Consider the following 53294-nt stretch of genomic DNA (forward strand, 5'->3'; position numbering starts at 1 on the left):
CGCGCAACCGGATCGGCGACGTCGCCATAGACTTGCAGGCCATGCGCCAGCGCCTTGAGCGGCGGCAGCTCGATGTCGGCATCGACGGCCGCAGCGCCGATGAAGTCGCCGGGCGTCGAGATGTGGACGGGGCCGGGCCGATCGGCCATCGCCGTGCGCAGGGCCTTGCGCATGATCGTCGAAACCGTCGCCGGCATGATGCTTGCCGTGTATTTGCTGATCGGCCCGAAGACCTTGTTGTGGTCGATCACCTGATGGGTGAAGTACGGCTCGCGCTTGCTCTCGATCTGGCCCGAGATGGCGACCATCGGCACGCGATCACACCAGGCGTTGGCGACGGCATTGACGAGATTTGACGAGCCCGGACCGAGCGTCGACAGCGCAACCCCGGGCATGCCGGTGATCTGGCCGTAGGCCTGGGCCATCAGGCCAGATGTGCCCTCACGCGTCCCGAGCACGAATTCCATGCCCTCCTGACGGCAGGCCTCCAGAAACGGCACGCTCGGATCGCCTGGATAGCCGAACACGTATCTTGTCCCAGCCGCCGCTAGATAGCGGACCATTACCTCGGCACAATTCATCAAAAGCCTCCCTATGGCCGCCCGCCTCCAGACGCCAACCACTCCAATGAAGACGGATGTACGCAAATGTATACGACATGTCAATGTGGTGAAATGCATAGTCGTGGGCCGGAACGTAATAGGCGCGGTTGCCGCCGATGCGGAAGTCGAGGCCGGCGGCCTTGATCAGCGCCTCGACCCTCGGCTCGATCAGGCCGGGTGGGGGGCGGCAGTGCCTCGACAGCGACATCCTCGGGCAGGCCCTCACATTGCGCAGCATTGAACACGGTGAACCGTTTGAGGAACGGGATCGCCTGGGTCTCCTCGCCGGTCTCGCGGACGCGCTTCTTCTCGTCGTCGGGAATGAAGCGGTCGGCATAGACGACAGTGGTGCCGCGTTCGCCCTTCATCACATTGCCGCCGAGCGAAAGGGCCTGGCGAAACGTCAGCCAGCTCTGGCTGGGAAACCATGCTGGATCAATGCGCCCCAAAGGATCAGCAGCTGATGCCGGAATAGCCGCGCGCCGTGGCGGCGTTCTTGGGCATGGCGAGCGGCGCCTTGGCTGCAGCCGTTCCCCAGGGCTGGCCCCTGGCACGCGCCCTTCCTCCAGTTCGCCGATGATCCTGTTGGTGATGTCGTCGTAAAGGTTGGTGCGATCGGCGCCGGCTGCGGGCGATGACGGCTCCGGCCAGCGCGATCAGGACGACAGCACCAACCCATGCGCCATATAAAGCTTGCCCAAGGATAATCATCGCATTTCGCATGATCGTTCCTCAATCGATCGCGAGGAACTGGTGTTGGACTGAAAATTCCAACGAAACCTTAGGCTCTAACCTCTGCTTGCGGCTTATATTCCGCTCACAATCCAACGTGGCGAAAGCCTCCTTTAAGGCGGCAGATTTCACCCAATGTCGTAATTATGAGCGCGCAGAAACCATGACATGATCGCTTCACGGTGATCACGTTGCGTAAGTCGTACTTCCTCGAAACGAAGGACAGCGACAATGTTTCTGAGTAGCCTGGCACGCAGTCTGAAAGGCCGCGCCAACGATTTGTGGCTGAACATCGGGACAGCGGGGACCGCGCCTGCGGAATCGGTCGGACATGTATACTATGCAACGATCAGCTATCGCTGCATTCGGTCACTATTGGACAGTCTGGATCTGTCCCATGAAGATAGGTTTGTTGACGTGGGCTGCGGCAAGGGGCGTGTCGTCTGTCTTGCCGCAACGCATCGCCTCTCCCAAGTTATTGGTGTCGAGTATTCGACGACCCTGGCGAGTGAAGCGAAACGGAACTCGGAAAGGATGCGAGGGAGGAAATCGCCTGTTCAGATCTGCTGCAAACCAGCAGAAGACTTCGACTATTCTGATTCTTCCGTCCTTTACTTCTTCAACCCCTTCGAAGCACCGCTGCTAGACAGCGTTCTGCAAAAAGCTCGCGCCGATAGACGGGACAGACCTCTTCGCATGGCCTTCGTGATGGAATCCCCCGCTCAAAGAGATGTATTCGCCCGCCACACGTGGCTCTCGTGTTACAACCGCTTCGAAGACATCGACCACCACTTGGTCGCCTTCTATCGCAACAGTTGACGGTCCTGCTAGATCCTGCGGCTGCCCAAAAACTTTCTGAAGCACTTACGCAGCACGCCACCGGCGCGGCCTGCTCCGGAACTATTCGATTTTCTAGATGTTTCTCCACCGATGGAGGAATGAAAGATGAACGACCCTAGATATTGGACGAAGTATGTGGAAGTGGAACTCGATGGGCCTGGTCGATTCCGCCGGGTCAGAAGTACTCGCGATGCTATCGAGTGCTTGAATCACTGGCCATCTGAGGGAGGCGTAGCATACTCCGAAGCTATGCGCATATGTCGCGCCGTCCTCGAAGGAGGAGTGGCGCGAAGGGATGCGCGCGAAGCCTTCATCTTTGCCGCCAAGGAGGCGGGCATCCAGGTTCGGTAGGCGTTGAAAGAGCCGCAATCGGTACGCTCTGTAAATCGAGAGACGGGCCGCAGCCAGCGGCGCGATTGTGAAGTATCGCCTCGAATTTGTGGGCCAAGCCGGCGCCCCACGCAGCAGAGCGCCGGAAGGAGACATGCAGAAGAAGGTTGCTCAGACCAAACCCCGAACGCCTCCCTGCCCAAGAAGAGGCTAGCAGGGCCTTGATAGGCAATCCAGGTTTATGAACCAACAGCCGGGACGTGCGTTCAGCCCCCTCTGTCCCCGAGGTGATCCATGAGACTAGAGCACGGACATTGTTTCTGCGGCGCTATTGAAGCGACGTTCGAAGGCGACCCCTTTTGGATATGCTTTGATCACGATGACGACTGTCGCCGGGCAATCGGCAGCCCATTAACAATCTGGATTGGGTATCAGGCCGCGCAAGTGAACTTTAGGCGTGGTGAGCCAGCCACCTTCTCGAAGACCCGCGGCATCGTGAGGTCATTTTGCGGGACGTGTGGAACCTCGATCGGCTACGTCGACGAAGGCCTTCCGAACGAAGTGTACATCTGCGTAGGCTTCATGCACGCGCCGGAACGGTTTGCTCCCGAAGCCCATGGCTATTGGGAACTGCGTCTTCCCTACATCGTCATGAACGATGGCCTGCCGAGGATCGAAACCTATACGCGTGCGCGAGATCCGTCACTCGGAACGCCGCGCGAACGAGAATAGAAGGTGCAACAACCATCCCGAGTGCATGACATGCCGTGGAGACCACTAGCATCCTTGTGCGGAAGAGAGCCACTGCTCGCATAACATTACCTCCGTCTGGACAGAGAACCGGTTCTCCAGAAGTTCCAAAGTCGCATCGTGCGTCCGGTCCCCCGTGCTGCAGACGGCATCCTTCAGCAAAATCACTTTGTATCCAAGATCGATTGCGCCGAGGGCCGCAGCCAGCACGCAGACATCGGTCTCTCCGCCTGTCAGCACCAGTGTTCCCACGCCTTGATGTGACAAAACGCTGTGCAGCCGGCCGTTGGTCCAGGGCGAATATGTGCGTTTTTCGAAGATGCGCGCCGGTGGGACGTAGCGCTTAAGTTCGGCGACAAGATCGACCAACCCCGGATCGATGCGGGTTCTCGTCATCATGGGCCATTTCTCGTAGTAGTCGCGCCACATGCCGGGCAGTTCGTCAGTTGATGACGGCGGTATGAAACGGGTGAAGATGGTCCGTTCCGGAAAGCGCGTCGTCACCTCGAGGACCGCATCGATCACCTTTGGCATCCAGGCTATCTGCCAGGGCGTGTCTTCGGCGAACATCCGCTGCATGTCTATGCAGAGGTGGATCCAGCTCTCGCGGTGCATCTGCATTGCCATCTGGCTCCCAAGATAGGCCAACGGCCTGTCCTCGCAGAAACTGCAAATTGCCCAATAGGGTTCCAAACACATCGACACGGAACAAACTGCGCAGGACGAGGGTTTCTCCGCGGCAACAATTCCGTCCCAGGAGGAAGCCATGCCCACACAGAAAACACTGGACGACCTGTTCGTCGACACTCTCAAGGACATCTACTACGCTGAAAAGCAGATCTTGAAAGCCTTGCCCAAGATGGCGCGTGCCGCACAATCCGAAGAAGGCAAGGCCGGCTTTCTGCTGCATCGTGACGAGACACAGGCGCAAGTCGAGCGCCTTGAGGAGATCTTTGAATTGCTTGGTAAGCCGGCCCGCGGAAAGACCTGCGAGGCAATCCAGGGGATCATTGCCGAGGGCCAGGAAATCATGGAAGACTACAAGGGATCCCCTGCCCTTGACGCCGGGCTCATCTCCTCTGCTCAGGCAGTCGAACACTACGAAATCGCACGCTACGGCACGTTAATCGCGTGGGCCAACCAGCTCGGCTTCAAAAAGGCCGTGCCGCTCCTCAAGCAGTCTCTGGCGGAGGAAGAGGCGACGGACAAAAAACTCACAATGCTTGCCCAGACCGCGGCCAACGCAAAAGCCGCCTGAGTATATCATGGGAACGGCCGCCAAAAGCGGCCGTTCCCCGTATCTGCCGGAGCAGCGAACAAAGCGCGCTTAGACCCCTTACTTGGACCGATCGGGCTCGGTCTCATCAAAGTTCACATCCCAGTCTTTCTCCGGTCCCTTTTGACCGGGAGGAGTGCGGTGAGCCGTCGCATCTTCCGAACCGGTTACGACCGTCGGCTTTGCACTAGCAACGCCCGTGCTTTTGCGATCTGCCTGGGATTTTGCATACTGGCCCTTCGCATCTTCGCGCGTCTTGAGCGCGTCCGACGGTCGGTTGCGTTCCGGGTCCTGATTGCTTTCGCCGACAGCATCCCGGTCGACATCGGGGTTATCCTTTGCTTGCAAGTAACCGCGGGGCCGATTGACCTCGGGCCCTTCCCACCGCGGTGATTGATCGGCTGTGCCTGGTGCGCCGTCTTTCGGTTTGTCCATACCCATGATCGTTCTCCTTGCTGGAGAATGAACTGGTCAGGAACACATAAGTTCCTGCCTCAGCTTCGTTGCGAAGATGGGCGTCACCGCCGCGACTGCTTTGACGATAGGCGGTCAACCCGGGTAAGTCGGGGTGCGATGGCCCGTTGCTTGTAAGGCACGCTCCCATTGATAGGTGGATATGTGCCCGCACCCACGTCGAGCATGTTGCCTCGCTTATCACGGGTGCGGCGCCTCGCTTCACGTGACCTCAATACGTCAAATTTAATAGACGTGACCGGCACATGTGCCACACACTGGCGCCATCGCTTCCGCATGCTTGGCAGGAACGACAGGGAGATGGCAACTTCCGCCCCATCTCGGGAGGAATACATGTCCTACTACGACGCCGCCGGCGATCCGGTGTTTCCATTCGCACGATCGTTCAGTCCCGACGATCTGAACAGGCTTCAGCAGATCTTCGACGACTGCCTGAGCGAATGTGCCTTCTCCATCGACAGCGAACAAGCTGAAGCGCTGGGAAACACGATAATCCGGCTCTACGCTCAAGGGCAGCGCGATCCGATCGCTATCAAGGCGGCAATTCTGCCGCCGTTCAAAGGGCGTGCGTGGGCTGGACGAACAGCCTAGCGGCCCTCCGCGCTACACCCTACCAGCGCCGTCCGCTCACAGATGCTGAATCGTCTACCGCGGTTCTACGTGCAGGTTCAGGTAACCGGGATCAAACTCGGCGATTTGCTCAAGGCGTTCCCAATTGAGGACCGTTACCGTCCGCTGTGTCCATTGCAGTGCATTCTCATTGCGTAATAGCCTCAATGTCTTATTCAGATGCACCAGCGATATTCCCAGGGCATCAGCCAATTCCTGCTGGGTTAGAGGGAACGAAAAGCTGTCATCTGAGACGCGACCGACGACTTTCAGCCGGGCAAAAAGCTCACAGAACAGATGCGCCAGGTGAGATTTCTTCGAGCGCCGTCCCATCGCCACGATCCACTCACGGTGAATAGCTCCGTCAATGACGGTCAAGAGCCACAACAGGCGCGTCAGATGCGGCTCGTTCTCGCTGATCCTTGTCAGGTCGCCATGGTCGGCAAAGGCAACGAGGCAGGGTGACAATGCTACAATGCCGTGATCCATCGTCTTCAAGGGAAAAGCGTGCAGATCGACGAAATCGCCAGCGATGTGAAGCGCTGTGATTTGCCTTTTGCCATTCTCGACGATCCGATAGCGGGCAGCGATGCCGTCGAGGAGCAAGGTGCTATAGGGTGGCCGTGATCCCTCCGTGACAAGATCCTCATCGGTTGCGAAGCGACGTTGACGTACGATTATCGACTGCAGAAGCTGTGCCTCCCGCGCGGAAACGGTGTCCCGGGCACGTAGGTTTGCAATGAGAGGTTCAATCACGATCGTAGTCTCCCTGTTCCTTCCGTCCTATCATATGGAACAAACCTCCCGATCTAGGATTTTCCGGGTGTCGCGTCATGATCTCCCGGACGAGGCGACAAGGCCAGATTACCTATCGCATACCGAGTGGAGACTTGGCGATGAAGCGCTTTTACTTCCATGTTCGTACCACCGAAGGCTTGGAGGCAGACTATGACGGCATTGCCTTCGCGGGTATCGAGGCCGCGCAAGCGGATGCCAAAGCGAGCCTATTTGAAATGATGGCGGACGATCTGTCCGCCGGCCGGCAGACGAAATATTTGGGAATCAACATCACCGATAGCCTCGGAACAATCCTTGCTGTGGTTGATGCAACTGCTGCAATTGAGCGCCTGCCCAAGGGCTCTTGATTCAACGATATGAACATCGAGCGATCGCGACATCGGGCGAAGCCTAGGACGCCCGGCTAGCGATAAAAGTCATTTGCACTCCACACGGTAACCTTTGTCGCACCACGGCCAACACTGAGGTCCGCTTCCGAGCGCGAACCAACCAAGAGCGATGTCAATTTTTCCGGGGGCGGCGTTCGCATGTCGTCAATCGCCCACCGCGCTGCGTGGCTCGAAACACTGGCGCAGGCGCATGAAGCCTTGCCGCCACCAGCTGCCTATCGTGGAGAGATGTCAGAATGACCGACCACCTGCTCCTAGACGAAGATGTCGACGAAGCACTTGAGCGCGCCTAATGCGACCTTGGCTTGAACCGATCACACGCATTACGGGCGATCCTGAGGCACTGGCTGGGGGGCACGGCTACCTACCTACCGTGGACTTGGATGAGGGAAGCGGGACGGAGGGGGCGGCTTGATGCCAAGGGAGACGGCACATGGACCACGGCAATGGTGTTCACTCGCTCTACTACGCGATCGTTGGGCACAGCACGAACACAAATGAGCGCCTGGTACGATTTCTCGCGCTGATCGCGGTTGCGATCGTGGCGCTTGGCACGTTGTTTTGGGCCCTGCTGCGATAGCATCGGACGAAGACAGCAGCCGCACATCAGCCGGCTGGAGCCACGGCCGTTAGAACTGACCGCGGCCCCGAGACACGGACTTCACTCGTAGTGTTCGGGCGCTGCCTCCAATTGATCTTTGGTCCAGGCTGTGACCGCATGCACATCGCCATCCTCATCCCGCATGAATTCGAGGTCGCCCAGTGGAACGGCGACCGGCTTCGCACCGATCCCGAGAAAGCCGCCGACGTCGATGACCGCGGTACTGCCATGGAGATGATCGAGTTTTCCGATCTTGTCGTCGTCTGCGCCGTAGATCGTTGCGCCTTCGAGGATATCCGGCGTGAGCTCGGTGGGTGAAAGGCGAACGTGATTGGTATGATCCATTTTTCAACTCCTCCTAGCTGGATGAATCCCAAGAACCGATAGCAACCTCATTTGTTCCGACCTGGTTGAAGATGAACACAAAGATGGGGCTTTCGACCGACACGATGCGGAGGAAGGGTACGTCAAAGTTAATAGCGCGAGTTTTAGTAAGGGCGCACATTCCTCGGCTGGGAGGAACTCAAATGCACTTCATCTTTCAAAAAGACGACACCATCGGTCCAGCGGACATCGCCAACTTGCGCGAGGTGTTCGAGGCCCTCTGCGAACGGGAACACCTCTCTCGTCACTCCGCCGTGGCGGATGAAGTCGCCAAGCGCATTCTACAGCTCTACAAGGCTGGGGTCCGCGATCGAACGATTTTCATGGCTGTCATCCAGAGCCGAGCAAAAAGACTGCATTAATGCCAACTGGATGTCTCGAACTCAGGCATGCTTCGCCCTGTGATCCGACGGCGCCAGCTCTTTGCGACTTCATGAAGGGCAAACAGATGACCGATATCACTTCACCGCGTCACCCACTCACCGCCGATCGCTTGACCGAGTGCGAGGAGGCAGTCGAGACTGCGCTGCAGGATCTCGTCTGGCGAGCGGTGAAGGCGGGCTGGGATGAGGTCGAGGTCTGCACGGCGATAGCCACCCTGGCCGATCACCATATTCTCGCGGTCATCGAGAACCACAAAACAGCTCGAGCGCTGAAGCACACAAGGAAAATGCGACGACGGAACCACTAGCGTCGTGATTGGTGGTGCATACTTCAATAGAGGTGCACACTCCTCCCCCTTTGGGAGGATACCTGCATGCCTCACATTACCGACAAAGACGGCAGCATTGGTCCGGCCGAACTAAAGCGGCTCGGGGAAATCTTCGAGACGATCTGCAGCCACGAGCACATTGCTCATAGATCGGCTGTGGCTGACCTTGTCGTAAAGAGAATGATGCAGCTCTACAAGGCGGGTGTGAGAGATCAGTCGGTCTACCTGACGGTTATCCAGACAAAGACGCGGCATCGACAACCCGAGGTCCCCAAGGCTGCACTTTTGCGGGGAAGCAAGCCCCACTGACAGCGATAGCCGATGAAGCGCGACCCGTGGTGGCTCTAGGAGCTACGACAGTCGGCTCTTTGAAACGTTGAAGCGATGGCACACCTGTATTATTTCCTCAAGGACAGCGCGCTCCGGCGGGACCCGCATCTCGAAACCGCCAACCAGATTCGACTGTTTGCTCTCGCCTCCCATGATCGGAACCACCTGAAAGTCCTCGCTCCTGAACGGGGAGTTTCCCGCGATACGGAATTCATAGCCGGGGAAGTGGTCCGAAAGATATGCGGAGAAGCGGTCCTGGGCGCCAAGAAATTCTTCCACCCGTCTCGTAGGCGGGACTGTGATGAACTGGCTCACTGCTTTCCGCGACATTTTCTTCTCCCCTATTCAGGGTTGAAGAGCATGCTTTCGGGAGAAAGTCGATTCGTTGGCGGTGGAGAGTGTGGCCGGGCATGCATCTAGCGGTCCCGCTGGGCCAGCTGTCGTTCCAATACGCAGGATTGACGAGCCTTTTTCAGGTTGATGAAATATCGTCGTTCTGATGGACCCGAACTTCGAACTACCGGCGGCAATGCCGCCGGTTCTTTTTTGGCTAAGGCGGAGGGGCGACAGTCCAGATCGACTTGCGAACTCTCGCCTGCACGATCCTTCCGCTTCCTGAGGGCAAGCCAGATCCTGTCACCGGGATTGCTCCAGATAGGTTTAAGAAGCTGAAGAGAGAGTAGGTCTGGTAGTCGCACTGGTGCCCAACCATTCTTGACTCCTCCGGCGCCATGGCAGGTTGCGCACATGATGCACGATACCACTGCCCGCGACCCCCGTTGTCCGTACTGCCGAGCAAACTAATACGGACCGTCTCCGTTTGGGTCTGAGGCCCCGACAGTGCGTCCTGCCCGGCTTGTGGTCGGTCGGCGGCGCCGTGTGATTGGCTGGCTGGTGACGAACGGACCGGGTGCAGCACCGCCCGGACAGGCAAGGTGCAGCACCGCTCAACTACCTCGACGACAGAGGCGTGCTATCATCGACTGCCGACCGCATCCACTTAGGATCCTCGCCAGTGATCCCCTTGATTGCTTCGCAAATGGAACCATTGAGATTCGTGAGTGCGCGGTAGTCCGCTCTGGATGTAGCAAGGTTGCGACTGGCCTCCATCATCATTTTGTGAAGCGCGGTAGCGCGGGTGACGAATTCCGCGCGCTCGGCTTCGTACAGGCTTTCTCTGCGGGAGTGGTATCGAGACATAGGCAGGTTCCTTCTTGCTTTTGGTGGGGCCGCACGCCTCCATGGCGTGATGGCATGCCAAGAACAAAAATGGAACATTGAACCAGCGCACAGGGGCGGGTCGGTCAAAAGATTGGCGATGCGCAACGTTGCTCGTAACCATGAAGCACGCTATCGGTGTGGCGCACAGCAATTATGGGGGCATTTATGGGTGTGGTTTTAAAGGTCGGCGGCGACTACTGGGTCGATATGGCCGATCTCAGTATCGATCTGAGCGGCGTCGGCAGCGCGTACATCTCTTCCTTTAGCTCGAAGAAGATCGTCGGCTACGTCGGCGGCGAAAAAGTCACGATCAATGGATCGGGCTTCGCGACGGATTCTAACGGATACCTGAAGCCGACCGGGACGATCAAAAGCGTCCAGTTGAGCTACGCTGGCGAGACATCCATGTCGGTTTCGGGCCTGAACCTCTCGGTCACCGAGCTTGCCGATATTGCGGAATCGGGATCCGAGAAGCAGGCGCTGGCTCTACTCAAGTCTGCCCTGAGCGGCGACGACAAGATGAGTGGCGGTCGCTATTCCGACGTGCTCTACGGATACAATGGCAATGACACGCTGACCGGAAACGCCAGCCGCGACAAGCTCTACGGCGGCGCCGGCAACGACAAACTCTACGGCGGCGCAGACGGCGACAAGCTTTATGGCGGCGGCAACAAAGACACTTTCATCTTCAAGAAGGCGAGCGATAGCGCGGTCTCCGGAACAGGCCGCGATTCGATCTATGACTTCAGCAAGAAGCAGGGCGACAAGATCGATCTGAGTGCGATCGACGCGAACTGGAAAGCGTCTGGCAACCAGGCTTTCAAGTTCATCGGCGACGACGACTTCCACGGCAAGGCTGGCGAGCTTCGCTATACGAAGTACAAGTCGGATACCTACATCCAGGCAGACGCAAACGGGGACAGGAAAGCCGACTTCGGCATTCACCTCGATGATAGCTTGTCGCTGTCGAAGGGCGACTTCCTGCTCTGATCCCGGAATTCCTTCCCCAATCGATGGGCTCGCCTCCGCGCGGGCCCATTTCGTTTGCAAGAACGCACCAATACCAACCCGTTACAAAGTGTGACCCACTATACGCGTGAAGGGCAATTGCAGAGAACTTAACGCGCAGTTAATAGGGCAAATAGGGAGCTAGCCAAGGTCAAACGTAGTGACATTTGAACTCATCGAAATGATCGGTTTCTTTCTCGCGGTGTGCTGGTTCTATCGGTGGGTGGCCCGCGATACCCTCAAACGTTGAGCGGCATGTCCCCTTGCCGACGCGACCGAGGCTCAGGCCGGCTGCACCGCGACTGGACTGGAACCGGCCCAACCTCAAACCCGAGGTGCGGAACATTACTCCCCGCGCAGAGTTTCCGATTTTGGGCCTGACCCTTCTCCGGCCCAACGGCGCACATTTTCGCGCCAGTACGGGCGAGAAGCCCGGAAACCAGCGGAGGTGACACACGGGCCTCCGCTGGCCACCTCTGCGTTGCTGAAGAAGCAACGGCCAGTTTGCTAACCTGAAATCACACGTCTCGACTGAGGGGACCTAGTTGCCCTCTAATGAGCATGTCGTTTAAAACAGGCAACCAGCACCGACCGCACGATCACGGGATTATGCTCTCCTCGTGAACAGACCCGGATCAGCGCCCGCCCAAGCGAACGAGCTCGCTCACTCTCGAGCGAAAAGCAGCAGTCCTCCCTACATTCCTCGAAGACACGCTCAAGTGTGTTCAGTTCATCGGGCCCAATCATTTCACAGAGTTCACCGCCGGGGAACCCTGGATAGCCTGCAGCGTCGTGATGCATCATTGCCATCTCAATTGTCCTGTTAGTGTCACCTTCCAACGAAGGCCGCGCAAGGATGTTCCACGACAAATGCTGTCCTCGACGCACTAGCGGAACACCTGCCTCTCCAGAGCGTTTAGGCGCTGGCAAGTGGGAGAACGCAAATGTCGAAATGGAAGACGCCCGTGGAATTGACGCTGGATAGCACCAATCACCAGACGGTGCACGGCCCGTATGCCGCAGCGATGCTTCTCATGATCTCTTGGCCTACGCAAAATGGCAAGGAGCGCGAGCGAGCCGAGCGGATGTGCCTGAAGGCCGTGAACGAGCGGATTGACGCAGCGGACGCGCGAGAGGCGTTTCTCTCAGCGATCGAAGAGGCTGGCCTCACGCTCGAGAGCCGGGGCACAGATCCGCTGGCCGCGTAGGTATAGAAAAACTGACGGCTGGCAGCCGGGGCGCACTGTTTAGCAAGCCACGGCAGCCTGCCTCCTCAGCCTATTGTGCCCATCAGGCGTAGCAGTGCCTCCGGATCATGGTAGCCGGCCCGATAAAGCCGGAGGGTGCGCCGGGCCAATCGTTCCGTCTTCTTTCTATCGCGCGATTTGCGTCTGACGAGAGTGACTATCGCTCGCAGCAATGCGACCTCATTGGGCAGGTAGACACCGTCTGCACTGGAAGGATGTTCCCCATCCGGTATCCTGTAGCGGTGCTTCGCCGCGGCCATCACACACACCGCCAAGTCGTCCTCACCCTCGATTCCGAGATCGTAAAGCCGGGAGAGATAGTCGTCTAACACTCCCGGTCAGGTTCGGTTTGGCCAAACCAGCTTTGGTTAGTAATGCCATCTGCGAGGCGTTGGAGAGTTGGAGACATGTCGGCGCCAACGACAAGGCGCTCATGCGGGATTTTGGAGTTCATGGAAGCTCCTCCGCTTGGGGCGGAAGAAGCCAACTCCCTGCCGACGAGGCCCTTGGCAAATCCCGCCGATACGGCATCATGCGCCCATTCACCTACTATCGCCAAATGAAGCTTCGAGAGTAATTCGATCTGGAAGCTTGAGCATCTCCCATGTTATGTTTCCCCCGTTCCCGACAAGCTCCAAACCTGTCTTGGGAAAAGAGGGGCGGCGGTCCCGGGTGCCCAAAATCTAAGACGCCGCTCCCTCTCAGCCCCACTTGAAACCGCGCGTAGGAAGTCGAGATGCGGATACGGCCGCCCGCGCCAGATATCAACAAGCCGCTGCCATGAGACGCGATCCGTGGTGGCTGTACGCTCTGCTTGTTGCCGGCATTCTGCTGAAGCTGGCAAGCATGGCAGGGCATATTTATCAGGCGATCTGACAAACAGATCGACGCCCCCTAGCCTTGACGTCGCTTGATGCTGAACAAATATCTGTGCTGCTTCTTTCATGAGCCTGTAACTGAGAGGAGGAAATTCAATGCACATACCTGACGTGCCTTGGTCGATCGCCGTATCCGTTCGACTTCAAAACGGCAGCGAGCACATCTTCCATGGACCTTATGACGCTCTCGACTTTCTGGAAAACGAATGGCCGTTGCGCCATGGACAGAAGTACCACAGGGCAATTCGTTCCTGCCGAGCCGCGCTCAACAAGATGACGCCACTGGCGATCGCGCGCGAAGACTTCATAGCCGCATGTCTTGAGGCAGGAATGCCGGCAAAAGCGATGCCGCCTGTATTCTATACCGGGACCGCGGGCGCTCGCTCCACCAGGTGAATCAGCTCCTGCGCCGGCAGGAGCTCTCCTGCCGGCGACTAACCCTTCCCAATGATCACCAGCCCAATCCGTCGGATCGCATCGGCGAAGGTGACGCCGAGCACCATCCCGCCGATGCCGATCACGCCGAGGGCGCCGATCCCCATCAGTTTCCAGCGCTTCACGTCGTCTGTGACCGGCTTCATCTCCGAGACATCCTCCTTCATTTCGGACATGCGCGTCTCGAGGTGACCAACCCGCGACACTATCTCGTCCATGCGCCGGTGCACGACCGCGCGACTTTTGGCCGACTTGTCTTCCGAGCGACGACCGTTTTCCTCCATCCGCTGCAGGGATTGCTGCACGCCCCGCATCCCTCCGCAAGCTCGCCAAGCTGGCGATGGACATAGGCGTCGTTGTCAGTTGGCGACATCACTGCTCCTGGTTGTCACGGAAGATTGACGCCCGCGACATGAAATTCAGCTTAGTATAGTCGTACGAGGCGACACGGCCGGCGCCCCGTAGAGGGAGAAACGTCATGATCCATCGTCACCTTCCGAAGGAAAGTTTTATCGATCCTGCAGGTCTCTCGATGCTGGGGCATGCGTTCGACGAGATATGCCGGCAAAGGCAAATCGAAGCTGAGAGCGAGGCAGCATTCGCACTGGCCAAGCAACTGCTCAGCCTATACCACGAGGGCATCCACGATCGCGCGAAGCTGCTCACAATGGCCGGGCATCCCGGTCAGGATTTGTTTGCCGGCGCGAAGTAAGTCAACACGGCCGGCAACAGCTCGTGATGGCGTAGAGCGCGAGGTAGCCGTACCAGGGCGTGCCCTCGGGCATTAACGGCAGGCCGATGGTTCCGGTTGCTGCACCGCCGGCTGCTGCTGCGATGGCTTTCGAGATCTTCTGCATGGTCAGTCCTTTCAGGGCTTGAGAAATAGAGAGCGTTCGGACGCGCGGCGGCTGGAGAGGCCTTTCATGACCTTGCCGGCGGCCCTGTTCCAGACAAGGAACTGATCGGCGGAGCCGGCCCGGTCGCCAGCGTTGAGCTTCTTGACCAGAGTGGACTTGGAGAAGGCGCCGACGCCGAAGTTGAAGGCGAGCGAGACGAGCGCGTCGAACTCGTTCTGGTTCAGCGGCACCTTGACGGCGGAGCGAACGCCGGCCTCGAATGTCTTGAGGTCACGCGACAGGATTTCGTCGCTCTGCGCTGCGGTGATCCTCATGCCTCTGACGACCTTCGGCGGCCCGGCGGCACTCGTATGCCCGACGCCGATCGTCCACGGCTCCCCGCCCGTCGCCGGGTCCGGATATGCCGTGAGGACGTTGTCCTCGTGCGCTGTGATGGCCTTGCGCCCGGCGGCGCTGGTCATCATCTCGCCCGAGGATTTCGGTGCATCCGTCTTTTCGCGGAGCCGCGCCCATGTATTGGGGCCAGCGATGCCATCGACTGGCAAGCCTTCCGCAATCTGGAAAATCCGCACGGCGGCCTTGGTCTTCGGCCCGGCGATGCCATCGGCAGGCCCCAGATTGAACCCGACCGCCAGCAAGCGCCGCTGGAGGTCCAGCACGGTCGTGGTCATGGTGATGATCCTTGGAAAGTGTTGCACAGGTGCACTCGACGTCTTTCGACGCGAGGTGTTTCAATGTCCGGCGATGGCGTATGAATGGGACGGTCAGCGTGCCGGGCGCGCGAAGCTATTCAAACTGGCGTTTGTGGTGGCAGCGACGATGTTCACTGTCGGACTTCCAGTTGGGCTCGTTTTTGTTGCTCTGACGGCCGGCTAGTCCCAGCCTCACGCAAGGTAAGCCTCTTAAATGGACAGCGCTCGACCGCACTTCGAGCACTCGCGCAGGTTCCCCTCCCGCCAAGAGGGGAACCTGCCCCTCGTCCCCAACAAGGTCAAGCGCCGCTGCATTGCCTGCACGGTCGTATTCATAACGATCTCCTTGATGTGAGGGAACCGCCGGTGCGCGACGGCGTTAAAGAGGCTATCCCTTGGAGGATGCCGCGATGTATGACTGGTTTGTGGAGTTCTCAGTCTTTGGAATTGCAGTGCTGTTCGTGCTTCTCGTGACCCTGTTAGTCTGATGGCGCACGGCGGCGATATCGGACTAATCGACGACTGCAGCCCCGTGCGCAGCCGAAGGTGCCCTCCCGGTGAGCGACACCTGTGAACGTGCTGATGCGATCTCGTGCGAATGCGCCAAGCTTGATCATGTGCTCTCTCTTCGTCGTTGCTGGCCTCGGCATCAGGTCCGATGCCATGGGTGATTGGGGTCGAGTAGCGTCCCGTCCGATCGCGCACCCTTGACGATCAGCTTGCCGTCCTTCCCGCGCTTCCCCGTCGCCGTCTCCTTTACGAGCGCGTCGTGATTGCCACAGAGCGTGCGGGTGTTGCTCATCACATCATAGGCTGTCGGGCCGTCCACGTTTCGGCGACGCTTGATGTGGTCGCAGGTGAGACGGTGTGTCGGTGTCGGGCAGCCCGGTACGATGCAGCGCCATCCATCCCGCTCGTGTGTCGCCTTCTTCAGCACTCTCCAATGAGGCGAACGTGTTGCGGGCCATGGGTCACCTACTCGCCCTACCCGCTTCCACTTCCACTTCCTGCCGCATGTGCCGCGCTGGACAAGATGGCGATGCGATGGGGCCCCGGCACCACAGCCATCAAGATTGCTCACCGTCAGCTCTGTGAATAATTGGGGGCAATTCGAGGAAGGCTTGCGACTCAGGCGTGATTGATTTCGACTATGAAGGGAAGCAGGAATGAAACTATGTGGCCACGAGATAGATACACCGGTCCGGGCGGCGGCTTATACACCGGTCCGGGAGGAGGGCTATACACGGGGCCCGAAGGACGCGCCTATATCGGGCCTGGCGGTGGTCGATACACGGGGCCGGGCGGTGGACTTTACACCGGCCCTGGTGGTGGTCTTTATTCTGGGCCAGGAGGTGGCGCCTATACCGGTCCAGGCGGAGGTTTCTATGCTGGCCCTGGGGGCGGATTCTACACAGGCACCAGAGGCGGCCTGTACTCTGGCCCCGGGGGAGGCCTCTACAGTGGGCCACAAGCATACATCGCCAATTGGCCCCCGATGGCCGATATTATCGCCTACCTCAAGAAAACCGGTCAAGGACGTCTATTGCAAACGTTGATCAATGCTCACGCTGGGGTAGGCATCACTATCAACATGTAGCTCGGACCATTTTTAGGCCTGGCAGGCCCATCTCAGGAGGCTGCAATTGTTTTACCAAGGATTTGAAGATTGCGAACACGTCACTGTTGAGACATGCCCTCATTGCGAGCGACACATTTGAATGTGTCGAAACCGAAGGCCCGCCGGGATGCCGGTCGCGTGAGTCCATCGACTGCCCTTACGAGGGCTGCGGGAAACTTGTGACCGAGCGCCGCACAAGCGGGACGTTCCATCCTCGTCGGATAAAAGGAACCTAGTCACGCCAGAGCGAGGCGGGTCACTTCGCCAGGGTCTCCACGGCGCTCACTTTGTTCTTGATGATGCGTCCGGCCTTGTCGACTGTGTGCGGGTGGTCCCTGTCGTTCAGGGCGCCTCCCATCGTGACCACGTCGGCGGCGCTACTCCGGCAGCCAGCGGTTCGGTGGAGCTTTGGCAACCCCTTGCGCGCCGGGTGCACCGAACAGAGGGCCGGCATTGTGCAAGCGCATGTTGCGGGGCTTTCCCGCGTCCGTCCTGAAATGCCGGAAGGAACGGCGGCGCACGAACCGCCACCTTCACGAATGACTATCCGCCTTCCCGATCTCGTAACGCACCTCTGTGACCGTTACGGTAAACGTGAACTTGGCATGGTACCTTTTTGGCATCGCCGCTATACTCAACGTTTTCTCGTAACCTTGGAGTTCCTGGCAACAGGAGCCCTTTGCTTCTCATGTCTCGCATTTAGGACTGGCATTCGAAACCTATGTACGACAAGATCATCGACACTCTCACTGGCATGTACTTCACGCTCGACGATGCCGACGGCAGCTATGGCACTGGCCAGGTTGTTCGTCTGGCCACCGAGGGCATCTATTTCGTTCGCTTCGACGGCAACGAGGTGACGCTACCGTTGGAACTCGTGTCCGTCGGAGAGATGCTGGAGACGACAGAAGAGGAATACAGGCTCTGGCGGTTCTTCGACACGATCGAGGAAAGAGATAAGTGGATCGAATGGCTGGATGCGCCATCCACGCCGAGGGTCATTTCGCTCGTTAAGCCGACCAAGTAACCGCCGCCGCCCACCGAAATGAGCGCGCCGGAAGGAACATGAAGACGAAAGCTTAGCGGTCCGTCGCCTCCCAGCGATCGATGCAACGTCGATGAATTGCATGGACTATTGCCTCATAAGAAAGCCGCCCGATCGGGCGGCCTAAGTGACGTTCTGTCGGTGGTGTGCTCCGCTAGTCACACTTTTCCGTGGACTTGGCGGCCGCGGTTTCTTCGCCCTTTTGCTGAGCGATCACGTCCTGACCCGATGTGGCGAGATCGCTGCTTTCGCCCATTGGCATAGCTTTGCCATCCTTCTGCGCCGTCTTCGGCAGGGCATCCGCGCTGGTTGTCGTCGTTCCGGTGGCAGTCTCGGTCTCAACCTGAGAGCCCGAGGCACCTTCCAATGGAGCCTGAGTTCCATCTTTGGCGATGCCGCTGTGGGCTTCCTTGTTCACGGATCCGGTCGTTTCCACGCAGTCCGCCAAGCTTGGGCTATAGCTGGAAGCTGCAAGAGCAATCGCAGCCGCAATTGAAACAACACGTTTCATGACTTTTCCTCCTTTGCCAACAACCTTAACCACCTCGGAGGCCCAATGTTCCATGACCTATCTTACGGCGCTTCCACGTCCTGCGCCGGGCTTGGTAGATTGCCGTCCCCGGCAGCGCGGTTCGCTCTCTCCACAAACGAAAGCCGCCGCGGTTAGGCGACGGGTGGTCACTGGCTTCCCAGCGTCCGCTTCTATCCGACGCGCTGCTCCCGAACTGAGAAATTCAGGCGATATGCAGCCACTCGGGGAGCCGTGATGCTCTTCCCTAAGGCCTGGCGAAGAGAGGGAGGCGCTTGTAGCCCAATGACCGCTCGGTTATCGTTGACCTCATTGAGGGGAATTCTATGCCAAACGGACATCAAAACCTGTCAGTCGTCGTGCGCTCAGATGAACAGGGTCATTGGGTCGAGTGGACCAATATGGGCGAAACCGGTTCGCTTGGCCCGTACCAGGACACTGAGACTGCTGAAAACGTGAGAGCCGCCAAAGAGCGCGAACTCTCGGAAAACTGGCAGAACATCGACGACGTCTAAAGGCTGTCACGAGCGAAAGCCGCCGCGATTAGGCGGCTATGCCTTCGGCATGCTCTGTTCCACGCAGATGGAACACTCCGATCTGTCTTCCGTTTTCTACGGATGAAGAAAGCTCCAATTCGCAATGGCAGACAGGCGATGTTGGTAGTCCTCATCTTAGCTGCAGTGATTGCAGCATTGGTCTATGCTGCCAGCATCCCCGTCACTCAGCCCGATGGCTCGGTTGATCCGAAAGAGAGCGTCATCGATCCAGATTGACCGGAGTGGAACATGCCTACAGGGAAACAATACCCAGCACTAGGAATCCCAGCGCTCCAAGAATCAACATCACTTCAACAATCACAGCGTTTCGCATGATCCTTCCTCGATCGATTGCGAGAAACTGGCGCTGACGCCAAAGGGTTCCCGGAGAACCTGTTGTCGCCGCAAATTTGTGGGCCAAGCCGGCGCCCCACGCAGCAGAACGCCGGAAGAAGACATGCAGATGCTTGGTTGCTCAGACCAATCCCCGAACGCCTCCCTGCCCAAGATGAGGCTAACAGAGGCCCGGCTTACAATCCAGTGGCGAGCTTCACACCCAACTGGAACGATTATACTTGAGTGCTTTGCAAAGGTTTCCGTGAACAACGCCCGAACGCAGGGTGAACTTGACTAAACTCATCAGGAATTGCCAGAACGATTCACGAACGCTTCTGCCCCAAATGAATTCACCCATTTGGGTGAGACCAATGTTCGTTTACGTTGCCGTCGCCACAACGTCAGCCGCGCCTGCGAGTATCCCCGCAACCTTGCCGAGGCGTGAGGGTGCTCCATATCGCTTATGGCATGACCGATCGCGGCAGACGACAGATATCACGGATCTTCCTTATGGCGGCGCCGCTTGTCCTTCCGGGTTGCGCCGGCGGGCAATCGGCGCTCGATCCGGCAGGACGGGAAGCCGCAGAGGTCTACGACCTGTTCGTCGTGATGGTGATCGGCGGCGGCGTCATCTGGCTCGCCGTCATCGGCCTGCTGGTGCACGCGTGTCGGCGCCGACGCCGGACCTGGTCCGAGGAGGGGGCGGGGCGGCTGATCGCCTGGGGTGGCGTCGCCTTTCCTGTCGTCGCCCTCTTCGCGTTGCTGGCCTATGCCGTTTGGCTGATGCCGTCGATCCGGCCGTGGCTCGACCGTTCCGTGCCGGAACCCGCCATGATCGATGTCACCGGCGAGCAGTTCTGGTGGCGGATCCGCTATCCCGCGGAAGACGGAATGGCCGCCTTCGAGACGGCGAACGAGTTGCGGCTGCCGGTCGGCGAGCGGGTCGCTTTCTCGCTTCGTGCCGCCGACGTCATCCACTCTTTCTGGATCCCGTCGCTCGGCGGCAAGATGGACATGATTCCCGGCCGGACCAACGTACTGTCGCTGCTGCCGACGAAAACCGGCGTCTATCAGGCGCCGTGCGCAGAATTCTGCGGCGCCTCCCATGCGTACATGGCCTTCTCCGTCATCGTGATGGACACGAAGGCCTATGACGACTGGAGGCGACGGCAGGCAGCAGGCAATCGGCCCGGCGGGAGCGAGGGCGAACGCCTGTTCGCCCATCACGGCTGCGCCGGCTGCCATTCGGTCAGAGGCGTGACGCCGGTTGCCGGATTGGGACCTGACCTAACCCGTTTCTCCGATCGCCGAACGGTGGGGGCCGGCGCGCTCGCCAATACGCCCGAGAACGTGGCGCGCTTCATCCGCAATCCCTCCGCCATCAAACCGGGCGCGACGATGCCCGCCTTCGACATGCTGTCGCAAGGCGACATTGCCGCGATCGCGGAATTCCTGACGGGGCGCCCATGACCGAGGTCGTCGCCTTCCAGGATTTGAGCGCAGACGAGCGTGAAGCGCAGGAGCGGAAACTGCGCGAGATATGGCGGACGCCGTGCGGCTGGCGCTACTGGACTTCGGTCAACAACACCCAGATCGGCCTGTGGTACGGCGCCGCCGCCTTCATCTTCATGCTGTTTGCCGGCGTTCTGGCCCTGCTCGTCCGCGTCCAACTCGCCGTTCCGGAGAACGGATTTCTTTCCGCCGATCTCTTCAACCAGGCCTTCACCCTGCACGGCACGGTGATGATGTTCCTGTTCGCCGTGCCGATCTTCGAGGCGGTGGCCATCTTCCTCCTGCCGTCGATGCTGGGCGCGCGCGAACTTCCGTTTCCCAGGCTGTCCGCTTTCGGCTTCTGGAGCTTTGCGCTTGGCGGCGTCTTCGTGTGCGGCTCCATCTTCTTCAATGCTGCCCCGAATTCGGGCTGGTTCATGTATCCGCCGCTCGCCACCGATAAAGAATATTCCGGCATCGGCGCGGATATCTGGCTGCTCGGTCTGTCCTTCATCGAGGTAGCCTCCATCGCTGCCGCCGTCGAACTGATCGTGGGGATCATGAAGTGCCGGGCGCCGGGCATGCGCGTCAACATAATGCCGCTCTTTGCCTGGTATCTGCTGATCGTCGCCGGAATGATCCTGTTCGCCTTCCCGCCGCTGATCGCCGGTGACATCCTTTTCGAGATGCAGCGGATGTTCAACTGGCCGTTCTTCGACGCCGAGCGCGGCGGCGACCCGCTGCTGTGGCAGCATCTCTTCTGGATCTTCGGCCATCCCGAAGTCTACATCATCTTCCTGCCTGCTATCGCGATCATGGCGATGATCGTGCCCACCTTCGCCCAGCGGCCGATCGTCGGCTATTCCTGGATCGTGCTGGCAGCCGTCGGCACAGGCTTCCTCAGCTTCGGCCTCTGGGTGCATCACATGTTTGCCACGGGCCTGCCGCAGATCTCGCTCGCCTTCTTCTCGGCGGCGTCCGAGGCGGTCGCGATCCCGACGGGCGTGCAGATCTTCGTCTTCATCGCCACGCTTTTGGCCGGGCGCGTCATCTTCTCCGTGCCAATGCTGTTCGGGACAGGGGGGCTCGCCGTCTTCGTGATCGGCGGGCTGACAGGCGTCATGGTCGCACTCGTGCCCTTCGACTGGCAGGCGCACGACACCTATTTCGTTGTCGCCCACCTGCACTACGTGCTGATCGGCGGCATGCTGTTTCCGGTGGTCGCCGGCATCTACTACTACTATCCGCTCATCAACGCCCGAAAGCTGTCCGATCGTCTCGGCAAGATCGCCTTCTGGATCATGTTTGCCGGGTTCAACGTCGCGTTCTTCCCGATGCATCTGGTGGGCCTGCGCGGCATGCCCCGCCGGGTCTTCACCTATCCGGCCGATATCGGGTGGGACTGGTTCAACCTGGTCTCCACCGTCGGAGCCTTCGTCTTCGCCGCCGGCGTGGTCGTGGTGGTGATCGACGTCCTGCGTCCGAAGCACCGCCAGCCCAAGGAGCAGATCAATCCCTGGAATGCCGGCACGCTGGAATGGATCAGCGAGCCGGAGGAGAACTGGGGTGTGCGTTCCATCCCGATCATCACGAGCCGCTATCCGATCTGGGACCAACCCGACCTGCTCGAGGATATCAACGCGGGCCGCTACTACCTTCCGGATGCGCAGGATGGCGCGCGCGAAACGCTGGTCACGTCCGTGCTGGATGCCCGCCCGATCCAATGCCTGCGCGTCGGCGGAACCTCGATCCTGACGATGGTCGCCGCTTTCTCGCTGGGCGGGGTCTTCATTGCCCTGACGTTCCATTGGTGGATCGTGACGATCTTCTGCGCGGTTCTGACGCTTGCCGCGATCGTCGCCTGGCTGTGGACGGCGACGGCCGAGATCCCCCGCGCGGAATTCCGCGACATCGGGCTCGGCAAGAAACTACCTCTCTACAATTCCGGACCGCGGTCCGTCGGCTGGTGGGGCATGTTCATCACCATGGCGGGCGACGGTACCGCCTATGCCAGCCTGATGTTCGGCTACTTCTTCTACTGGACCATCCACGAGGACTTCACGGCCGGCCATGCTGGGCCGGGGGTGGCGTGGCCGCTTCTGGCCGCCGGCCTGTTCACGCTCGCCTGGCTCGCCATGCTCCTGGCGCGCCGGGTCAACGCGAGCGACCGTCCCGGCATGACGCGCGCGGCGCTTCTGCTTTCTGCCGCGTTGACGTTGGCCGGGTGCCTGGCCGGGATTGCCGGGCCGCACCGGAGCGGGATGGATCCGACGGCGCACGTCTATCCCGCCATTGTCTGGGTCGTTGCGATCTGGACCGTCGCTCACGGCGCAATCGGCATCGTCATGCAGGCCTACTGCCTTGCCCGCAGCCTCGCCGGTCGCATGAGCGCCCGTCACGACATGGACATGCACAACGTCGTGCTCTACTGGCATTTCCTCGTCATCACGGCCGTCACGTCGTTCGGCGTCGTCGGCCTGTTTCCGGCGGTGAGGTGACGCAATGCGCTTGCTGCCGAAGGAAGTCGAAAGCCTCTGGACGCTGTTCACCGGTCCGACGATCTGGGCGGTGCATTTCCTGGTCTGCTACGTTGCGGTTGCGATCTACTGCGAGAAAGCGCGCACAGGACCGTTCACCTTCGCGGAGATGCGCCTGGCGCTGGTTCTGGTGACGCTTCTGGCTCTGGCTGGCATCGTGCTGTCGGCCTGGCTCGCGTGGCGTCAATGGGGCTTCGGCAGCGGCGATCCTCCGCACGACGCACCGACGCGCGAGGACCGCCTGCTCTTTCAGGGGTTTGCAACGCTGCTGCTGTCGGGGCTCAGCTTCGTCGCCGTCCTGTTCGTCGCCGTTCCGCTGGTCCTCATCGAGGCGTGCCAGCCATGAGGACGGTCGCGCTCGGCATGGGAGTCTTTCTGCTCACGATCGTGCCGCTCGTGCTGTTCGTCACGTTTGACGGCGGATCTTTCACGGTGCACATGATCCTGCACATGGGGATCGTCGCCGTCATTGCGCCGCTTCTCGCCTATGGCGTGCTCGGCACACGCCTCGATCCGTCGCAGCGGGTCGCGTGGATGACGCCGGTGCTGGCCTCCGTGATCGAGATGGTCGTGGTTTGGATCTGGCATGTTCCCGCCATCCGGGGACTGGCCGATGCCAGCCTGCAGGTCTCGATGGTCGAGCTTCTGAGTTTTCTCGTCGCGGGCCTGCTTCTGTGGGCCGTCTGCCTGCGGTCGGGCCCTGAAGGCGAGGGGCGGCTCGCCGGCACGATCGGATTGCTCTTCACCTCCATCCACATGACCTTGCTCGGCGTACTGCTCGCGCTTGCGCCGCGTCCGCTCTATGGCACCGGCCAGGTCAGTTGCTTCGGCATTCCGCTTGCCGGCATTGCCGACCAGCAGATCGGGGGCGTGGTCATGCTCGCCGTCGGGGCGTTGTCCTATCTCGCCGGTGGCGTCGTCCTACTGTCGGGCCTGCTCCGTGAAGGAGACCCGATGGCACGAGGGGAGCCGCGATGCTGATCGGCTGGAAGCAGCTTGCCGGCCTCGTCGTCGGCATCGCCCTTATAGGACTGGTCGTTGGCTGGTCCGGCGTCATCGGCGTGGAGGCCAGCACCGGGCATTGGAAGATCACTGACTGGTTGCTGCACGGGGCAATGCGTTCGTCCGTCCGGACCGCCGCGATCGGCACGGAGGTGCCGACCTTCAGCGAGAGCATGCTGCCGATGGCTGCAGGCCACTATGAAAGCGGTTGCGCCGTCTGCCACGGTTCGCCGGCGATGCCGCCTCCGGCAAGCTTGCGCGGCATGCTGCCGGTGCCGCCCGATTTGAAGGACGTCATCCCCACCTGGACCGACGCCGAGCTTTTCCAGATCGTTCAGCACGGGGTGCGGTTCACCGGCATGCCTGCCTGGCCGGTGATGGAGCGCGAGGACGAGGTCTGGGCCATGGTGGCCTTCCTGCGACGTTATCCGGCGTTGGACGCAGAGAGTTACCGTCAACTTGCCGGCCATGCCGCCAGCCAGTCTGGCGATGCCTCGCGGGTGCTGGAGAGCTGCAACGGTTGCCATGCACCCGAGCGCCTCTACACTGACAGCCTCATTCCCCGCCTCGCCGGGCAAGGTCCGGCCTATCTGAGAGACAGTCTTGCGGCTTATGTGAATGGAACGCGACCCAGCGGGGTGATGGCCGTCGCAGTCCAGTCGCTGTCGGATCGGGACCGGGAGGCGCTCGCCACCCATTTTGCATCGCAGACCGCCATACGGCTCGGCACCAAGGCAACTTCAGGACAGCTTGGCCGGGGAGAGCAGATAGCGCACTCCGGAGATTCCGAGCGCCGCGTGCCGGCATGCCATTCCTGCCACGACCGGACGAATGCGAACCCCTCCTATCCCAGACTGAGCGGGCAGCCGGCCGCCTATCTTGTGGCCCAGCTCCGTCTTTTTTCAAGCGGGAAGCGCGGTGGCGGACCCTATCGCGCCGTGATGTCCCGGGTGGCAGTCAACCTCGCTGCAGACGACATGGCGGCTGTCGCGGCCTATTTTGCAACACGGGATCCGAACGCGGAACTCCCCACCTATGCGGGCGGGGAGCGACGATAGTCCTGCCGCACGTGACAAGGCTACCCCGCGCTGCCGGGCTCGATGCCATCGTCCTCGCCTCGATGGACGGTGCTGGTCCCTGGCGATCCCGACGTGGAAAAGGCCCCCGGCCGCGCCCATCTCTCGGTGGCCCGCTTCCAGTGCCGTTCGTGACCAAGCTCGCTCGTGAGCCGCTCTATCGCCGCCATCGTTTTCCTGCTGAATTCATTGTCCACGCCGTGTGGCGCCACCTGCCCTTTCCGTTCAGCCTACGAGTGATCTAGGATATGCTGGCTGCTCGCGGTATCATCGTCTCCCACCAACCGTGAGGGTCTGGGCAGAGAAATTCGGCAGGCATTTTGCAAACCACATCGTGGGCCAGCTTGGGGTGTACCACTGAAGAGTAGCGCGCCATGCGCGCCACACTTCAGTTCGTATTGACAGCCGATCAGATTGCCATCTCCTGCCGTTTTTCGCCGCTTATGATGGCTAGATCGAGGACCTTTTGGATATCAGCTGCATGAGGAAAACCCGGGTCCCCGAGAATGCCCGACGTAACCGCATCCGCGAAGCGCTGGTAGGTGGTCGGAACTACGCTGGCCCGACGTTTTTCTTAGCAGCCAACCCGTTATAAGGTTTTGGCAGAGACTTATAACGGCGGGTTGAGATGAGCGAAGACGACGTCATTCGCAGAAGGCGGGTGCGCTTCGAAGAGCGCGATGGCCGAACTTGCCGCCCGAAGAGCTGCCGCACTCGAGAATGAGACGCCAATGATGAGAGAGATCGACATCAGCTATCGAACGATGTTCGCGGAGTTGACGCAACGGACGCTCGATGGTCAATTCGTAGCGGACTTCCCCTTGGAGGGATGGTTCGTGACCGTGACCGTCAAAGATCGCGACTATTGGTATTTCGATCTCCCTACCCCCGAGGGCAAAGACAAGCGAAGCTACGTCGGTCCCGCAACCGAAGAAGCTATCACGGAACGGGTGAAGGCCCACAAGGAAAACAAGGACAACATCCGGGAGCGGCGGCGCATGGTTAGCACGCTGCGACGTGCTGGGCTCCCCGGTCCTGATCCATTCGCGGGCGACGTCACGAAAGCCCTAGCTGACGCCGGATTGTTCCGGCTGCGGGCCGTCCTTATCGGGTCGGTGGCATTCAACACCTATGCGGGGATGCTCGGCATCCGGCTGCCCTCGGCGGCAATGCAAACAGGCGACGCGGATTTCGCGCAGGACTTCGCAATCTCGGCCGGGGTTCAAGACAGCCTGCCACCGATCCTCGAAATCCTCCAGTCGGTCGATCCCGAATTCCGAGCGGTTCCCCACCAGGCGGACAGAGCCAAGGTGGTCGCCTTCGTGAAGGGCTACCAGGTGGAGTTTCTGACGGGAAACCGGGGATCGGATGAATATACGGGCAAGCCGTCGCCCATGCCGCCCTCTGCGGCGCGTCGGCGGAAAACCTGCGGTTCCTCGATTACCTGATCTATGGGCCTGTCCGCACGGTGCTTCTCTTCCGTGAAGGCGTGAACGTCCTTGTCCCGGCTCCCGAGAGGTATGCCGTCCACAAGCTCATAGTGTCCTCGAGAAGGCTGGCAGATACGCTTGGACGCGTGAAAGCGGACAAAGACCTATCACAGGCCGCCTTGCTCTTTGAAGCCCTCGTAGAGACGCGCCACGGCGACAAGTTGGCCGATGCTTGGGAGGAAGCATGGGAGCGAGGGGATCGTCAGCGGCCTATTGAGACTGCCCAAGAACGGGGTTAAAGCGCTCGGACGGGCACTCGGCCCCGATGTCGTGGAAAGCCTGCTAAAAGGCGACCCCGGTAATCCCCGGCATTGACACTCGGGTTGCATATTCGCCTGAGTGTCTTGTGCTTCGCCGGTATGCCTTGAGACCTTGATGAACGTTTCCATGCACATATCGTCAATATGGGCCCGCGCGTCCGCCAAGAAGCAAGACGCGCCGGATTTTTCTTTTTTCAGTCGTTTGCCTTTTCTGTCCGGGTAGCCGAACGAGGCGGAGCGGGACACGCCAAGCGCTTTGCACAGCGTCTCGGACGTCAGATTGCGGTCCGCAAGTCTGCCGTCGATCATCCGACGTGCGCGACTCAACAATGTCACGTCTACGGGGTCTGCGCCTCCCTCAAGCGGTCCCGGGTGGGCGCGAGACATGCGGCCACAAGGTTTCGCGTTGCCTCGACAACATACGGGTATCTCCGGCGACTCCAGAGCCGCCAGGGAGCCGTTGAGGATAATAAGGTAATGGGTCAATAGCTTGCCAAGCCCACCCTCGAGCTCAACGTCCAACATGTGATGGAGACCGGCAGTCGAGGCAAACAGATCATACGGGATGAAGAGCGTGAGCATCCCGTCATGACTGATTTCCTGTCGAGCGACATAGCGAGGCAATGCAATTGGGGTGCAGCAATCTTTGTTTCATGCCAATTGCCGATCCTTCGCGAACAAAACGGCAGGCTGACATACCAATGATCAAGCGGGCAATCTTTCAAATGCCTCCGGTGGTGAGCACGCTTTCCACCGGGGAGCCCAGACTAGGCTCAGCATCCATTTCCTTGGCGTGGACTGTACTCCTTCAAGCATTCGGTGAATTATAGAGTGGGCGGTCTTGCATCCCGTCCGAATCGACGAATCTGGTCCACTCGCCTATATGTAGGGTTCAAATCAGCTAGGAACGACAATGATCGCGAATGAGAATGGCGAGGGTGTGGATCGCCGCGACTTCATGCTTGCATCGGCTGCCGCGATCGGCGCTGCAGCCGCGGTGATAGCGGGACCGGCGCAGGCACAAACAGCCAACGCACCCGCGAGCACAGAAACCAGTGCGAAGAAGGGAACCGTCTATACAGGTGATGTCATCGGAGGAAAAAAGGTCATAAGTTCGCTCGACGTGAACGAGCTGGAGGCCGGGCAGAAGCATCGTTTGTATTTTCAGGGCGTGGAGACGCCCACCGGGCAGCAGTGGTACGTGTCCGTGACGGTCGCCAGGGGTGCGAAGCCGGGCAAGCGTGTCGTTCTGACAAGCGGTGTGCATGGTGACGAGATGAGTTCCATCCATACCGTCCATACCGTGATGAACCAGCTCGATCCGGCGAAGATGTCCGGCACCGTGATGGCCGTCACAGACATATCCCGCCCGGCCCTGGAAAGCATGCAACGCCGGTGGCCGAACCAGGGCAGAGGCATCGATCTGATCGACGGGAACCGGATATGGCCCGGAAATGAGAATGCCCCGGCGGCGCCAAGCCGCCATGCCGGGCTGCTGTTCAACCGGCTGCTGCGCCCGAACGCCGACGCCGCGATTGATTTCCACACCGGAACGACCGGATTCGAAGTCACTGCATTTAACATCGGCGAGATAGAAGGCCCGAGGTCAAGGCCATGCTGGATCTCTATCCCGTCAGTCAGATCCTCAATATGCCGAAAACCGCCTATCCCACCGTCCTGCACAATGCGTTCATAGACGCGGGAATCCCGGCCATCGCACCGGAGATCGGCGCTGCGCGCGTCTTAAATCGCGAGATGGTCGCGCTGTTTGTAGAAGGCACGATGAACGTCCTCAAGCATTATGGGATCGTTGACGGACCGATGGGCCGCACAGCCAAAGGCATGACGGTCTTTGTCGGCAACAGCGGATTCCCTGTGCTGGCCACCGCGGGTGGGATCGTCGAACATCTGGTCAAACTCAACGACAAGGTCGTACCTGGACAAAAGGTGGCCATCCAGCGTAACAGCTTCGGCGAAGTGGTGGCGGAGTACACGACCGCAGTTGCCGGAGAGATATCGGGGCTGCGCAGCGATGCAATGTCCGAGCCCGGTAACCCGTTGGTATTCGTCCTTTTCAACAAGCCGACGCAAGACGGCGTTGAAACCTATCCCGAGTAGGTTATCTGCCCGAGCGTTTTGAGAGCGAAGCCGACGAAGCTCGTCGACGTCTGGTGGCGGCAGCACCTGTTGTCGTCACAAAAGTGACGGGTGCTTTGCGCGAGGTGCACGTTTGGAGGACTATCATGTTGGGACATCTGTCAGTCTTAGCAATCAGCGCCCTGATGCTTGCAAGCTTCGAGGTTGCCGCGTCTGACGTGTCGATCGGCGCGGGCAACCCCTATCCCGTCAGCGACTACACGTGCCAGGACGGCACGCGTCTGGCAGTGCGCCTCCTCGGTGATCGCGCTTCGGTATCTGTCAACGGCGCTACCGCGGTCGACCTCCTCTCCACGGGGCCAGACGGTACGACCTATTCGAACGCCCAGCATACGCTGACCATCGTACAGGGGCGCCTATCATGGAGCGTTGGCCGAGCCGAACCGTCCGCATGCGCGGGCGGTTGAGGATCTCGGGCGGTCAAAAACATGGCAGGCAACTGACTCAAGGAGACGAAGGTAGTCCCCTTTGCCTGGGGTGTTCTCATTTCGCTCAAGCGTAGAACGTAATCGGGTAGGCGATCCCAAGCAGCGCATTTGTGCGCTGAGACTCATTTTCTTCGTGAATCATGCGAAGAGTCATATGAGCGATGCCAACCGCGGCTGGCCCGTCTCGGAGGCCGTCAAGTTTACCTGTTTGATCGAGAAATACGATATCGCTGGGTTCGAAGAACCGTGCCACTTGTATGACGATGCGAGGATGATGGCGCAGGTCCGCGCTTCGACTTCTATTCCGATTGATGCCGGGCAGAGCGAGGTGAGAAATCTCTTTGTCCCGCCCCAATCTAAACGATCCGCATTTCAGACCCACCTTCACCGCCTCAATGCCATGGCCGAATGGAAGGCCGTGGCTGGTTCGCTCACCTAGACTCTGCCACAGCCACATTCCTCCGACCAGCGTCACACAACGTGACAAGTCCGCTGATCCATCAGTCGGAATGTATCGAAACTGTGCCTCGTGCGGGTAACGTCTGCGAATGCCCCCGCATCGGGATACGGGGGCAGATTCTCGTACGGCACAGCACCTTCAAGCGTGCGTGATCTTCGTGCCGAGCACGTTAAGGCATTCGCGCATGAACGCGGCAAGCCCAGTCCAGCCCTTGGCGGAGACCATGTTGCCGTCGACATAGGCTTCCGTCGGCTTTACGTCGATATAGATGCCGCCGACTGCCGTCACTTCCGGCTCGCAGGCGCCGAGGCCGGCGACTTTCTTACCCTGGAGGACGCCGGGCACGGCCATCAGGATCTGCACACCATGGCAGATCGTGAAGATCGGCTTGTCGGTCTCGTGGAAATGGCGGACCATGTCCTGGATGCGCTTGTCGGTGCGGATATACTCCGGGCCGCGGCCGCCCGCAGCATAGACAGCGTCGTATTCCTCGACGCGGACTTCGGAAAACGTCTTGTTGATGTCGGCATAGTGGCCGAGCTTTTCAGTATAGGTCTGGTCGCCTTCAAAATCGTGCAGCGACGTCTTGATGCGGTCTCCGGCCTTCTTGTCCGGGCAGATGACGTGGACCGTGTGGCCCACCGCTTCCATCCCCTGCTGGAACACGAAAATCTCGTACTCCTCGGTAAACTCGCCGGTCAGCATGAGGATCTTCTTGCCACTCATGTCATATCTCCTGTTGTCAATGATTGGGTGGTGCCCGGAATTGGCCGGGCACAGCTACGCATTAGAATGGGGAGGCGGGGAAGTAGAACTGGTCGGCGTTCTCAGGCGTGATCAGCGGCGCGCCGAGTAGGAACGAGCCGCGTACCGGAGCCTGCCCACTGAACTGCGCGGCCGTCATGTACATCGCCGACTTGATCATCGACGGCGGGTATGGCGTTGAGATCGGCGTACGCTCGTTCTTCTCCTTCACCATCTCGATGACCTGCTTCATGCCGTTGCCGCCGAGCGCATATTTGATGTCCTTGCGCCCTGCGTTGTCGACCGCCTCCAGGACGCCGAGCAGCATGTCGTCGTCATTGGCCCAGACGGCATCGATCTTCGGGTATTTGGCAAGATAATCCTGCATCAGCGTGAAGGCTTCGTCCTGGTTCCAGTTGGCGTACTGGATGTCGAGGATCTTGATGTTGGACTTGGCGATGACGTCCGAGAAGCCCTTGATGCGTTCGTCGTCGATGACAGTGGGAATGCCCCGGAGGACGACGATCTGGCCCTCGCCACCGAGCTTGTCCACGAGCCAATGCGCCGTGTTGGCACCGACTGCGATGTTGTCGCCGGCAACATAAAGGTCCTGGACGTTCGGATCGGTGAGGCCGCGGTCGACAACGGAAATAAAGGTACCATTCTGCTTGATCTGCTCAACCGGCCCGGTCAGTTCCTCGGAGGTGAAGGGCAGGATAACCAGCGCGTCGAGCTTGCGGCTCGCGGCAAGATCCTCCAATGCAGAAACCTGCGCAGTTGCAGAGGATGCCGTCGAGAGAACGACATCAATGTTCGGGAACGCTGCCTCTAGTTCCTTTTCGGCCTGCTCGGCGTGGTAGACGACACCGCCCGTCCATCCATGTGTCGCAGCCGGGATCGAAACGGCAATCGTCACTTTCTTGTCTTCAGCCTGCGCGCTGCCAAGTGGCAGGGCCAGGGCCACTACGGTGGTCGACAACAGTAGACCGGTTTTCCGGATAATAGACTTCATTTTCTCCTCCTTTGAAGTCAGTGCTGCTTTCAGCGGCTGGCAGTAAAGCGGTGCGCCAGCATGGCGATGATGATGATCGCGCCCTGCACGGCGGCGACGAGGTATTCGGAGACCATGTCCGACAGGACCATGACGTTGGCGATGACCTCGAGAATGAGCGCACCTGCCACGGTGCCGCCGATGCGCCCCCGTCCGCCGCGAAGAACGGTGCCGCCGATCACGACCGCGGTAATGACCTGCAACTCCCATAGCTGCCCGGTCGTCGGCGTCGCCGCACCAAGACGCGGCACATAGCAGATGGCCGCAACGGCGACGCAAACGCCCTGGATGACATAGGCGACCGTGCGGACACCCGCGACGTTGACGCCGGAAAAGCGTGCCACTTCCACATTGGATCCGGCCGAGGTCAGGCGGCGGCCATATTTGGTCTTGTAGAGCAGGAACGCGCCAAGCAGGACGACGACGAATGTGATGAGGACAGGATAGGGGATGCCGAACAGGCTTCCGAAATAGACCGGCCGATAGGCCTCGCGCAGGCTGCGGTCGATCGGCAACGAGCCGCCATCCGTCATGAAGGTGATGAAGGCTCGAAAGATACCCATCGTGCCAAGCGTTACGATGAACGGTTCTATTCGCCCGATCGTCACGATAAGCCCGTTGAAAAGGCCGCATAGCGCACCGACGACGAGAGCAAGGCCCGCCCCCATCGGAATGGCCCACGTCCCGAACGCCGGAGCGAGATGGTTCATCGCCATGATCATGATCCCGGTGACGAAGGCCATCATGGACCCTACCGAAAGGTCGAGTCCGCCGGACGAGATGACAAAGGTGGCTCCGACCGCGATGATTGCAATGAAAGCGCTACGCGTGATGACGTTGATCAGGTTCGCGGACGCAACGAAATTGGAATTCACCATCGCTCCCATCAACACGATCACCGCAAGGGCAATGAAAGGCGCAAGGTCTGCCCAGCGGATGCGGCTTCCTTCGTCAATGGGTATGATTGTTGCGGTCGCTGCAGTCATGTTCGTCCTCCCCGACGTCTTCGCATCCACCGACCGTGGCTGCGTAGACGACATTTTCCTCATTGATTTCTGCGCCGCGAAGTTCAGCGACGAACCTGCCGGCCCGCATCACGAGGACGCGGTCGGCGAGCCCCACCAGCTCCGGCATCTCCGACGAGATGACGATGCAGGCCTTGCCCGCCCGCACCATGGCGTCGATGAAGTCGTAGATCTGGCTCTTGTTGCCGATGTCGATGCCGCGCGTCGGTTCATCGATGATCACCACCGAAGGATCGGCCAGCATGACCTTGGCGAGCAGCAGCTTCTGCTGGTTGCCCCCCGAAAGCTTTCCCGCTTCGAGGCGCAGGGAACGGACGCGGATGTCGTAGTCCGCCACCACTTTCTGAAGGCGGGAAAGCTCCTCCCGCCTGTCCAGAACAGCGCCCGGATTGACGGCGTCAAGCGCCTGAAGCGTCAGGTTGGGGCCAAGCTTCTCCTCCAGCAGCAGGCCCTTTCCCTTTCGATCTTCGGTCAGATAGACGAGACCGGCCTCCATCATCGTGCGGACCGAGCGGTGCAAGATGTCCTTGCCATTGAGAACGACGCTACGCGCCTGTGACGGACGAAGGCCCATCAGCCCTTCGATCAATTCGGTCCGGCCCGCGCCGATCATGCCGCCGATACCGAGCACCTCGCCCGGCCGGACGCTGAAGCTCGCGCTATCAGCACCGTGATCGACCGCCAGATCCGTGACAGAGAGAATCGGCGCGTCTTCGGCCGGGGGGCGCTTGTGGGGATAAAGCATCTCCAGTTCACGCCCGACCATCAGCTCGGCCATTTCACGCTGGCTGAAGCCTACGGCTGGCCAGGTACCGATCATGCGGCCGTCACGCAGCACGGTGACGCGGTCAGCGAGCGCCTGCACCTCATCAAGGCGATGGGAAATGTAAAGAACCGCCACGCCGTGATCGCGCAGCATCCTTACAATGTCGAGAAGCGCCGCAACTTCATCATTGGCCAGAACCGCCGTCGGCTCGTCCAGGATGACGACTTTTCGATCGTCCAGAAGCGCGCGTGCAATCTGCACGAGCTGGCGCTGGGCGAGCGGCAATTCCGCGACACGATCGCGCGGGCGCGCCGTCGAGCCAACCCTTGCAAGAAGCTCTGCGGCACGGCGGTTCATCGCGCGGTCGTCGACCATCAGACCGCGACCTACCTCACGCCCCAGAAACAGGTTTTCCGCGACCGTAAGGTCCGGAGCGAGCAGAATTTCCTGGTGTACGAGTACGATGCCGGCTTCTTCCGCCTCGACCGCGTTTCGAAACTCGATCGGCTCGCCGTCCATGAGCAACCGGCCTTCCGTCGGCGCGACGTGACCGGACAACAGCTTCATCAGCGTCGACTTGCCGGCGCCGTTTTCACCGATGATGGCGTGAACCTCTCCCGCGCAGACATCAAGCGTAACATCCGACAGGACAGTGATCTGGCCATAGGCTTTGCCCAGGCCATCGGCCCGTAGGGCTGTGGCCGCCGAACCCGCCGGCGGCGCCAAGGATTGAGGAGAAAGGTCCGCGTTCATTCGAAAGCCGAAAGCAGCCGGTCGCGCGAACGTTCGATGTGGGTGCGCATGGCGTCGAATGCCGCCTGCGGATCACCGGACCGAAATGCGGCAAGCAAGTTCTCGTGCTCCTCGAGTGCCTCCTGCGTCACGCGCGTGTGAAACATCAGCCGGAAGATATGCAGATGGACATGCTGGTTCGACAGTGTGTTCCGGATCACGTCGTTTCCCGCGATCTTGAGAATCGCGTCATGGAAATGCGCATCCGCACGGGCAAAGCGAGAATAGCGCGTGTTGCGATCGACGGGCGCCTCGCCGTTACCCATGTCCGCTGCGGAGTTTTCAAGCTGCTGGAGAGCTTCAGGGGTCATATTGACCGTTGCGAGCCTGGCAGCCTCGGGCTCGATCAGCAGGCGGAAAGCATAGAGGTCTTCGAATTGCTTCCTCGTCCATTGAGGAGCCGCGCTGTAGCCGACGAGATGCTCCTTGCGCACGAGACCTTCACGCTCGAGGCGGCTCAAGGCCTCGCGAATCGGCGTCTGAGAAACGCCGATTTCACGTGCGAGCACGTCGATCGGAATCCGGGCACCGGGCGCAATCTCCAGGGACATCAGCCGGTGGTAAATGTTGTCATAGACACCATCGACCACGCTGCTCGGGCGAAGGCTCGCCCCCCTGATTTCCCGTTCCGCCGCAAATGCCACTTTCATTCTCCAGTTGCTTCTTGACACGTTGGCATTTGTTGCAAATAAGATATCGTATGTCAAATACAATATCGTATATGATCCGATATAGGATTTAGAAATGAAACTTGCGCCGGAACGGCTCCGGGGGCTGGCGACCGCTCTCCTCGAAGCAAGAGACGTACCTCCCACCAATGCTCTCCTCCAGACTGATCTCCTTCTGGAAGCTGAATTGCGCGGACTGCCTTCCCATGGCTTGCAGCGGCTGCCGCTCATCCTTTCCCGACTGGACAAGGGGCTTGCCGATGCGCGGTCACGCGGAACCGGGACATGGCGCAGGCGGTCGTTTCTCAGCGTAGAAGGCGAACGCGGCCTCGGGCCGGTGGTGATGATGCACGCATTGCAAACCATGCGGCCCGTACTGGACGAGACGGGGATTGCCATCGCCGCGATCCGCAATGCCAACCACATCGGCATGCTGGCCTACTACGCAGAGGCCGCGGCGAGGAACGGCGTGATTGGCATCGTCATGTCGACCAGCGAAGCGCTCGTTCATCCGTTCGGTGGAACACAGGCCATGCTGGGCACCAATCCCGTCGCCATCGGCATTCCATCCGGCGACCAGCCCTTCATGCTCGATCTTGCAACCAGTGTCGTTTCCATGGGCAAGATCAACAATCACGCAATGCGCGGGGCGCCTATTCCGTTCGGCTGGGCCGTGGACGCAGAAGGTCGGCCGACAACGGATCCACAGGCGGCAAAGGCGGGGGCAATCGCCCCGTTCGGAGGCGCGAAAGGTTACGGACTCGGCCTTGCAATCGAACTTCTAGTTGCAGCACTTGCCGGTTCCGATCTCGCCCCCGAGGTGCATGGAACACTCGACGCCATCCATACTGCCAACAAGGGCGACCTTCTCATCCTCATCGACGCGGCAGCAGGAGACGGCAACGTCCGCTCGCTTGCAACATATCTCGACTATTTGCGCAGGTCCCCTCCGTCCGATCCCGCAAGCCCGGTAGCCGTTCCAGGTGATGGCGCGCGCAAGCGCCGCGCCGCGACGGAACGCTCGGGAATAGAGCTGCCCCAACCGCTTCTGGAACACCTTTTGGCGCTCGAAGCCGCCTGAATTATCGGAGGAGACACGGAATGAACCTTTTCGGCACATTGAGAGCGCCGCGCGAACTGCTCTTCGGTGCGGGGCAGCGGCATGCCCTTGGGGGCATCGCCGCGAGGCTCGGCCGGCGCGCACTGATCATCACGGATACGCGCCTTACCGCGGATGCCGATTTCCTCGCGCTCGTCCGGCAGCTCGAAGGCGCCGGTATCGCGGTGAGGGTCGATAGCTCCACCCTCCCGGACGTACCCGTCGACTCCGCCGTAAACAGCGCGGACGATGCCCGAAACTTCGCCCCGGACCTTGTCATCGGCGTCGGTGGCGGCTCCTGCCTCGACATGGCAAAATGCGTGGCTCTGCTTCTTACCCATGGCGGGCGACCGCAGGATTACTACGGCGAGCACACCGTGCCCGGACCCGTGATGCCATTGATAGCAATTCCCACCACCGCCGGCACGGGCTCGGAAGTGACGCCTGTCGCCGTGCTTTCCGATGCCCAACGAAGCCTGAAGGTCGGCATTTCAAGCCCGTATCTCATTCCGACCGTCTCTGTCTGCGACCCGGACCTCACCCTGTCCTGCCCGCCCGCGCTTACGGCAATTGCGGGAGCCGATGCGTTGACCCATGCGCTGGAAGCCCTCACTGCGATCCGCCGCGATCCCGTTCCCGGTATCGCGCAACAGCGCGTCTTCGTCGGCAAGAACGAACTGTCCGATCACTTCGCGCTCAGCGCCATCGCACTGCTCTGGCCGGGACTGGAAGCGGCATACAGGGATGGCGCCGACCGCGCGGCGCGCGAAAAGGTCATGCTTGGTGCAACACTGGCAGGGCTAGCCTTCGGCGTGGCCGGCACCGCCGCCGCACACGCCATCCAGTATCCCGTTGGAGCTCTCACCAACACTGCCCACGGCCTCGGCGTCGCCTGCCTCATGCCTTATGTCATGACATGGAACGCACCGGTCATCCGCGGCGAGCTTGCCAGGATAGCGCAAGTAGCCGGACTGGGAGGACCGGATGACGTCATCCCGGCCCTCGTCTCCCTCCTTGCACGGATCGGCATTCCCGCCACGCTCCGCGATCTCGGTCTCGGCGAAGACCGGATCGACTGGGTGGCGGAGCAAAGTTCCGGCATTACGCGCCTGATCCAAAACAACCCCCGCCCCCTGGCCCCGCACGAAATGCGCAACCTCGTCGCCGCGGCCTATCGCGGCGATCGGGCCAGCCTGAACTGAGCTGAAAAGGATTCCGACCATGACGTTCCACGCCAAGATCACCGGTTATGCTAATCCTGCCCTTCATGCCGAGGGCCTTTACATCGATGGCAAATGGCACAAGGGCAGCAGCATAGCCGTGATGGATCCCTCCACGGGCGGAAGGCTGGCCGAAGTTGCGGACGCCTCCGTCGAGGATGCGATGCGCGCCATCGATGCGGCAGAGGCCGCGGCCTCCGGATGGCGTGCCACGCCTGCCCGACAACGCTCGGAAATCCTGCGCCGCTGGTTCCAGCTCATGACCGAGCACGCTGAGGAACTCGCCACGCTCATCGCGCTGGAAAACGGCAAGGCCCTGCCTGACGCACGCGGCGAAGTGGCCTATGCTGCCGAGTTCTTCCGCTGGTATGCGGAAGAGGCGACGCGCATTCCCGGCGAATACCGGCATACGCCTTCCGGCTCGCACCACATCCTCGTCGACCACGAACCGATCGGCATTTCCGTCCTGATCACACCCTGGAACTTTCCCGCCGCCATGGCCACCCGCAAGATCGGCCCGGCCCTTGCGGCCGGCTGCACGGTAATCCTGAAGCCTGCCTCAGAAACACCACTAACCGCCTACGCCATGGCGCGCCTTGGCGAGGAGGCCGGCGTGCCGGCGGGCGTCGTCAACGTTCTGACCACGAGCAATCCAAGTGCGGTGACAAATGCCATGCTTGCCGATCCACGCGTGCGAAAACTCTCCTTCACCGGCTCGACCGGCGTCGGCCGCACCCTTCTCGCAGAGGCCGCCAAGTCGGTCGTCAATTGCTCGATGGAGCTCGGCGGCAATGCGCCCTTCCTGGTCTTCGACGACGCCGACCTCGAGGCTGCACTCGACGGCGCCATGGTTGCGAAGATGCGCAATGCCGGCGAGGCCTGCACCGCCGCAAACCGCTTCTACGTCCAGTCAGGAATCCACGACGCCTTCGTCGACGGGCTAACGGCCCGCATGGCGGCTCTGAAGATCGGCCCCGGCTATGACCCCGCCACGCAATGCGGGCCGATGATCACGCAGAATGCCGTGCGCAAGATTGATCGGCTGGTCTCGGATGCGGTCGCAGCCGGGGCGCGAGCGACGACCGGCGGGAAGCCGCTTTCGGAGAACGGCTACTTCTTTCCCCCGACCGTGCTCGAAAACGTCCCACCCAATGCGGCGATCGCCCGCGAGGAGATCTTCGGGCCCGTGGCGCCCGTCTACAGGTTCGAAAGCGAAGAGGAGGCCATACGCCTTGCGAACGACACCGAGTATGGTCTCGCGGCCTATGTCTACACGCAGGACATGAGACGCGCGATGCGGGTCGGCAAGCATCTCGAAACGGGAATGCTCGGCATCAACAGGGGGCTGATCTCTGATCCGGCCGCGCCTTTCGGCGGCGTCAAGCAAAGCGGCCTCGGTCGCGAGGGCGGCGTGACAGGTATTCTCGAATTCATGGAGGCAAAGTATTACGCAATCGCTTACTGACCGGAGGAGACAGAAATGACGTTACAGGATCCCTACCGTATTCGCGACTTCGTACCCGACTTCGACGCGATTGCCGCCGAGTTTGCAGAACGGAGCCGCGCGATGTCCGCCACGACCAACACCCTGGCGAACCTGCGATATGGGCCGCGTGCCCGGGAAGTCCTGGACGTCATTCTGCCGGCCCATCCTGGGGGAGGAGCGCCGTTGCACGTGTTCGTGCATGGCGGCTACTGGCGTTCCGGCGAAAAGGAAAACTATCGCTTCGTGGCCGCCCCGGTCCTGGAGGCCGGCGGCGTCGCTGCCCTCGTTGAATACGATCTAATGCCCGGCCAGCGGCTCGGTGTACTGGTCGATCAGGTAAGGCGTTCGGTGCTCTGGCTCCAGGCGCATGCACGCGATTTCGGCGCCGACCCGAAAAAAATCACTGTCAGCGGCCATTCGGCCGGCGCGCATCTTGCGTCTTTCCTCGCCGCAGTTGGGCTAGAAGAGACAGAAACGCCTTCTCTGCCCGCCGTACAGGGCCTCCTGCTCGTGAGCGGCGTCTATGATCTCGCGGAAATCCCGTACAGCTTCCTGCGCGACGAAGCTGAAATGACGGCAGCAGAGGCGGCAGCCTGGTCACCGTTGACAGCGAGTCACCTCTCATCTCCTCGACGGATCATTGCATTCGGTGCGGAGGAAACTTCACCCTTCCACACACAGGCGTCCGCCTTGGACGCAGAGCTCAAAGCTCAGATGAGCGCCTCGGAATTGCTGCCAGTGCCAAGTCTCAACCATATGAGCATAGTCTTGGATCTCGCAAACCCTGACGGCCACTTGGGAGCTCGTGTCGCGGAAATGGTCTCATGGAGCTAACGCTTATTCGGTCTTGAAAGGATTCGAACCCACGGCACCTCATCTTTTATCGGACTTTCTGCAGCAATTTCTGCGCTTTAGAAACAAAAGGGAGCGGACTCCACCGGAATTATCGATGAGTTTCGTTTAGGTGTTCAGGGCGTAGTTGAGGTCGTGCAATCCGACCATCAGCATCATGGGGTCGGACGGAGAAGACAGGAAGCCGACGGCCTCATAGAAAGCTCGTGCGTCATCGGAAATCGCATGGACCAGTACGCCGCGGATGCCGAGTACTTCAGCGGCATTGAGCAAGCGCAAGCCCGCGTCGCGCACCAATGCCCTGCCGATACCACGCCCCTGATAGGATTGATCAATGGCGAGGCGACCAAGCACAGCGACTGGGATTGGATCAGGCATATTACGCCGAAAACGGCCGGGTGCTTCCGGCTGTTTCACCGCGCCGGAGGCGAGCGCGTAATAGGCGATGACGCGGCTTCCTTCGCACACGACGAAGGTACGCGATGCGCCGCCTGCTTGATTGGCACGGGCGCGGCGACGCAGCCAGTCGTCCAGTTCAGGGACGGCGGAATTGAATTCGGCCAGCTCATGATGATCGGCCAGGGGTGCTGGTGCGCTGAGGGTCACGCCTCATCCCACGGCGCTTTGGTCGACATGGTGCGTTTTAGACGCTCATTGAGCTGCGCGGGCGCATCGAGCCGGGCAAGGTATTCGGCATAGATTTCGGGGCTTACCGGGAAAATAGTACGGTCGAGCAGCACTTCCTCGGCGCGGCGCTCGGAAGCTTCCAACATAAAATCCGTGCGCGTCTTACCGAGCAATTCGGCGGCGCGATCGATCAAGTTGCGAGTCGCAGGCTTGATGCGCATATTCAGCGGCACGCTTGCGTCCGGGCTTTTACCAATGTGTGAGGTCGGCATGGGAAACTCCTATTTGCACGCATTCATATAGCGTAACGACATCATCTTTACAAGCATCGTAAAGATGATGTCGTTACGCATTTCGGGACGGCACAGGCCAGTTCCCTTAGATAGATTACGCAATTAATTAATGTAGCCGGGCACATTCTATTTCCAAGTGCGACATGCCAATAATTTCAATGACTTCCCCTTGGAGATTTTGACATGTCCCGATGCTATTCGCAATTGACCCTCGCCGATCGGCGCCGCCTGCATCGCCTGGTCCAGCGCAAGGTTCCGATCAACGAGATGGCGTGCCAACTCGGTCGACACCGATCGACCATCTATCGCGAGATCAGGCGCAATACGTTTCGCGATCACGAGCTTCCAGACTACGACGGCTATTACAGTAGCCGTTCTTCCCCATCCGTTGAACAGCTTGCTCTTGACTTTGCTAGCCGTCCCGGAACTTGAAGGTGGCAACCGCGCGCCGCAGGTGTTCGGCTTCCTCCTCGCTGAATCACGCGCAGCCGACGGCAACCTTCATCACGGATCCTTGAAACATGTAGGGACCCAAGTGTCTTGCCCAGCACCACCTCAAATTCAGGCCTAGGGTACGCGACCTTCTTCTTGCACTTCATCTTCCCCCCCGGCAGTAAGGTCGTGTTAACCGTCGAACTTGACCAAGTCCTTAAAGATCAGCGGCCCCCAGATGTTTCCGCGAGCCCGCACGAGTAGCCCGCCGTCCGACAGCCCGCCGAGGTTTATCGGCGAGAAGCCGAGGTTCTTCGCAAGTGAACCGATCTCCGTCCAGGCGGCGTCACTGTCACTAGACAGGAACACCACTCTCCTGCCACCTTCACCGCAGGGTCCTGGGCAAGGACTGACGCGGCCAGATGATTGAAGCCCTTGACGAGCCTCGCGCCGGAGAACGCCCATGCCACGAATTTCGAAGATGGCTGCCCGCTCAGTTCTTCCGGAGGCACTCCGTGGGCGTTCGTCACGTCGACCACGGTCTTTCCCTGCCAACTGGGCAGTGCCTTCGCAACATCTTGGATCGCCTCGAAACGGACCGCCAGAAACACTATGTCCGCCTTGATAGCTTCCGTGAGTGTCTTGGGGGCGATCTCGGGGCCGATTGCGGCCGCATCGGCCTTAAAGCGTTCCGGCTCGCGAGTGGTGGCGACGGATACTTCGATGCCGTTACGGGCGAATGCCTTGGCCAGAGCCTGACCGATATTGCCGAAGCCGATGATTGCGTAGCTCATGAGTATTCTCCTTGGGTTTACCGCCCACCAGGCGCTTCGAACGATCGAACGGAGCGCCTTGGTGGGCGGAGTGCATCAGAGTTGTGCGAGGCCGCCGTCGACGGCGACTTCGCTGGCGGTCATGAAGCTGCTGTCCGAAGACGCGAGAAAGGCTGCTACGACACCGATTTCCGCCGGATCGGCCATGCGCTGGAGAGGGGTCATCGAGGCGAAGACTTTCTGGCCTTCCTCTCCCAACGCGTCCTTTGCAAGTTCGGTTGCCGTTGCGCCGGGCGACAGCACGTTGACCCGGATGCCGGTGCCCTTCAGGTCCTCGGCCCACGTCCGCGCGAGGTTGCGCACGGCCGCCTTGCTGGCGCTGTAGGCGGTCATTCCCGGGGCGCCCGTGGTGCCGGCGCTTGATCCGGTCAGGATGATCGAACCGCCCTGGCCCATCAACGGAAGCGCCTGCTGGACCGTGAAGATCGTACCCTTCACATTGGTATCGAAGGTTTCGTCAATGTGCTCGCCAGTAATCTTGCCGAGCACAAGCTGGCTTCCCACTCCGGCATTGGCGAAGACTATGTCGAGGGTTCCGCGCTCGGCTTTCACCGCCGTGTAAAGCCGATCGAGGTCGGCCAGATCGGAGACCGAACCCTTCAACCCACGGGCATTGGGGCCGAGGTCGGCCACAGCGGTGTCGAGCGTTTCCTGGCGGCGGCCGTAGATGAAGACGAAAGCGCCTTCCTCGATGAAGCGCTTTGCGGCGGCAAGGCCGATGCCAGTCGCGCCACCTGTGATGACAGCGGTCTTTCCATTCAGTCTGTTCATTTCATGCATCCTTTGGGTGGTTGGGCGGATGCCGACGAGATGATGCTTTCCAGCATTCCGCCGACGTCCTCGTTCAGGCTGTTCCTGCACATCTGGAATACGCCGATGACCTCAAGATAGACTTGCTTTGTCCGCGCGTTCAGTCCGGAAACACGCACAAGGGTGGTGCGAAAACGATCCAACAAGTTCAACCGACGCAAACGATGACGGCCACGAAACCGACAACCGGTGCCGCGTGAAGCGCCGATATATCTTTGGTTTAGCACCGAGTTATTGTACGATGGGTGACGTAATGGTTTTTGGAAGGCGCACCCTGGCGGTGCTGGTTTGCACCATGATCGACTGGGATGATGTTCGCTATTTTCTTGCCGTCGCGCGTTCCGGCTCGGTGCGGGCTGCCGCCGAAGTCCTCGGGGTGAACCACGCGACCGTTCTTCGACGCATCGCCCACCTGGAAGAGCGTCTCGGAACGCAGATGTTCGAGAAGCTGCCTTCGGGCTACCGGGTAACGGTTGCCGGGGAGGAAGTGCGTGAACTCGCCGAGAAAATGGAGGCGTCGTCACACCAGCTTGAAACGCGTGTCTTAGGACGTGATCAGAGCGTGCGTGGACTTCTGCGGGTGACACTGCCCTCGCCCCTCGCAGGATACCTGCTCATGCCGGACTTCGCCGAGTTCGCGCGTCTGCATCCCGATATCGAGATGGACGTTTCGTCGTCGGGCGAGCTGGCGAACCTGACCAACCGGGAGGCCGACGTGGCGATCCGCGTCGTCTACGACCGCAAAACTCTTCCCCTCAATCTCCATGGACTGAAGGGAGCGGAAGTGTTCGGAGGCTTCTACATATCCGCCGACCGACTGGCCGCATGGCGAACGGGCGGGCCGGAACCCAGGTGGATCGCCATAAGCGGCCATGGCGTGCCTGCCTGGACCAGTGAGGGAGAGTCTCGGGCAACGGGCACTCCGTTCAGGACCACGGACTTCGAGGCGCAGGTCGCGGCGGTGCGGCAAGGGATCGGCATCACGACGCTGCCGTGTTTCGTAGGAGATGCCGATCCACTCCTGGTAAGGGTGCCGGATACCGAGCTACACCTGTATGGAACGGTCTGGCTTCTCACCCAGGGGGAGGCACGCAAGACCAAGCGCGTGCGGCTCTTCACGGAGTTCATATCCGGAAGGCTCGCCGCGTACGCTCCGCGTCTCGCGGGGCTGCCGATATCGCGCGACTGATACCCGTCGATTTACCGCCAATGAGCAAGCCGGTCATGAACGTGCGGAGGCGCGCGCAAGCTCTTGCGTATCGACGTATTCCCGGATGTTGGTCAGTTTGCCGTTCCGAAGGGTAATGGCAAAGACGAAGTAGTCCACAAACGTCCTATTTGTGGCTTTGACTGTCCCCGTAGCGGAGCCAATGACCAGAACCCGGTGTCCCTACGCCACGAACTCCGGGGGCTCAGGGAACGAAGTTTCCATCTCCGCAGAAGCCGTCTGAAGCAGGCCTTGCAATCCCGGATGCCCGCGGTGCGTCCCTGCCAGCGGCCAGTCCTCGCCCGGGAGGGCAGACAGCGCCAACAGCCCTTGCTGATCGCCACTGCCCATTGCGGCAAAGAAGTCCTTCACAATTTGGACGTTGTCTTGAATCCTCATAAGTTTCCTCCGTTTCTGTGGTTCGGGTCGCGTGGGTCTGGTGGGCACCCAACGCTCACGGCGAGCTATTGCTGCTTCAAGGAAGTCGCGCTGTAGCAGTCAGCCCCGCCGAGAGGTCTCACGCTGTGTGACCTGACGGCGGGGACGGGTCGGCGGTTCAGCCGATATCGACGTTCAGGGCGAAGTCCCAGGTGCCGGCACCGTTCTTGGCCAGTCCGATCATCATCAGGCCGAGTGCTTCGAGCGTCTGGGCCATCTGCAGGCCGCCGACATCGAATGGCCGCAACCCGAGGCTCTCGATAAAAGTTGACACACGCGCTTTGACCTGCAGATCGTCGGCAGCAAAGAAAGCATCGAGCCGTGTGCCCTTCGCAAGGACGTGACCGCAGATCGTGTTGAACGCCTTCACGAGATGTGCATTGGCGGGAAGGCCCTTGGAGGTCTCTTGCGATGTCGACCGCATGGAAGCCATGGTGCGTCTCAACGTGACCGCGCTGATGCGCCCGACCTATGCCGCAGTGCCCGGGTTTGTGGCGCGCGGCGACGGTACCGTGATCAACATTGCCTCGATCGTGGCAGTTGCACCCGAGCTGCTCAATGGCGTCTATCGCGGGACCAAGGCTTTCGTCCTGGCATTCACCACGTTGCTGAACCATGAGCTGGCGGACCGCGGCATCCGCGCCCAGGCCGTTATGCCCGGTGCCACCCGGACCGACTTCTGGGCACTCGGCGGCCTGCCGGTCGAGCACCTCCCCCCACCGAGATCGTGATGCCGGCCGAGGACATGGTCGATGCCGCGCTCGCCGGGCTCGACCAAGGCGAGACAAGCACGATCCCCGCGCTCAGAGACATCGAGCTGTGGAACGCCTTCGAAGCGGCACGCCTTCCCTTGGCCCGCAGCTTTCCGCCACCCACCCGCCCCGCGCTTCGACGTAGCGGGCTGAGCCTCCCGGTCTTCTCTAGAACAAAGGGGCTTGCTATGCCTTCGCCCCGGGCGCCGCGTGCGGAGCGCTTCGGGACAACGGAGACTGCTCAGCTGTCGCGAACAGCTTTCGCGCCATCTGCCGGGCCTGTCGCACCGGTTCGGCGGTACGGCTCATCTGCGCGACGACCACGGCGCCCTCATGTAGGAGATGGATTTCAGCAGCTATTCGCTTCGGCTCGACGAACCGAGCCGCATGGACCAGTTCCTCGAAATACGCCAGTGTCAGGCGTTTGTGCATCACGGCGGCACGAAACACCGGATCGACGGTATCCTTGTGCTCCCCCGCCGCGCTGACAAAGATGCAGCCGCTGAACCTCCAGTCATCCACATAGGCTTCAAGGAAATCGAACGTCGCAAAGATGCGCTCAAGCGGATCGGTCGCGTGATCGTCGACGAAGGCGCGCATGGCGGAGCGATCCTCCTCGTCGCGTCGCTCAAGAGCGGCAAGGATCAGATCCTCTTTGGTCTCGAAATGACGGTACAATGTCGTCTTGGCTACACCCGCCTCCGCAATGATCAGGTCGATCCCCGTCGCCTGGTAGCCATGTTCGTTGAACAGCCGCAACGCAGTTTCGAGCAAATGATTCCGGATTTCGGAGCGCCGCATTTCTTCCTCAAAAATTAAAACAGATCAGTATCGTTAAATACGATTTTCCTGATGCCGATGCAAGTGCTCCGCTGAATTTTCAATTGTGGATGATTGCTCGAAGGGCTTCTGCTAGCCCGCCAAAGCGGGCGACCGCGAACGCCAGATAGCCCAGGATCTCTGGCGTTCTGCCGTTGGGCGTTGATTTTCGAGCAGTCAAGGTGCGGTGATGGGAAGATAAAACTTGCCACACGATACAGATCGGTATACAAACCGATCTATCGATACAGATCGGTATCGTTTAATTGGCCGAGCAAAACGTGTTCGAGACGGCAACCAAGGAGGAGAAGGCAATGCTGCATGAATTCGCACCTGCCCCGGCGAGCGCCCGGGACACTAGAACCCTCCCGACCAACCTGCTCGACAGGATCGAGCGGTTCGGTAGGCCGGCCACCACTGCCGGCCAGTACGCTTCGCTGGCGATTGTCTACAGTTGGTTTGGAGGCATGAAGTTCACCGCGTATGAAGCGGAGGGTTTGGTTGGTCTCGTCAGCAACAACCCTTTTCTGAGCTGGGCCTACTCGCTCTTCAGCGTGAGGGATTTTTCCAGTCTCCTCGGGGTGCTCGAACTCAGCATCGGCGCGCTGATTGCAGCTCGGCTCATCAGCCCGATCTATTCACTGGTCGGCGGCGTGCTGTCGGCGGGGCTGTTCGCCACCACCCTCAGCTTCATGGGGACCACCCCCGGCGTTCTGGTGCCGGAACTCGGCTTCCCTGCGATCACGGTCGCTCCCGGGCAGTTCCTGCTGAAGGACATAGGTCTGTTGGCCCTGTCGCTATGGATCGCGATCGACTCTCTGGGTGCGCTGCGCGCGTCAAAGGACTGAACACAATCTGCATTCTACTGCAACCGGTCGGCTGAGCCCGGCCAAGCAAAAGGACCATCCGATGTTTGCTTCCAATATCCTGTCACGGATCCGCGCCCACCGGCGCTATCGCCAGACCCTGCGCGAACTGGCGCAGTATACCGATCACCAACTCAGTGACGTCGGGATCTCGCGATTTGAAATCGAAACCATCGCGCGCAGGGGAGAAAAGTCATGACGAATGCACAAGTCATTATCGGCGCAGCCTGCACCATTCTCGCAATCGCCACACCCGCAGCGGCCCATGGGCCAGGCGATGTCGTCACACCCCATTTCGAACAGGCGATACCGAACATTCCTGGCAAGACGCTGACCGCGCTGGTTGTCGACTATCCGCCTGGCGGGGCCTCCATGCCCCACAAGCACGCGGATTCTGCCTTCATCTTCGCCTATGTCCTCTCAGGGGAGATCGAATCCAAGGTGAACGACGGCCCGATCCAGGTCTACCGCGCCGGCGAAAGCTGGTATGAGCCTCCGGCAGCCCGCCATCTCGTCAGCCGCAATGCGAGTAAGACCAAACCGGCGAAGCTGCTCGCCGTGTTCGTCGCCAACTCCGCAGAAAAAGCTCTGACCATTCCGGTCGAATAGAGCAATGCCGTAGAAAGGAAGCGATAAATGAGCAACCGCCTCGATTACAACCAGATCGCACCAGCCGGCGCCAAAGCCCTTGGCGGGGTCTACGGATATGTCTCGCAGAGTGGCCTTTCCCCGACGCTGGTCGAACTGGTCTATCTGCGGGTGTCCCAGATCAACAACTGCGCCTATTGTCTCGACATGCATACGCGCGCCTTACTAAAGAAGGGCGAGAGGATCGAAAAGATCGCCCTGCTGCAGGCCTGGCCGAAAGCCGGTGAACTCTTCGATGCGCGTGAACGGGCGGCTCTCGCCTGGGCGGAGATGGTGACGCGCGTGGCCGAGGCCGGGGTTCCGGACGAGACCTACGCGGCGGCTCGCTCCGTGTTTGAGGAACGAGAGCTTGTTGACCTGACGATCGCGATCAGCCTGATGAACAGCTACAATCGCATGGCCATCAGTTTTCGCAACACGCCGCAGGCTACGCTTGAGACATAGCGTCGATACTGCGCGAATTGACGGCGGAGGCGACCCTCTGACTGCCTCCGTCCCTCGCCGGCTTCGCAGGGACATACCCATCGATCGCAATGGCGGGGTTCCGGCAAATCAATGAGGAAAGGAACGGAAAATGGCCTACGCAAAAACCAACGAAGCAATCGGAAAGCTGACGCCCGAGCAATATCGGGTAACGCAGCAGAATGGCACCGAACGACCCTTCACGGGAGCGTATAACGACAACAAGCGGCCGGGGATCTATGTCGATATCGTATCGGGCGAACCGCTGTTCGCCTCGTCCGACAAGTTCGATTCCGGTTGTGGATGGCCAAGTTTCACCAAGCCGATCGCGCCTGCGAACGTGCGGGAACTGAAGGACGGCTCGCACGGCATGATCCGCACCGAGGTGCGCTCCGAACATGGCGACAGTCACCTGGGCCATGTCTTTACCGACGGCCCGCGCGACCGGGGCGGCCTTAGGTACTGCATCAACTCTGCGGCATTGCGCTTCATTCCCCGCGAGGACATGGCGGCTGAGGGTTACGGGGCGTTCATCGAACAGGTGGAGGATATCTGAATGACCAACAGAGCTGTTTTGGCCGGTGGCTGCTTCTGGGGAATGCAGGACCTGATCCGCAAGCTCCCCGGCGTCATCGAGACCCGCGTGGGCTACAGTGGCGGTGACGTCCCGAACGCCACCTATCGCAATCACGGGACCCACGCCGAGAGCATCGAGATCATCTTCGATCCCGAAATCATCAGCTACAGGCGGATCCTCGAGTTTTTCTTCCAGATCCACGATCCCACGACGAAGAACCGGCAGGGCAACGACATCGGCCTCTCCTATCGGTCGGCGATCTACTACGTCGACGACGAACAGAGACGAATAGCCGAAGACACAATCGCCGACGTCGACGCTTCCGGCATCTGGCCGGGCAAGGCGGTGACCGAGGCGGAGCCGGTGGGGGACTTTTGGCAGGCCGAGCCTGAGCACCAGGATTACCTGGACCGCTACCCCAACGGCTACACCTGCCATTTTCCGCGCGCCAACTGGGTGTTGCCCCGGAGAACAGCGGCCCAATAGCTGGCGGCTGCTCTCCGCGATGGAGACGGCCATCGCCGTCGACGCGCCCGGCGGAACCGCCGGGCGGCAGAGTACGCGCGGCATCCGCGCCTCGTCGTTCCCCCTCGTCAATGCATACGCGGAAAAGAATGGCGAAGCGTTTCAGAAGTTCACCGATGTATTTCGAAGTGTGCTATTACTCTACCAAGGCGATGGGCCGGCTTGCTAGCAATCTTCATGAGCTTCATTGAAGGAGAGTTGGATGAGTAGCAGGCTACATCCACTGCTGGAAGAAGCCCTGGCAGCGCATGGCGGATATGACCGCTGGCGCAGCTTTACCGGTATTGCCTCGACCATTAGAACCGGCGGGAAGCTATGGGAACTGAAAGGCGCTCCTCTCATCCCTGTGCCGCGGCGCGCAACGACCGAGTTCCGCCGCCAATGGACTCACGTCACACCCTTTGGCGAGCCGGATTGGGCAATGACCTGGACACCGGCCCATACGGAGATCTCGGCTGGAGATGGCTCGATCATTGCGCAGCGAGACAACGGACGTGATGCGTTTGATCGAAGCTTTGAGGGGAAGTGGAACCCGCTGGACCTGGCCTACTTCAATGGATATGCGATGTGGACGTACCATGCGTCGCCGTTTGTCTTCGGCGAACCTGGATATGAAGCGCGCGACGTTGCCCCGATCGAGGAGGCAGGTGAGTTACTTCGCGGCGTCGCCGTGCGCTTCCCCGAGGACGTCGCCAGTCACACGCGCGAACAGCGCTTTTACTTCGACGAGACCGGGCTGCTTCGACGCCATGACTATACGGTTGATGTATGGGCCGACACTCCGGCTGCACATTTTATCGCTGACTATGTCGACGTCGGCGGCCTGAAATATCCGATCCGACGCAGCGTATTCACTGTGAAACCGGATGGCACTCTCGATCGCGATTTCAATGCCGTTACCATCGAGCTATCGGAATACGCGTTGTTCTGAGACTGACGCATCCTCGTACAAACGCCACGGAAACTTGAGGGGTTGAGTGGATGTCACACGATTCAATTCCGTTGTCGGGACGGGCATGGCGCGTGCGCGAATTCGGATCACCTGACGTCATGCGGCTGGAAACGCTTCAAGTCCCGGAACTCAAGGCGGACGAGGTTCTCGTAAAGGTGCACGCCGCGGGCGTGGGCCCGTGGGACGGCTGGATCCGTTCGGGCAAAAGCGCCCTGCCACAGCCTCTTCCGCTTATCCTGGGCTCGGACATTTCGGGCGAAGTCGTCGCTACTGGCGCAGCCGTCAGACAGCCTGAGGTCGGTGACAAGGTCTACGGGGTGACAAACAAGCGCTTCTGTGGCGGATACGCCGAATATGCAGTCGCAGATGCGTCGATGCTTGATGCGAAGCCGGACGCAATCGATCATGTTGCGGCGGCGTCGTTGCCGGTGATTTCTGTTACGGCTTGGCAGGCATTATTTGACCAAGTCGAGCTGGAACGGGGTCAGACCGTATTGATCCATGGAGCGGCGGGAAACGTCGGAGCCTTCGCCGTCCAATTCGCCAAGGAGGCTGGTCTTGAATCCATCTGCACCGCATCTCCGGATGACATCGAACGGGTTACGGCCCTCGGCGGCGGCAAGGTCATCGATTACACGACGATCCGCTTCCAGGACGAGGTTCGCGGCGTTGACGCCGTCATGGATTTCGTGGGCGGCGAAACGCAAGCCAATTCGTTCCAAGTGCTGAAGAAGGGTGGCAAACTTGTCTCCGCCGTGTCCGTTCCAGACCAGGCCCTCGCTGACAAGTATGAAGTCACGGCCTGTTTCTTCCTAGTCGACGTTTCAACGAAGAGCTTGCGGCGAATATCATCGCTCATTAGCCAAGGAATGCTTCAGGTCCAGATCGGAGCCACCTTGCCTTTCGAACAAGCAAGGGAGGCGCATCTCATGCTGGAGGGAGGCCTTCCTCGCCCCAAAGGAAAGATCGTCCTTGTGATGAACGGTCAATGATACCGGCGCGATCTACTGCGCAACGAAGCCGGGGCAATACGCGAGGCCGTCTCTATGAGCGAATTCCTCACCCACATGTCAGGCATTGTCCCTAGCCCCGCCTCCTTGGAGATTTGGGGACACCTGACCTTGATCGCAGCGCTGGGTTTTGTTCTCGGTTTTGCCATGAATCGCGGATCGATCTGCACCGTCATCGCCACGAAGGAGCTGGTATCGGAAAGGAGGCCGGCACGTTTCATTGCTCTGGTCGAATGTGCCGCCTGGGCTGCCTTAGGCTACGAAATTCTGAAAGCCGAACCGATAATGGAAGTGGGCTGGTCCTCCCTTGTCTTTTTGATTCCCGCGGCCATTATTCTTGGGATTGGCACCTACATAAACGGATCCTGCGTCTTCGGCTCTGTCGGGCACCTTGGAAATGGCGAAATCGAATTCGCATTCACGTTTCTCGGCATTTATATGGTCCTCTACATTGAATCTCTGTTCGACGTGTTTGCGGATCAGCCAGCGGCCAGTGCTCCCCTTTCGCTCGGGACGCTGCTTCTCTCGGTGGCATTGATGGCAATCGTGGCTCTTAGGTTCGGTGTTTCACGCAGATCCGAGTCAAATTTCCGGCGGCTGACGCTTGCGATGGGAACCGTCGGCGTGACTTCTACGGCCCTGGCGGTTCTTGCGCCCGGTTTCTCGATCACTGCATCGTTTGGACCGATAGCTTCGGTATCTGTCGCGGCCACGGTAATCTCAGTCTGTATGTTCGGCGGCAGTCTTATCTCCGCAAGACTTCGCAAGCATGGTTTCAAACTGAAATGGCCAACAATAAAGGCCGTCGCGAAAAGAACGTTTGCAGGCATCCTCATGGGCTTGGGTGCGCTACTCATTCCGGGCGGAAACGACGCGCTGCTGCTGATCGGTCTCCCCGCCGGCGCCTGGCAGGCAGCGCTTGCCTACATGCTGTTCGTTGCTACGGTCGCCGTCCTCGTTGGAAGACTCGGGTCGGTAGCAAAAGCCTGGTCATAGGGATTGGCCCGCGCTGCGCGCCCTGTTTCTTCTCGTTCGTGTCGAGGGATCTCTGCCTTGCGCGTAATGCGACGCCAGAAACAGATGAGACGTTGCCGCCAGTATGTAAGAGAACGCAGCCAGTTTCGCAGTTGTTGGGCAGTTATGTCATTGAACGACTCGCTCGACCAGCGCTTGCAGCCACGGACCAATCAACAGGATTGCGGGAATGACGATGACGTAGCCGACGACCCAGGACCGTAGCCATTTCAGTGCAAACTCTTCAGAGAAACCGACATTGAGGGCGAGAAGCACGAACGAGATGATCCCGGTCGTAACGACGCCCATCAACAAGGCGAAGGCAATTTTGCGTTTCAGATGCATGCTCATTGGTGTTCTTCCGTTCGTGGAATTTCTGTTGCTATCACGAGATCGAGGATCGTCCTTTCCACCGCCGGCAGAAGGTTGTGGACGCCCCGCCGCTCCTTCGCGCGACAAACGCAACAGCCCCCCGGCCATCGTATACGGCCGGGGCGATATCTGTTCAGCGTTGGTCACGGCCACCGGATCCTTGTCGGCGTAACCCCGAAGGTCAAACCTCGTCCGGACCATTCCGGTACACCAGAAACTTGTTGCCCTCCGGATCGCGGAAATAGGCGCAATACGGGCCGTTGGAATCCCCTCGCGAACCAGGAGCACCTTCGCAGGAGCCGCCGTTCGCGATTGCAGTTGCATGCACTTCCCTGACCTCGGCCTGGGAACGGGCTTCAAATGCCACCATATTGCCATTGCCGATCCGGGCCGCCTCGCCGTTGAATGGCTTGACCACGCCGAATTCGAGCGCCATGTGGCCGTAGTAGACCGCCTTGCCGGGCTGGACAAGAACGCGTCCGATCCCGAAGACTGCCAACAGCTTGTCATAGAACGCCGCCGCCGCATCCAGGTTGTTGGTGCCAACGGTCGAGTGTCCCGGCAGGCCACGAGTACTCGTGGGCGGGATTGCAATATCGCTCATGAAGTTCTCCTTTTGCGTTAAGCATCGCCACAGAGGCCGAGTTGCCTCCGGCTTGGCGAGGAGATCGCCCGTCCATGTGTCCTGGATATTCCACAAACGCAGCCGAAGTGTATCGAACCGCAGAAGAGACTGAGATTCGATACAGGCTGATACAATTTATTGCGCCGGCACCAGCCGGCCGACTGCCGTGACACATGGCGATACAAAAGCCCTGACCGAT

58 protein-coding genes and 12 pseudogenes (1 of these 70 only partly in view) are annotated in these 53294 nt (G+C 60.1%); 43 read left to right on the top strand and 27 right to left on the bottom strand.

Annotation, left to right across the window (positions count from 1 at the left end; genetic code table 11):
* Positions 1 to 527, bottom strand: the 5' end (the start) of a protein-coding gene (locus tag GGQ64_RS23925; protein WP_425488537.1) for a thiamine pyrophosphate-binding protein. 1021 nt of this gene lie to the left of the window's left edge; only the first 527 of its 1548 coding nucleotides appear in the window; it begins with the start codon at positions 525 to 527; its stop codon lies off the left edge, out of view.
* A pseudogene (locus GGQ64_RS23930) lies at positions 442 to 1195 on the bottom strand (ArdC family protein). The gene GGQ64_RS23925 and the pseudogene GGQ64_RS23930 overlap by 86 nt, the downstream one beginning before the upstream one ends.
* Before the next feature lie 370 nt (positions 1196 to 1565).
* On the opposite strand from GGQ64_RS23930, the gene GGQ64_RS23935 reads away from it, so the two are divergent.
* The 3 genes from GGQ64_RS23935 (at position 1566) to GGQ64_RS23945 (ending at position 3236) form a co-directional block, all read left to right on the top strand.
* On the top strand, positions 1566 to 2153 hold the full coding sequence (locus GGQ64_RS23935) for an SAM-dependent methyltransferase (protein WP_183807853.1): 588 nt from the start codon (positions 1566 to 1568) through the stop codon (positions 2151 to 2153).
* 126 nt (positions 2154 to 2279) lie between these two features.
* A complete protein-coding gene (locus GGQ64_RS28350; RefSeq protein ID WP_183807854.1) occupies positions 2280 to 2525 on the top strand; it encodes a DUF982 domain-containing protein in 246 nt (81 codons plus the stop codon).
* A 273-nt stretch (positions 2526 to 2798) separates the two neighbouring features.
* A complete protein-coding gene (locus tag GGQ64_RS23945) occupies positions 2799 to 3236 on the top strand; it encodes a GFA family protein (protein ID WP_183807855.1) in 438 nt (145 codons plus the stop codon).
* 45 nt (positions 3237 to 3281) lie between these two features.
* Here GGQ64_RS23945 and GGQ64_RS23950 read toward each other — a convergent pair whose 3' ends face one another.
* Positions 3282 to 3869 (bottom strand): cysteine hydrolase family protein, encoded by a 588-nt coding sequence (locus tag GGQ64_RS23950; protein ID WP_183807912.1) that lies wholly within the window; start codon positions 3867 to 3869, stop codon positions 3282 to 3284.
* 151 nt (positions 3870 to 4020) lie between these two features.
* Between GGQ64_RS23950 and GGQ64_RS23955 the strand changes: the two genes are divergently transcribed.
* A complete protein-coding gene (locus GGQ64_RS23955) occupies positions 4021 to 4512 on the top strand; it encodes a YciE/YciF ferroxidase family protein (protein ID WP_183807856.1) in 492 nt (163 codons plus the stop codon).
* 78 nt (positions 4513 to 4590) lie between these two features.
* On the opposite strand, the pseudogene GGQ64_RS23960 reads toward GGQ64_RS23955, so the two are convergent.
* Positions 4591 to 4779, bottom strand: a pseudogene (locus GGQ64_RS23960) (hypothetical protein); the annotation flags it as partial.
* Positions 4774 to 4971 (bottom strand): annotated as a pseudogene (locus tag GGQ64_RS28355) (hypothetical protein); the annotation flags it as partial. The pseudogenes GGQ64_RS28355 and GGQ64_RS23960, both read right to left, overlap by 6 nt.
* A gap of 366 nt (positions 4972 to 5337) precedes the next feature.
* On the opposite strand from GGQ64_RS28355, the gene GGQ64_RS23965 reads away from it, so the two are divergent.
* Entirely contained in the window at positions 5338 to 5595 is a 258-nt protein-coding gene (locus tag GGQ64_RS23965; RefSeq protein WP_183807857.1) for a hypothetical protein, read from the top strand.
* 54 nt (positions 5596 to 5649) lie between these two features.
* On the opposite strand, the gene GGQ64_RS23970 is transcribed toward GGQ64_RS23965, so the two are convergent.
* Entirely contained in the window at positions 5650 to 6369 is a 720-nt protein-coding gene (locus GGQ64_RS23970) for a helix-turn-helix domain-containing protein (RefSeq protein WP_183807858.1), read from the bottom strand.
* 140 nt (positions 6370 to 6509) lie between these two features.
* Between GGQ64_RS23970 and GGQ64_RS23975 the strand changes: the two genes are divergently transcribed.
* Positions 6510 to 6758: a DUF6894 family protein gene (locus tag GGQ64_RS23975; protein WP_183807859.1), complete on the top strand. Its 249-nt coding sequence runs from the start codon at positions 6510 to 6512 to the stop codon at positions 6756 to 6758.
* 475 nt (positions 6759 to 7233) lie between these two features.
* Positions 7234 to 7380, top strand: a complete 147-nt coding sequence (locus tag GGQ64_RS23980; RefSeq protein WP_183807860.1) for a hypothetical protein — start codon at positions 7234 to 7236, stop codon at positions 7378 to 7380.
* Positions 7381 to 7461: 81 nt separating this feature from the next.
* Here the strand turns inward: GGQ64_RS23980 and GGQ64_RS23985 are convergent, their stop codons facing one another.
* A complete protein-coding gene (locus GGQ64_RS23985) occupies positions 7462 to 7746 on the bottom strand; it encodes a PRC-barrel domain containing protein (RefSeq protein ID WP_183807861.1) in 285 nt (94 codons plus the stop codon).
* Positions 7747 to 7928: 182 nt separating this feature from the next.
* On the opposite strand from GGQ64_RS23985, the gene GGQ64_RS23990 reads away from it, so the two are divergent.
* The 3 genes from GGQ64_RS23990 to GGQ64_RS24000 all read left to right on the top strand — a co-directional run bounded on the left by GGQ64_RS23990 (position 7929) and on the right by GGQ64_RS24000 (position 8806).
* A complete protein-coding gene (locus tag GGQ64_RS23990) occupies positions 7929 to 8147 on the top strand; it encodes a hypothetical protein (protein ID WP_183807862.1) in 219 nt (72 codons plus the stop codon).
* Between the two features lie 86 nt (positions 8148 to 8233).
* A complete protein-coding gene (locus GGQ64_RS23995; RefSeq protein WP_183807863.1) occupies positions 8234 to 8476 on the top strand; it encodes a hypothetical protein in 243 nt (80 codons plus the stop codon).
* A gap of 66 nt (positions 8477 to 8542) precedes the next feature.
* The gene (locus GGQ64_RS24000; RefSeq protein WP_183807864.1) at positions 8543 to 8806 is read left to right on the top strand and encodes a hypothetical protein; all 264 of its coding nucleotides are present in this window, start codon (positions 8543 to 8545) and stop codon (positions 8804 to 8806) included.
* A gap of 42 nt (positions 8807 to 8848) precedes the next feature.
* Here GGQ64_RS24000 and GGQ64_RS24005 read toward each other — a convergent pair whose 3' ends face one another.
* Positions 8849 to 9157: a type III secretion system chaperone family protein gene (locus tag GGQ64_RS24005; protein WP_183807865.1), complete on the bottom strand. Its 309-nt coding sequence runs from the start codon at positions 9155 to 9157 to the stop codon at positions 8849 to 8851.
* A gap of 1026 nt (positions 9158 to 10183) precedes the next feature.
* Here GGQ64_RS24005 and GGQ64_RS27910 point away from each other — a divergent pair.
* The 3 genes from GGQ64_RS27910 (at position 10184) to GGQ64_RS24020 (ending at position 13577) form a co-directional block, all read left to right on the top strand.
* The gene (locus tag GGQ64_RS27910) at positions 10184 to 11038 is read left to right on the top strand and encodes a M10 family metallopeptidase C-terminal domain-containing protein (RefSeq protein WP_183807866.1); all 855 of its coding nucleotides are present in this window, start codon (positions 10184 to 10186) and stop codon (positions 11036 to 11038) included.
* A gap of 962 nt (positions 11039 to 12000) precedes the next feature.
* The gene (locus GGQ64_RS24015) at positions 12001 to 12264 is read left to right on the top strand and encodes a DUF982 domain-containing protein (protein ID WP_183807867.1); all 264 of its coding nucleotides are present in this window, start codon (positions 12001 to 12003) and stop codon (positions 12262 to 12264) included.
* A 1013-nt stretch (positions 12265 to 13277) separates the two neighbouring features.
* On the top strand, positions 13278 to 13577 hold the full coding sequence (locus tag GGQ64_RS24020; protein ID WP_183807868.1) for a DUF982 domain-containing protein: 300 nt from the start codon (positions 13278 to 13280) through the stop codon (positions 13575 to 13577).
* A gap of 38 nt (positions 13578 to 13615) precedes the next feature.
* On the opposite strand, the gene GGQ64_RS24025 is transcribed toward GGQ64_RS24020, so the two are convergent.
* On the bottom strand, positions 13616 to 13900 hold the full coding sequence (locus GGQ64_RS24025) for a DUF1515 family protein (protein WP_246422906.1): 285 nt from the start codon (positions 13898 to 13900) through the stop codon (positions 13616 to 13618).
* Positions 13901 to 14094: 194 nt separating this feature from the next.
* On the opposite strand from GGQ64_RS24025, the gene GGQ64_RS24030 reads away from it, so the two are divergent.
* Positions 14095 to 14328 carry a hypothetical protein gene (locus tag GGQ64_RS24030; RefSeq protein WP_183807870.1) on the top strand — a complete coding sequence of 78 codons (234 nt, stop codon included), beginning with the start codon at positions 14095 to 14097 and terminating at the stop codon, positions 14326 to 14328.
* Between the two features lies 1 nt (position 14329).
* Here the strand turns inward: GGQ64_RS24030 and GGQ64_RS24035 are convergent, their stop codons facing one another.
* The 3 genes from GGQ64_RS24035 to GGQ64_RS27660 form a co-directional block, all read right to left on the bottom strand.
* Positions 14330 to 14473 carry a hypothetical protein gene (locus tag GGQ64_RS24035; RefSeq protein WP_183807918.1) on the bottom strand — a complete coding sequence of 48 codons (144 nt, stop codon included), beginning with the start codon at positions 14471 to 14473 and terminating at the stop codon, positions 14330 to 14332.
* 11 nt (positions 14474 to 14484) lie between these two features.
* Positions 14485 to 15144 (bottom strand): glycoside hydrolase family protein, encoded by a 660-nt coding sequence (locus GGQ64_RS24040; RefSeq protein ID WP_183807871.1) that lies wholly within the window; start codon positions 15142 to 15144, stop codon positions 14485 to 14487.
* Between the two features lie 670 nt (positions 15145 to 15814).
* Positions 15815 to 15967 carry a hypothetical protein gene (locus tag GGQ64_RS27660; protein ID WP_210300405.1) on the bottom strand — a complete coding sequence of 51 codons (153 nt, stop codon included), beginning with the start codon at positions 15965 to 15967 and terminating at the stop codon, positions 15815 to 15817.
* A 1537-nt stretch (positions 15968 to 17504) separates the two neighbouring features.
* Between GGQ64_RS27660 and GGQ64_RS24050 the strand changes: the two genes are divergently transcribed.
* On the top strand, positions 17505 to 17810 hold the full coding sequence (locus tag GGQ64_RS24050) for a hypothetical protein (protein WP_183807873.1): 306 nt from the start codon (positions 17505 to 17507) through the stop codon (positions 17808 to 17810).
* Positions 17811 to 17982: 172 nt separating this feature from the next.
* Here GGQ64_RS24050 and GGQ64_RS24055 read toward each other — a convergent pair whose 3' ends face one another.
* The gene (locus tag GGQ64_RS24055; protein WP_183807874.1) at positions 17983 to 18339 is read right to left on the bottom strand and encodes a hypothetical protein; all 357 of its coding nucleotides are present in this window, start codon (positions 18337 to 18339) and stop codon (positions 17983 to 17985) included.
* Between the two features lie 344 nt (positions 18340 to 18683).
* Here GGQ64_RS24055 and GGQ64_RS24060 point away from each other — a divergent pair, with 344 nt between their 5' ends.
* From GGQ64_RS24060 to GGQ64_RS28365, 12 genes and pseudogenes are all read left to right on the top strand, one after another.
* On the top strand, positions 18684 to 18872 hold the full coding sequence (locus tag GGQ64_RS24060) for a hypothetical protein (protein ID WP_183807875.1): 189 nt from the start codon (positions 18684 to 18686) through the stop codon (positions 18870 to 18872).
* Between the two features lie 867 nt (positions 18873 to 19739).
* Positions 19740 to 20699, top strand: coding sequence for a cytochrome c oxidase subunit II (coxB, locus tag GGQ64_RS24065; RefSeq protein WP_183807876.1), 960 nt, complete (start codon positions 19740 to 19742; stop codon positions 20697 to 20699).
* Positions 20696 to 23218: a cytochrome c oxidase subunit I gene (ctaD, locus tag GGQ64_RS24070; protein ID WP_183807877.1), complete on the top strand. Its 2523-nt coding sequence runs from the start codon at positions 20696 to 20698 to the stop codon at positions 23216 to 23218. Before coxB ends, ctaD begins: the two co-directional genes overlap by 4 nt.
* A gap of 4 nt (positions 23219 to 23222) precedes the next feature.
* Positions 23223 to 23603 carry a hypothetical protein gene (locus GGQ64_RS27915; protein ID WP_246422887.1) on the top strand — a complete coding sequence of 127 codons (381 nt, stop codon included), beginning with the start codon at positions 23223 to 23225 and terminating at the stop codon, positions 23601 to 23603.
* Entirely contained in the window at positions 23600 to 24238 is a 639-nt protein-coding gene (locus GGQ64_RS24075) for a cytochrome c oxidase assembly protein (protein WP_246422888.1), read from the top strand. The genes GGQ64_RS27915 and GGQ64_RS24075 overlap by 4 nt, the downstream gene beginning before the upstream one ends.
* Positions 24232 to 25317, top strand: coding sequence for a c-type cytochrome (locus tag GGQ64_RS24080; RefSeq protein WP_183807879.1), 1086 nt, complete (start codon positions 24232 to 24234; stop codon positions 25315 to 25317). The genes GGQ64_RS24075 and GGQ64_RS24080 overlap by 7 nt, the downstream gene beginning before the upstream one ends.
* Before the next feature lie 149 nt (positions 25318 to 25466).
* A pseudogene (locus GGQ64_RS27920) lies at positions 25467 to 25684 on the top strand (IS6 family transposase); the annotation flags it as partial.
* Between the two features lie 382 nt (positions 25685 to 26066).
* Positions 26067 to 27140, top strand: a pseudogene (locus GGQ64_RS24085) (nucleotidyltransferase family protein).
* Positions 27141 to 27998: 858 nt separating this feature from the next.
* Positions 27999 to 29203 (top strand): annotated as a pseudogene (locus tag GGQ64_RS24090) (succinylglutamate desuccinylase/aspartoacylase family protein).
* 125 nt (positions 29204 to 29328) lie between these two features.
* Positions 29329 to 29649, top strand: a complete 321-nt coding sequence (locus tag GGQ64_RS24095; RefSeq protein WP_183807880.1) for a hypothetical protein — start codon at positions 29329 to 29331, stop codon at positions 29647 to 29649.
* 175 nt (positions 29650 to 29824) lie between these two features.
* Positions 29825 to 29986, top strand: a pseudogene (locus GGQ64_RS28360) (enolase C-terminal domain-like protein); the annotation flags it as partial.
* A 6-nt stretch (positions 29987 to 29992) separates the two neighbouring features.
* A pseudogene (locus GGQ64_RS28365) lies at positions 29993 to 30109 on the top strand (IS6 family transposase); the annotation flags it as partial.
* Between the two features lie 159 nt (positions 30110 to 30268).
* On the opposite strand, the gene GGQ64_RS24105 reads toward GGQ64_RS28365, so the two are convergent.
* The 5 genes from GGQ64_RS24105 to GGQ64_RS24125 all read right to left on the bottom strand — a co-directional run bounded on the left by GGQ64_RS24105 (position 30269) and on the right by GGQ64_RS24125 (position 35158).
* Positions 30269 to 30856, bottom strand: coding sequence for a DJ-1/PfpI family protein (locus GGQ64_RS24105; protein ID WP_183807882.1), 588 nt, complete (start codon positions 30854 to 30856; stop codon positions 30269 to 30271).
* Between the two features lie 61 nt (positions 30857 to 30917).
* A complete protein-coding gene (locus GGQ64_RS24110) occupies positions 30918 to 31886 on the bottom strand; it encodes a substrate-binding domain-containing protein (RefSeq protein ID WP_183807883.1) in 969 nt (322 codons plus the stop codon).
* A 29-nt stretch (positions 31887 to 31915) separates the two neighbouring features.
* Positions 31916 to 32911, bottom strand: coding sequence for an ABC transporter permease (locus GGQ64_RS24115; protein ID WP_183807884.1), 996 nt, complete (start codon positions 32909 to 32911; stop codon positions 31916 to 31918).
* Positions 32877 to 34469 (bottom strand): sugar ABC transporter ATP-binding protein, encoded by a 1593-nt coding sequence (locus GGQ64_RS24120; RefSeq protein WP_183807885.1) that lies wholly within the window; start codon positions 34467 to 34469, stop codon positions 32877 to 32879. Before GGQ64_RS24120 ends, GGQ64_RS24115 begins: the two co-directional genes overlap by 35 nt.
* Positions 34466 to 35158 (bottom strand): GntR family transcriptional regulator, encoded by a 693-nt coding sequence (locus GGQ64_RS24125; RefSeq protein ID WP_183807886.1) that lies wholly within the window; start codon positions 35156 to 35158, stop codon positions 34466 to 34468. The genes GGQ64_RS24120 and GGQ64_RS24125 overlap by 4 nt, the downstream gene beginning before the upstream one ends.
* Before the next feature lie 94 nt (positions 35159 to 35252).
* Between GGQ64_RS24125 and GGQ64_RS24130 the strand changes: the two genes are divergently transcribed.
* The 4 genes from GGQ64_RS24130 to GGQ64_RS24145 are packed head-to-tail and all read left to right on the top strand — an operon-like array spanning position 35253 to position 39815.
* Complete coding sequence (locus tag GGQ64_RS24130; protein WP_183807887.1) at positions 35253 to 36257, top strand: Ldh family oxidoreductase; 1005 nt, start codon at positions 35253 to 35255, stop codon at positions 36255 to 36257.
* A gap of 20 nt (positions 36258 to 36277) precedes the next feature.
* The gene (locus tag GGQ64_RS24135; protein WP_183807888.1) at positions 36278 to 37477 is read left to right on the top strand and encodes an iron-containing alcohol dehydrogenase; all 1200 of its coding nucleotides are present in this window, start codon (positions 36278 to 36280) and stop codon (positions 37475 to 37477) included.
* Positions 37478 to 37496: 19 nt separating this feature from the next.
* The gene (locus GGQ64_RS24140) at positions 37497 to 38960 is read left to right on the top strand and encodes an NAD-dependent succinate-semialdehyde dehydrogenase (protein WP_183807889.1); all 1464 of its coding nucleotides are present in this window, start codon (positions 37497 to 37499) and stop codon (positions 38958 to 38960) included.
* A 15-nt stretch (positions 38961 to 38975) separates the two neighbouring features.
* Positions 38976 to 39815 (top strand): alpha/beta hydrolase, encoded by an 840-nt coding sequence (locus GGQ64_RS24145; protein WP_183807890.1) that lies wholly within the window; start codon positions 38976 to 38978, stop codon positions 39813 to 39815.
* Positions 39816 to 39941: 126 nt separating this feature from the next.
* Here the strand turns inward: GGQ64_RS24145 and GGQ64_RS24150 are convergent, their stop codons facing one another.
* Both GGQ64_RS24150 and GGQ64_RS24155 read right to left on the bottom strand, forming a co-directional pair.
* The gene (locus GGQ64_RS24150; protein ID WP_183807891.1) at positions 39942 to 40439 is read right to left on the bottom strand and encodes a GNAT family N-acetyltransferase; all 498 of its coding nucleotides are present in this window, start codon (positions 40437 to 40439) and stop codon (positions 39942 to 39944) included.
* The gene (locus tag GGQ64_RS24155; RefSeq protein WP_183807892.1) at positions 40436 to 40732 is read right to left on the bottom strand and encodes a type II toxin-antitoxin system TacA family antitoxin; all 297 of its coding nucleotides are present in this window, start codon (positions 40730 to 40732) and stop codon (positions 40436 to 40438) included. The genes GGQ64_RS24150 and GGQ64_RS24155 overlap by 4 nt, the downstream gene beginning before the upstream one ends.
* A gap of 204 nt (positions 40733 to 40936) precedes the next feature.
* Here GGQ64_RS24155 and GGQ64_RS24160 point away from each other — a divergent pair.
* Positions 40937 to 41125, top strand: a pseudogene (locus tag GGQ64_RS24160) (helix-turn-helix domain-containing protein); the annotation flags it as partial.
* Positions 41126 to 41377: 252 nt separating this feature from the next.
* On the opposite strand, the pseudogene GGQ64_RS24165 reads toward GGQ64_RS24160, so the two are convergent.
* Positions 41378 to 41979 (bottom strand): annotated as a pseudogene (locus GGQ64_RS24165) (NADPH-dependent F420 reductase).
* A gap of 75 nt (positions 41980 to 42054) precedes the next feature.
* Positions 42055 to 42789, bottom strand: a complete 735-nt coding sequence (locus GGQ64_RS24170; protein ID WP_183807893.1) for an SDR family NAD(P)-dependent oxidoreductase — start codon at positions 42787 to 42789, stop codon at positions 42055 to 42057.
* A gap of 334 nt (positions 42790 to 43123) precedes the next feature.
* Between GGQ64_RS24170 and GGQ64_RS24175 the strand changes: the two genes are divergently transcribed.
* On the top strand, positions 43124 to 44017 hold the full coding sequence (locus tag GGQ64_RS24175; protein WP_183807913.1) for a LysR family transcriptional regulator: 894 nt from the start codon (positions 43124 to 43126) through the stop codon (positions 44015 to 44017).
* A 33-nt stretch (positions 44018 to 44050) separates the two neighbouring features.
* Here GGQ64_RS24175 and GGQ64_RS24180 read toward each other — a convergent pair.
* Both GGQ64_RS24180 and GGQ64_RS24185 read right to left on the bottom strand, forming a co-directional pair.
* A pseudogene (locus tag GGQ64_RS24180) lies at positions 44051 to 44434 on the bottom strand (nuclear transport factor 2 family protein).
* Between the two features lie 157 nt (positions 44435 to 44591).
* Positions 44592 to 44906 (bottom strand): NAD(P)-binding domain-containing protein, encoded by a 315-nt coding sequence (locus GGQ64_RS24185; protein ID WP_210300407.1) that lies wholly within the window; start codon positions 44904 to 44906, stop codon positions 44592 to 44594.
* On the opposite strand from GGQ64_RS24185, the pseudogene GGQ64_RS24190 reads away from it, so the two are divergent.
* Positions 44875 to 45378, top strand: a pseudogene (locus tag GGQ64_RS24190) (SDR family NAD(P)-dependent oxidoreductase); the annotation flags it as partial. The gene GGQ64_RS24185 and the pseudogene GGQ64_RS24190 sit on opposite strands and share 32 nt — an antisense overlap.
* Positions 45379 to 45411: 33 nt before the next feature.
* Here GGQ64_RS24190 and GGQ64_RS24195 read toward each other — a convergent pair.
* Complete coding sequence (locus GGQ64_RS24195; protein WP_183807894.1) at positions 45412 to 46026, bottom strand: TetR/AcrR family transcriptional regulator; 615 nt, start codon at positions 46024 to 46026, stop codon at positions 45412 to 45414.
* 332 nt (positions 46027 to 46358) lie between these two features.
* Here GGQ64_RS24195 and GGQ64_RS24200 point away from each other — a divergent pair, with 332 nt between their 5' ends.
* From GGQ64_RS24200 to GGQ64_RS24240, 9 genes are all read left to right on the top strand, one after another.
* Positions 46359 to 46892 carry a YkgB family protein gene (locus GGQ64_RS24200; protein ID WP_183807895.1) on the top strand — a complete coding sequence of 178 codons (534 nt, stop codon included), beginning with the start codon at positions 46359 to 46361 and terminating at the stop codon, positions 46890 to 46892.
* A gap of 61 nt (positions 46893 to 46953) precedes the next feature.
* On the top strand, positions 46954 to 47109 hold the full coding sequence (locus GGQ64_RS24205) for a DUF1127 domain-containing protein (protein WP_183807896.1): 156 nt from the start codon (positions 46954 to 46956) through the stop codon (positions 47107 to 47109).
* Positions 47106 to 47519: a cupin domain-containing protein gene (locus GGQ64_RS24210; protein ID WP_183807897.1), complete on the top strand. Its 414-nt coding sequence runs from the start codon at positions 47106 to 47108 to the stop codon at positions 47517 to 47519. Before GGQ64_RS24205 ends, GGQ64_RS24210 begins: the two co-directional genes overlap by 4 nt.
* A gap of 27 nt (positions 47520 to 47546) precedes the next feature.
* On the top strand, positions 47547 to 48002 hold the full coding sequence (locus GGQ64_RS24215) for a carboxymuconolactone decarboxylase family protein (protein WP_183807898.1): 456 nt from the start codon (positions 47547 to 47549) through the stop codon (positions 48000 to 48002).
* A gap of 130 nt (positions 48003 to 48132) precedes the next feature.
* Positions 48133 to 48576 carry a peptide-methionine (R)-S-oxide reductase MsrB gene (gene msrB, locus GGQ64_RS24220; RefSeq protein ID WP_183807899.1) on the top strand — a complete coding sequence of 148 codons (444 nt, stop codon included), beginning with the start codon at positions 48133 to 48135 and terminating at the stop codon, positions 48574 to 48576.
* The gene (gene msrA, locus GGQ64_RS24225; RefSeq protein WP_183807900.1) at positions 48577 to 49083 is read left to right on the top strand and encodes a peptide-methionine (S)-S-oxide reductase MsrA; all 507 of its coding nucleotides are present in this window, start codon (positions 48577 to 48579) and stop codon (positions 49081 to 49083) included.
* Between the two features lie 241 nt (positions 49084 to 49324).
* Positions 49325 to 50053: a hypothetical protein gene (locus GGQ64_RS24230; RefSeq protein ID WP_183807901.1), complete on the top strand. Its 729-nt coding sequence runs from the start codon at positions 49325 to 49327 to the stop codon at positions 50051 to 50053.
* 50 nt (positions 50054 to 50103) lie between these two features.
* Positions 50104 to 51066: an NADP-dependent oxidoreductase gene (locus GGQ64_RS24235; RefSeq protein WP_183807902.1), complete on the top strand. Its 963-nt coding sequence runs from the start codon at positions 50104 to 50106 to the stop codon at positions 51064 to 51066.
* Between the two features lie 54 nt (positions 51067 to 51120).
* Complete coding sequence (locus tag GGQ64_RS24240) at positions 51121 to 52080, top strand: YeeE/YedE thiosulfate transporter family protein (protein WP_183807903.1); 960 nt, start codon at positions 51121 to 51123, stop codon at positions 52078 to 52080.
* A 147-nt stretch (positions 52081 to 52227) separates the two neighbouring features.
* On the opposite strand, the gene GGQ64_RS28255 is transcribed toward GGQ64_RS24240, so the two are convergent.
* Together GGQ64_RS28255 and GGQ64_RS24250 are read right to left on the bottom strand one after the other, a co-directional pair.
* Positions 52228 to 52617: a DUF2798 domain-containing protein gene (locus tag GGQ64_RS28255; RefSeq protein ID WP_343059559.1), complete on the bottom strand. Its 390-nt coding sequence runs from the start codon at positions 52615 to 52617 to the stop codon at positions 52228 to 52230.
* A gap of 34 nt (positions 52618 to 52651) precedes the next feature.
* Complete coding sequence (locus GGQ64_RS24250; RefSeq protein WP_183807904.1) at positions 52652 to 53074, bottom strand: VOC family protein; 423 nt, start codon at positions 53072 to 53074, stop codon at positions 52652 to 52654.
* Positions 53075 to 53294 lie beyond the last annotated feature (220 nt).

The sequence above is a fragment of the Mycoplana azooxidifex genome, from assembly GCF_014196765.1.
GTDB lineage: Bacteria > Pseudomonadota > Alphaproteobacteria > Rhizobiales > Rhizobiaceae > Mycoplana > Mycoplana azooxidifex.

Excerpts from the sequence above, each read along its gene's own strand:
- GGQ64_RS23985 (WP_183807861.1), bottom strand. The coding sequence starts at position 7,746 with ATGGATCATACCAATCACGTTCGCCTTTCACCCACCGAGCTCACGCCG.
- GGQ64_RS24170 (WP_183807893.1), bottom strand. The coding sequence starts at position 42,789 with ATGAACAGACTGAATGGAAAGACCGCTGTCATCACAGGTGGCGCGACT.
- GGQ64_RS23980 (WP_183807860.1), top strand. The coding sequence starts at position 7,234 with ATGGACCACGGCAATGGTGTTCACTCGCTCTACTACGCGATCGTTGGG.
- msrB (WP_183807899.1), top strand. The coding sequence starts at position 48,133 with ATGGCCTACGCAAAAACCAACGAAGCAATCGGAAAGCTGACGCCCGAG.
- GGQ64_RS24140 (WP_183807889.1), top strand. The coding sequence starts at position 37,497 with ATGACGTTCCACGCCAAGATCACCGGTTATGCTAATCCTGCCCTTCAT.
- GGQ64_RS24130 (WP_183807887.1), top strand. The coding sequence starts at position 35,253 with ATGAAACTTGCGCCGGAACGGCTCCGGGGGCTGGCGACCGCTCTCCTC.
- GGQ64_RS24000 (WP_183807864.1), top strand. The coding sequence starts at position 8,543 with ATGCCTCACATTACCGACAAAGACGGCAGCATTGGTCCGGCCGAACTA.
- coxB (WP_183807876.1), top strand. The coding sequence starts at position 19,740 with ATGGCGGCGCCGCTTGTCCTTCCGGGTTGCGCCGGCGGGCAATCGGCG.
- GGQ64_RS27915 (WP_246422887.1), top strand. The coding sequence starts at position 23,223 with ATGCGCTTGCTGCCGAAGGAAGTCGAAAGCCTCTGGACGCTGTTCACC.
- GGQ64_RS23975 (WP_183807859.1), top strand. The coding sequence starts at position 6,510 with ATGAAGCGCTTTTACTTCCATGTTCGTACCACCGAAGGCTTGGAGGCA.
- GGQ64_RS24145 (WP_183807890.1), top strand. The coding sequence starts at position 38,976 with ATGACGTTACAGGATCCCTACCGTATTCGCGACTTCGTACCCGACTTC.
- GGQ64_RS24185 (WP_210300407.1), bottom strand. The coding sequence starts at position 44,906 with ATGGCTTCCATGCGGTCGACATCGCAAGAGACCTCCAAGGGCCTTCCC.
- GGQ64_RS24200 (WP_183807895.1), top strand. The coding sequence starts at position 46,359 with ATGCTGCATGAATTCGCACCTGCCCCGGCGAGCGCCCGGGACACTAGA.
- GGQ64_RS24095 (WP_183807880.1), top strand. The coding sequence starts at position 29,329 with ATGTTGGGACATCTGTCAGTCTTAGCAATCAGCGCCCTGATGCTTGCA.
- GGQ64_RS24205 (WP_183807896.1), top strand. The coding sequence starts at position 46,954 with ATGTTTGCTTCCAATATCCTGTCACGGATCCGCGCCCACCGGCGCTAT.
- GGQ64_RS23965 (WP_183807857.1), top strand. The coding sequence starts at position 5,338 with ATGTCCTACTACGACGCCGCCGGCGATCCGGTGTTTCCATTCGCACGA.
- GGQ64_RS24005 (WP_183807865.1), bottom strand. The coding sequence starts at position 9,157 with ATGTCGCGGAAAGCAGTGAGCCAGTTCATCACAGTCCCGCCTACGAGA.
- GGQ64_RS24195 (WP_183807894.1), bottom strand. The coding sequence starts at position 46,026 with ATGCGGCGCTCCGAAATCCGGAATCATTTGCTCGAAACTGCGTTGCGG.
- GGQ64_RS24080 (WP_183807879.1), top strand. The coding sequence starts at position 24,232 with ATGCTGATCGGCTGGAAGCAGCTTGCCGGCCTCGTCGTCGGCATCGCC.
- GGQ64_RS24030 (WP_183807870.1), top strand. The coding sequence starts at position 14,095 with ATGATCCATCGTCACCTTCCGAAGGAAAGTTTTATCGATCCTGCAGGT.
- ctaD (WP_183807877.1), top strand. The coding sequence starts at position 20,696 with ATGACCGAGGTCGTCGCCTTCCAGGATTTGAGCGCAGACGAGCGTGAA.
- GGQ64_RS24040 (WP_183807871.1), bottom strand. The coding sequence starts at position 15,144 with ATGACCACGACCGTGCTGGACCTCCAGCGGCGCTTGCTGGCGGTCGGG.
- GGQ64_RS24115 (WP_183807884.1), bottom strand. The coding sequence starts at position 32,911 with ATGACTGCAGCGACCGCAACAATCATACCCATTGACGAAGGAAGCCGC.
- GGQ64_RS24035 (WP_183807918.1), bottom strand. The coding sequence starts at position 14,473 with ATGCAGAAGATCTCGAAAGCCATCGCAGCAGCAGCCGGCGGTGCAGCA.
- msrA (WP_183807900.1), top strand. The coding sequence starts at position 48,577 with ATGACCAACAGAGCTGTTTTGGCCGGTGGCTGCTTCTGGGGAATGCAG.
- GGQ64_RS24015 (WP_183807867.1), top strand. The coding sequence starts at position 12,001 with ATGTCGAAATGGAAGACGCCCGTGGAATTGACGCTGGATAGCACCAAT.
- GGQ64_RS24215 (WP_183807898.1), top strand. The coding sequence starts at position 47,547 with ATGAGCAACCGCCTCGATTACAACCAGATCGCACCAGCCGGCGCCAAA.
- GGQ64_RS24075 (WP_246422888.1), top strand. The coding sequence starts at position 23,600 with ATGAGGACGGTCGCGCTCGGCATGGGAGTCTTTCTGCTCACGATCGTG.
- GGQ64_RS23945 (WP_183807855.1), top strand. The coding sequence starts at position 2,799 with ATGAGACTAGAGCACGGACATTGTTTCTGCGGCGCTATTGAAGCGACG.
- GGQ64_RS24240 (WP_183807903.1), top strand. The coding sequence starts at position 51,121 with ATGAGCGAATTCCTCACCCACATGTCAGGCATTGTCCCTAGCCCCGCC.
- GGQ64_RS28350 (WP_183807854.1), top strand. The coding sequence starts at position 2,280 with ATGAACGACCCTAGATATTGGACGAAGTATGTGGAAGTGGAACTCGAT.
- GGQ64_RS24250 (WP_183807904.1), bottom strand. The coding sequence starts at position 53,074 with ATGAGCGATATTGCAATCCCGCCCACGAGTACTCGTGGCCTGCCGGGA.
- GGQ64_RS24025 (WP_246422906.1), bottom strand. The coding sequence starts at position 13,900 with ATGGAGGAAAACGGTCGTCGCTCGGAAGACAAGTCGGCCAAAAGTCGC.
- GGQ64_RS24135 (WP_183807888.1), top strand. The coding sequence starts at position 36,278 with ATGAACCTTTTCGGCACATTGAGAGCGCCGCGCGAACTGCTCTTCGGT.
- GGQ64_RS23995 (WP_183807863.1), top strand. The coding sequence starts at position 8,234 with ATGACCGATATCACTTCACCGCGTCACCCACTCACCGCCGATCGCTTG.
- GGQ64_RS23950 (WP_183807912.1), bottom strand. The coding sequence starts at position 3,869 with ATGCACCGCGAGAGCTGGATCCACCTCTGCATAGACATGCAGCGGATG.
- GGQ64_RS24050 (WP_183807873.1), top strand. The coding sequence starts at position 17,505 with ATGTACGACAAGATCATCGACACTCTCACTGGCATGTACTTCACGCTC.
- GGQ64_RS27660 (WP_210300405.1), bottom strand. The coding sequence starts at position 15,967 with ATGAGCAACACCCGCACGCTCTGTGGCAATCACGACGCGCTCGTAAAG.
- GGQ64_RS24125 (WP_183807886.1), bottom strand. The coding sequence starts at position 35,158 with ATGAAAGTGGCATTTGCGGCGGAACGGGAAATCAGGGGGGCGAGCCTT.
- GGQ64_RS24155 (WP_183807892.1), bottom strand. The coding sequence starts at position 40,732 with ATGCCGACCTCACACATTGGTAAAAGCCCGGACGCAAGCGTGCCGCTG.
- GGQ64_RS24120 (WP_183807885.1), bottom strand. The coding sequence starts at position 34,469 with ATGAACGCGGACCTTTCTCCTCAATCCTTGGCGCCGCCGGCGGGTTCG.
- GGQ64_RS23955 (WP_183807856.1), top strand. The coding sequence starts at position 4,021 with ATGCCCACACAGAAAACACTGGACGACCTGTTCGTCGACACTCTCAAG.
- GGQ64_RS24020 (WP_183807868.1), top strand. The coding sequence starts at position 13,278 with ATGCACATACCTGACGTGCCTTGGTCGATCGCCGTATCCGTTCGACTT.
- GGQ64_RS23990 (WP_183807862.1), top strand. The coding sequence starts at position 7,929 with ATGCACTTCATCTTTCAAAAAGACGACACCATCGGTCCAGCGGACATC.
- GGQ64_RS24060 (WP_183807875.1), top strand. The coding sequence starts at position 18,684 with ATGCCAAACGGACATCAAAACCTGTCAGTCGTCGTGCGCTCAGATGAA.
- GGQ64_RS24055 (WP_183807874.1), bottom strand. The coding sequence starts at position 18,339 with ATGAAACGTGTTGTTTCAATTGCGGCTGCGATTGCTCTTGCAGCTTCC.
- GGQ64_RS24210 (WP_183807897.1), top strand. The coding sequence starts at position 47,106 with ATGACGAATGCACAAGTCATTATCGGCGCAGCCTGCACCATTCTCGCA.
- GGQ64_RS24230 (WP_183807901.1), top strand. The coding sequence starts at position 49,325 with ATGAGTAGCAGGCTACATCCACTGCTGGAAGAAGCCCTGGCAGCGCAT.
- GGQ64_RS24105 (WP_183807882.1), bottom strand. The coding sequence starts at position 30,856 with ATGAGTGGCAAGAAGATCCTCATGCTGACCGGCGAGTTTACCGAGGAG.
- GGQ64_RS24110 (WP_183807883.1), bottom strand. The coding sequence starts at position 31,886 with ATGAAGTCTATTATCCGGAAAACCGGTCTACTGTTGTCGACCACCGTA.
- GGQ64_RS23935 (WP_183807853.1), top strand. The coding sequence starts at position 1,566 with ATGTTTCTGAGTAGCCTGGCACGCAGTCTGAAAGGCCGCGCCAACGAT.
- GGQ64_RS24175 (WP_183807913.1), top strand. The coding sequence starts at position 43,124 with ATGATCGACTGGGATGATGTTCGCTATTTTCTTGCCGTCGCGCGTTCC.
- GGQ64_RS24235 (WP_183807902.1), top strand. The coding sequence starts at position 50,104 with ATGTCACACGATTCAATTCCGTTGTCGGGACGGGCATGGCGCGTGCGC.